Origin of the sequence: Shewanella sp. SP1S2-4 (assembly GCF_031932075.1) — a bacterium.
Lineage (GTDB): Bacteria > Pseudomonadota > Gammaproteobacteria > Enterobacterales > Shewanellaceae > Shewanella > Shewanella baltica.
In genome coordinates, this window is sequence record NZ_JAUOET010000031.1 from 1 (window position 1) to 51,867 (window position 51,867).

Consider the following 51,867-nt stretch of genomic DNA (forward strand, 5'->3'; position numbering starts at 1 on the left):
GCGATCTATTTCAACAACTGCTCGAACCTGAAAATCTACACCGAGCTTGGCGTCAAGTTAAAGCCAATAAAGGTGCGGCGGGCATCGATGGCATGACCATCGAAGCCTTCCCGCTCTGGATGCAACAAGGCGGCTGGCAACAGTGTAAATCTCAATTGGAACGAGGTGAATACCAACCCTCAGCGGTCAGGCGCGTGGAGATCGACAAACCCGATGGCGGTAAACGCAAATTGGGGATCCCGAACGTTATTGACCGTGTGATACAGCAAGCCATTGCTCAAATACTCACGCCACTGTTTGACCCATTCTTCTCGACTAACAGCTTTGGCTTTAGGCCGAACAGAAATGCCAAGCAAGCGGTACTGCAAGTACGGGATATCATTAAACAGAAACGCAAATTTGCCGTCGATGTTGATCTGTCTAAGTTCTTTGACCGAGTTAATCATGATCTCTTGATGACTCTACTTAGAAGCAAGGTGCAGGATAAGCGGCTGTTGGCGCTTATTGGTAAGTACCTTCGAGCAGGTGTGATGGTCAATGGCCAATTTGAAGCAAGCTTTGAAGGTGTGCCTCAAGGTGGTCCACTCTCGCCATTACTCTCTAACATTATGTTGGATAGTCTGGATAAAGAGCTGGAAAGCCGAGGGCATAAATTCGCCCGCTACGCGGACGACTTTATCATTTTGGTAAAGTCTATTCGAGCGGGAGAACGAGTACTCAAGAGCATCACTCAATACCTTGCCACTAAGCTAAAACTGGTTGTTAATGAACAGAAAAGCCAAGTGGTTAAGGTAAGTCAAAGCAAGTTCCTAGGCTTCACATTTAATCGCGGGAAAATCCAGTGGCATGCTAAAACATTGCACATTTTCAAACAAAAGATGAGACGACTAACGAACCGAAATTGGGGCGTTAGTATGGAGTATCAGCTGTTTAAAGTGCGTCAATACATGCAAGGCTGGATCAACTACTTTGGTATCGCTAACGCTTATCAAGGATGTGTCGATTTAGATCACTGGATCCGACGTCGTGTACGTATGTGCTACTGGCGTCAGTGGCGAAAACCACGGACCAAGGTACAAAACTTACTAAAACGTGGCGTCAGGATCCAAGCTGCTGTTGCTTGTGGTATCACAAGTAAAGGCCCTTGGCGTAGCTCGAAGACACCAGGAATACAGCAAGCGTTAAGTAATGAGTATCTGAAGAAAGCAGGATTATATTCACTAAGAGATGGATGGATCGCAGTTCATTATCCTAACCAGAAAGTTTAGTTAGGGGTTCTAAATGAACCGCCCTGTGCGGAGCCGCATGCAGGGTGGTGTGGGGGCTGGAGGCTAGATACCTCCAGCTACCCGATTATAAACCACTTTACCCACTTACTGTCTCCGATGTAGAACCTACATCTTTTTTAAGCACGAGCACCACCAGATAAACCAAGCCAAACGGTGGAATGATTGAAAGCACTAAACCGAGCAAACCAGCCAAAATCGGCGTTTGTGTTTTACGACGACCGAGGTAGTAACTTAATACACCTACAACTAATATGAATACAATCATGATCTCGCCGAGCAGCGTAGCATTAATATTCAACTGAACTCTCCTTGTGGTTTATAACGCCCGCATAAATTGCGGATAACAGTTGGCTAAAATAAGCGAAGAATGAGCGCCAGCCAACTGTTAGACGTCAATTTTAATGCATTTGTTAGGTGTGCTAGTTCAATTCACCGAAGCCGAAGTCACTCAATTCAAATCCATTTTCATTTTGCGTAAAATATAGCGCTAGATAAGCATGATCATGAGCTCTAACCCAAACCTTATAAACAGTTCTACTTTCTAGACTTATATACCCAATTTTCGAATAACCTTTCAACCACTGAGGCACAGATTCTTTCCTGTTACCCAGACAACTAAGATCAGAGCACATCATTGACAAAGTGATTAAATCGCGAGCAGTAGCCTCCGAGATAAGGCCGATAATTTTAACGCCATCAACTTCTTGAGATGATGAGTTATTTGACTCACATCCAATAAATGTTAATGAGCATATTAAAATTAAACTCTTAAGTTTCATGTTTACCCAGACACCTAACGCTCAAAGCAAGCGCGCGGTATGCGTCGCCTTGCCTTTGTTTGTTATGTGTTTTCTCAAATTACGCAATGTAAAAGTACTCCTATAGTAAATGCGATTAGTAGCAGCCCAAAGAGCGAAACCAAAGAATTTCCCCATAGATAGTTTTCAACTTCTTCATGCAATTCAAGCTCATACTTGGGGTGCTTTCCCGCCGAGATAAGGCGTAAAGAGTAGTAACCCACAACGTAACATAATTTATAAAAAAACATTTCAACGAAAAGCCAAAAAACACCTCTGGCTATTAAAGAAATAAAGTCTTCCATGGCTCACCAAAACACATAACGCTTTGCTAATTGGCTGCCGCAGCGAAGCAAAGGCAGTCCAGTGGAGGCCACGCTGTTTGTGGCCGGAACGAAATTAAGTAACTTGTTAAATGTTATTTTACTCATGCTCTGATTGTTGTTTGATTTTTCGCATTTGGATTTGCAGCAGCACAAATGCAGGCAGTAAAGGCACAAACGCAAGCCAAGATTGCATCTGGAAGGCCCAAAAGTAAATAAACCAACTTTGAGCAACAATCAGGCCCGTTATCTTTAGCCAGCGCGAAAAAAGCATTAAGTCACCCATAGCCGCTAAGGGTAACCCAAAGCAAAGCGCACCAAAGCCGAAAAGCCACAAATTAAAGCTCGCAGAAGAATTAATTACTCCGACATCTATGGCAATCCCAAAGAAACATGGAATTAAAACCAGCACCACAACAGTAGTCAGAAAGCGCTCTTTACTTCTGTGCTTCTCTTGGGCTTTATTTTTATCTGCAAGTTTCGCTAATGTATCCATGGCATTTAACGCCTAAAGCATGGGCGCGGCTTTATCGCGTCCAATGCCTTTACTTGTTAACTGCTGATTACGAGAACTGCTTTTCATAAGCTTCTCGATGGTGTTTAAAATACTTATCATATTCTTCATAAGAATCTATAAGAGCTGTGACTTCAATGCACATTTCTCCCATTTCCTTTGTAAGGTCTTCAAAAGAAATAGACTCACATTTGATTTCGGTATCTCGGCCCTGCTCATATAGCTCAGCTTTGACCACACCAGATAAAAACTCATAGTTTTCAGTTGGAGTGACAGTGCCAAATACGAACCCCATCGGCGGATCACCACCCTCTAAGTTGGTAGTACCAATTACTACATCATTAATTCGAATTTCGTAGATCACTCAAACCTCTAAGAGCAGTTAACGCCCCAAGAAGGGGCAATTACATGTGGGCTAAAATACGGAGCGAAGCGAAGGGAGCCCACATGTAATTGTCCCACTTGCTTGGCTTGTTAGGGCACATTACCACGAAATATTGCTGTCTAGCTTGCTTTTAGCTCTTTGCAGTGTCTCCAGTACAGAGTCAATAGAATGAATTAAATCAAACGCTCTAGCTTTTAACTCTGTATTTGAATCCCAAAACTGCTTGCTGACACCCGACAAAGAACATAGTAAATCACCTTCATACATATCACCTGATACCAACAAATGATTTTCAAGGATATCTAAAGCCAAAGGTATTAAGTAGATCAGTCCAATTTCTTGGCCGATGAGCATTCTAAGGTTTTCAGCCGTTAAATTCTTTAAAGGGGTTTTACGTAGTTTGTGGCAAGCTGTAACTAAATGAGAATTGAATTCTGGCTCTTCCCAGATATCATTTTCTAATACTTCCAATGTTTTCGAATAATCCATATCACCTACCTGACGGGCCCTAACGCCCGGCTCACCGAGCAAAATTTTGATGGCGGCTTTTGTGCGTGTTTTTGCACAAAAGGTGACAGCGGAAATTTGTCCGGTGCAGCCGCTTGTTAGGTGCCCATTACGCTTGAATAACATACTGACCATATAGGTTTTAAGTGTATCAGAGCTCAATAAAACCACCTGCTAAGGGGTTTCAATTAACTACCCAGCTGATGTCGTAGCGTGGCAGCTCAGGAGCTGCTGTAATAGGTGGCAGAACTTTAAAATGACCGCGCATATTCAAAGCCTCACAACCTGTTTCCCAGTTTGCAAGCCAGATACCAAGTGCAACAGCGGCATAATACCGCGAGCTGATGGAGGTGAAGAAATCAAAACGAATGATGTTTTCTTCACCTTTTTCCTGCTCTGTTATTGCGACACAGCGAGTAGTTTGCCCATTGTATGACGACGGTGACCACTGGCAAACCTCATAACAACGTCCATAAAGACTATATGGATTGGCTTGAGTATCCAATGGTGTACTAAGTGACGGGTCGGAAAAAAACAGTTCCGATAATGGTAAACGTTTATGCATTAAGCGATTAAAGAAGCGAATGAATAATGGCTTATACATCGAATCATAGCCGATTGCACAAACACAAATGACATGATCGTTTTCTGGGTCGATCTTGTCATCTAGATGTTGCAGAATGCTTTTATTATCGGCGCCTGGCCCTATCCAACAAGTCGCAATACCCATGCGAGTTGCTTGAATCACAATTTTTTGCAAACTCCGACCAACATCAATGATTGATAAGCGGTCATATTCCTTTGGGGCAATGGCTACCAAAAATTCGTGCGCACCAACAACGGGCCAAACGATTAATGGTGGCTTGATATATTCAAATCGAATAGGTTTTTGCCCAAGTAGTTGGTTTTCTTGAGTATGAAACTGAACCGCCTTGAGTAATTCAGCATGATGATCGGCTGTTAAATTACGAAATTGAAATGAACGGCATGATTGACGTGATCGCATCAAATCAAATGCATCGAGATGATTTTTATTGGGAGGTATTTTTTCGGTGGGGTGTAATCCATATTTAACCATGATTATCGTGCCAACCAGCGCGATACTCAACAATGTAGCTAAACCAAGTGGTAACCAAAACAACAAAACTTGCCAATGCCCAATTAACCAACCGACTCCAGTAATCAGCAGTAGTATCGATATCCATGCTGCATGAATAATATATTGTAACCAACCACTAAATTGAAGCCTCAGTTTAAGCTTCCATAGCGCACTATCTTCAAAGGACCATTGTTTTTCTAATGGCATATAAATCCCCTATTAAAATAATTTTTGCTAAAATCAACTTTTGATAAAGTATGAACGATCTCTGACTAAGTGGCACCTAACGCCGCCATAAACGGCGCGAGTTTGCGAGCGTCCGGCGACCGTAGGGAGCGAATTTAATGGCCTTGTTATGCATTACTCGCTGGGCCTCATGTAAGACTCGAAGTTTTCGATGTAATCATCTAGGTTTTCTTCGAGCATTTTTCGGTATTCAGTGACGAAGTAGTCTAGTGTCTCTTGCTTGGAAGCAGCCATTTCTTGGCCATTATTCCAGCTGCACGCGCTAACCCATGCATTGAAACGAGCCGTAGCGTACATATTTGAAGCACTTACTTTGCCTAGGGTGGCCTTTTCATTTATCTGATCGTTGGACAAATGAATGTGCGCATCAGCACGCTCATAAAATTCGTCATCTACTTCTTGCACGGATTCTCCTTCGGTGCATAACGCCCGGTTAAGGGGCAGCCAACGCCATTACCAAGCTTCCGCATAACACCGTAACCACAAAAACTAACGCATGGTAAAAATGCCGCGCGTTGGCTGTCCCTCTTGAACCGTTTGTTATGCTTAAGCTTCAATGACTTACGTTTTACCAAAACCAAGATTAACTCAGCTTTGATTCACAAAAAAAAACCAAAAACCAAAAAACTGAAATGACTCATGATTTTGAAAATCAGACTTTGAACTTTGACCGCTAATTCTAAACAAACCTAAGATCAGATTGCTTATTGAGCCAACCGCCTCAACCTCGCGCTTGCCCGAAAATTGATTGAGGCAATTCGCTGAATTTCCAGCGCCAAAGAATAATTGTCCGGAAAACAGCGCCCACTGAAGCCAACTTGCCGAGAAACACCAAACTAAAAAGCCAAGGGAACAAAGAACAATCATAAACCACTGACTTTTGGTGATTAAGCATAACGCCCGGCTCACCGAGCAAATTTTGTTGGCGGCTTTTTTGGTACAAAAAAGGTGACAATAAAATTTGTCCGGTGGAGCCGCTTGTTAAATGCTGAATTCAATTATGCCACCATGCTCAGCATATATTTTGTTTAGACCCGCCCGTAATTCTTTGAATTTATCGAATTTAGGTGGGAAGTAAAAATGCTCTAATTTGCCGTTAGAAAGTAATACATGAATACCGTCATTGGTTACCGTGCACTCGGACACTTGGTCGTGGCTACCATTAATTTGGTCATCGAATTCGAAGTAAATACCATCTTCCGAACCGACTTCTTCGGTTAGACCTTTTTGCCACATAAAATAATTGCCGTCTGAGTCTACAACCGAGACAACAAGAACATCATTTTCGATTACTTCGATTGGATGATCGTAGCTCATATTTCCCTTTTGGCATTTAACGCCTCAAACATCGGCATGGTGAAGTTGGCGGCTTTTTTGGAACAAAAAAGGTGACAGCTTTACCATGTCCGAGTGCTTTGACTTGTTAAGTGCTGACCTAATCGAACTCTGTTTCAATACTTTCATTTGACCACGACTTCTTTGTTTTATGTTCGGTAACAGTCCAAGAGCTAAAAATACAGCCATAAGAAAGGGCGACATCGTGCATGAACTCTACCCAACCTAAATGTTGCTCAGTGGATAAATTCACAGCATACGGTCTAGAGGTGCCTGAAATTTTCCAGTATTCGCCATCCTGATACATCGACATTTCATAGTTTTCACTAAGCTGCTCTTTTATACCTTTGGCACCGTCTTCATCTTGAGTGAAGAAATTAAAGTCTAGTATTAGGTCGGTTTCTGTAGTGATGCCATTACTGACCAGTTCGGTATTTATAATTTTCGCTTCTGCAAGGCGGCGCATTTTTATTCTTTCATGGTACTCGTCCCAAGTTTTTTGGGCTTCTTCTTGATCCATTGATTTGTCCTCTGCATATAGGTTGCAGCAAATTATTAGCGATAGAGCAATGATGCTGACGATCTTCATAGGCACTTAACGTTTGGTTAAGGGGCGGGCTTTAGCCCGTCCCAGTGAGCGAAGCGAACGATTTGAACCAATTGTTATACGGTGATTTTCGGGAGGCCATACTTCGTTGATACTAAATTTAGTACATGAACTGAAACTTCTTTAATCTCGGCCTCTAGGCTTGACGAATTTTGGAGTTGTTCTAATGGGATCTGAATAGAGGCTTCCAGTTCTTTATGTTTGTTGATGCGCCCTATTTCTACTTTTTGTGAAGGGTCTGCTCCATATTTGACAATGAGGCTGACCTTATCAAATGGGGCACTTGTGGACCAGCCGGATAACCTCATGCACTCAGAAAGGTCCTTAGAGGCCTGCAACAAGGCAGGTCCAAAGCCTTTTACTTTGCCTTTGACTAAACCTACGCCGCCTAGAAGGAGAAGGTAATCGTTCATGAGAAGTCCGTATAACGCCCCATTAAGAGGCAAAAAACAGCTTGCTATAATGCCTGAGGAACGAAGGACAGCAAGCTGTTTTTTGTCCTTTTGAATGGCTTGTTATATGTACTATTGCATAAGAATGTCAGATAAAAACTTAACACTATTTATTTCTACTTTCTCTTCAGATGATTGCAAAGCCAGTTGGACATGAGCAAGACCTGTAGAAAATGTGACTGGTACTTGATAAACAGCATATGTAACGCTTGGGCTACCGATTGGTGAAAGTGTTTTCCAATTTTGAAGTTCTGCTTTACCAATTGATTGAAACTCACCTAGTTTTGAAAATTTATTAAGGTACAAAGTCCACTGCTCTGGTGTTGCACCGTTAAAGCCCTCTTCTGACATCAACTCTTGATAAGAAGTTTGATCCCATGAAGCTAACTTCGGAATCGCTTCAGCAATATAAGGTTCGAATACAGCCTCTTTATCTACGGTATTGATTGATGTTACAACTCCAATGCCAATAAAAAATATAATAACGCTTAAAAAACCAAAACCTAGATATTTGAAGAACTTTTTCACCACAACTCCTTGTACATATAACATTTTATTAGTGCGCATGCGCGTTTACCTCATTAGACCAGTAAAAACGCGCACTGTTAATTACTTGTAACAAAAGGAACTTATCAGCTTTTTTTCAAATACACCATCTGGAAAAACGCGCATGCGCGTTTCCCAAACCTATTATCTCAAACCATCAAAAACTAACTTATTGATAATTAATACAATATATAATTTAACATAAGTGTAAACGCGCAAAAAAATTTACACTCTTCCTTGATTTAAGCGATTTCTAAATAATACTGTATATATAAAAGGGCTATCCACTTAGCACGACCAACCACTATATATTGTGGTTATCGATTTTTAATTGATTGGTACGTTATCGGCTTAGAACGCGCTGCTTGCTCAAGCAATCTGTAGAATAATAATCCCCGTGAATCTGACTTTCTTCTGTTGAAGCGAAATGTAAACTCATCTAAATAATAATCAAGTTGCTTAGCCTTTACCGCACCTTGATACGTACCTAAAAGCCATCTTTTACATAATGATGAGACTCGATGTACCCCAGCCATTGTTTCATGTGCAGGTACAGATGAACCTAAATGTACTATCCGATTATGCTTATATCCTTTTTTGTCTATTTGTTTGTATGCTTGAGAACCATCACTACAAATTGTGCTACCAGGTTCTATTACATCTTGAATGAATTGATGGATATGTTCTTTAGTTGCACTTTCTACTTGCCTTAAACGTATCCGCCCAAATCCAGAGGGTGATAGCAGCTCAACAGCCACCAAAACTACAGCTTTACGCTTACCCTGTTGATTTTTAATAGATGATTTTGGAATGACCCCACCTATTAATGTTTCGTCAACCTCTACGATGCCGGACAGTTTATCTCTTTCAGGATCAACCATGGCATATCTTAACTTGTGCATTAAAGACCAAGCAGTTTGATAACTCCCAAGACCTAATAGCCTTTGGACTCCAAGAGCGCTGACCCCATTCTTTTGATTTGTAATAAACCATACAGCTGCAAACCAACTTTTCATGGGGGTTCTTGTTTTGTCAAAAAGTGTACTTGATGTTACTGAACACTGAGAACGGCAAGCATGACATTTTAACTTGCCATTACTTAACTGATAAGGTGATTGATAGCTCGAACAGCTTGGGCAAATGAATCCGTTTGGCCAACGAAGTGCGTAAAGGTAGCTGGTGCAAGATTGTTCATCATGAAACCAATCAACAAATTCGTCCCAATTTGTAGGGTAATCGACGCCAGCTTTTAATAAATACGATGAAGTTTTCATTACTACATATTGACACTGGTGGCGCTAAATGGATAGCCCTTATATATAAACAGTAAAAGCAAGGATTGCTATCATGAGTATAAAAAGCCCTTTTTTAAGCGGTGTTCAAGAAGAAATGCGCATGCGTGGTTACAGTATTAGAACAGAAAAATCCTACCTGTATTGGATAAAGGCGTTCATTAACTTTCACCACAAGCGTCATCCTGAAACGATGGGAACAGAGGAGGTCGCACAATTCTTAACCTTCCTTGCCAATCAACGGAATGTGGCTATCAACACTCAAAAAATTGCACTGAACGCGTTAGCCTATTTGTACCAGAAACATTTGCATCATGAGCTTGGAAATTTAGGTTTTTGCTATGCCACAAAACAGCGTTATTTACCTACTGTGTTATCCCCTTCAGAAATCTCACTAATACTAAATGAGCTTGATGGCCGCGATAGGCTAATAATAGAACTACTCTATGGTAGTGGACTTAGAGTTTCAGAATGCCTCAGGTTACGTATCCAAGATATTGATATTGAACAAGCTTCGTTGACTGTGAGGGATGGTAAAGGTCATAAAGATAGACAAACAATCCTCAGCCATAAATGTGCCATTAAACTCGCAGCATATATTAATAAGGCAATGGAGATTCAACACCGTGACAACCAACAAGGGATCGGCCCTTCCCTACCCAATGCGTTAGAGCGTAAGTATCCTAATGCCTTTAAGCAACACGGATGGATGTTCATTTTCCCTTCAACCACAACCTGTATTAATCCTTATACAGGAACGCTTTGCAGGCATCATCTTCATCAGAGTGTTATTCGTAAAGCGCTCGGCAATGCGGTGCATAACATCAAAATAACTAAGCGTGTTACCTGCCATACATTTAGACATAGCTTTGCAACCCATCTACTTCAATCGGGCAGTGATATCAGAAGTGTTCAGGAGCTACTTGGTCATAATGACGTTAGTACTACACAAATCTACACCCATGTGCTTGGCCAACATTACGCAGGGACAACGAGTCCATTAGATAAGTTATAAATTCTAAGTAATAAAGCACTTGGGGGTAACTGGTGCTTGCCCAATAAAATGCATAAAGGCGTATTGCGGCAAGAGCACCAAAACGATAAATCCACAAAACAATCATTTGTAAAAGCCTAGTTTCATTGTGATCAATATAGAGATCACACCTAAGCTCAACGCATCATTTAATCGCGAATTATTTTGCATAGGTATCTGTCCGAACCTTTGATAAAATCCTGTCAACGGGTTAGCAGTCTTGGTGGACAACCGGCTAACCCGCCAGCCCTCGTAAGAGGGCGTTCCTTCTAATTCATCCTATCTAGCAATGCCATTTCGGCTTTTCTTAGCCAGAAGATGTAAGATTTTTTGCTGTCAAATCCCATTAAGGCCCACTGCTCTTTGCACAGGTAATGGGCACGAATGGCGCGTTTGCAGTTTATGGATAGCTGCTCAACGAGGTGGTCATAATGGGCGACGTGGGCAGGCACGTTGAGTTCGTGCTTTAAGTTGCCGCCGCCCAGTGCTTCACCTAAACGGTCGCAGGCGCTGCGGTTCGAAAACCCCTTGCCCAACTCTTGGTACACCCAATAACGGCCCCAGCGATACAGCCCTAACCGCAACGCCTTTATGTTCATCCTCTGCTCGGGTTCATCGCTAAAGCCCATTGGCCACCTCATTTATCTTCTCGATGGAAAGCTTAAACACATCAAGGCATATCGATGTCACATCGTCATAGGGCGCAGTAGTACGGCCATTTTCCCAACGTTGGTAAGTGTTGCGGCTAATGCCGTAAATCTCAGCCACTTCGTCTTGGGTCATGCCCCGTAAACGGCGCCCTACTTTCAATACATCCGCGGCGCGATTAGCCATAAATCCTCCTGCGTGAAGTCCATAACCCACTCGTTTTATTTGTGATTGTTTTTGTGATTGTCATTGTTAGCGTCATAACCACCCCACTAACATTGGCTCGTCCGGCTCACTCGTCTCAGTGGTCGATTGGCGCATAATCTCGGGCGCCACATCATCAAACCCCAGCGTGATTAAGTGCGCATGGTAGGCATCCAACGCCATCAACATGCCCTTATCTAAGGTGCTGTTAACGTAAGTGCGCAGTAATAATGGCAAGGTGTGATTCAATATCCGCTCACCCACCATGGTATCTACCCCCATGTCGGCAATAATGGTGCGGCACAATTTTCTTAGTGCATGGGAGGTAAACGCCTTAAACCGAATCGTTTCACTCCAATACTGCGCAGTGCGTATGCTCACCGGCCCTACTTCGCCTGGGAACAAAAACGCCCGCTTGCCCACATGGGTGTATTGCCACTGGGCATAATGGGTTATCAGCTTCTTGGCTGTGGGCGTCATGGGTAAGCGATGCTCTTGGCGGTTCTTGGCATTCTCGGCGGGAATAAACCAGTAATCGCCGGCAAAGTGGTCCCATCTGGCTAAACGGGTTTCACCTATGCGGGTACCGAACATCAGCATCAGCACAAACAGCATCGCCACCGGTCTGACTGCATTTCGCAATGCGCTGAATAACGGGCCCACGTCCGACTCGCTTAACTGCGTGCCCACCAAAGGCGGCATCTTCAAACTCATTTGCACCCGATACCCCGCCAAGCTATTGCTGTCTAACACCCGTAAATCGGCCGCAACCGATAGCGCCCGTTTCAACACCTTCACCGCAGCTTTGATGTAATTGGCCGAGTAGCCCTGCGCCAACATGGGTTTGATTAAATAACTGTCTACTGCAATAAAGTTCAGCTCATTGAGTGGTAACTCACCAAAGCAGCCACTGAGATGTTTACTCACTAACGATTTACAGTTACTGCGCCAGCTGTTGCTTAAAGTGCGATTGCACTCCACATGGGTGACAAACCACGCCAGCAATTGCGAAACAGTGGCAAACTCGTTGCTGATTACCGTTTGGCCCATGCTGCGTTTGGCTAACAGACTGGGTAACTCGGTTAAAAAGGTCTTCAAGCACATCACTGGCCACACGCCCTGCTTTTGCCACACGGTTTTGCCCGCTTCGTTCATCACTAAATACACTGAGGCTTGGCGTCTATCGGTCGAGGCCCGTAACCGCACCGCCGGAAACTGCGTGTCCCGAAAGTCCCGCGTTATCCCTGCCCGCAACCAACGGCGCAATACCGCATCGTTTAGCTTGCCTTGCTCCACGCCTGTTGCTGTCACAATCTGCGCCATCTAGCCCTCCAACCGATATTCAAAGGTGTGATGGGTACCCGAGCGTATGCGTTTTACCCGCTGGTTCATCGGCATATCCCGAAACCGCGCACTTAAGGCTGTCTCGCTGTCGTGAACCCCAAAGCGGTTAAAGCTTTCTTGCTGGATTTCAAACAGGGTCCAAAACCGTTTACCTGTGATGATGCGCATCAAGCGTTCGCGCTGGGTCAGTGGTTTAGTTGCCATCGTTTGCCCCCTTAAGCCCAAAGTTTGCACGTAATTTGGCAATAATTGATTTCGCCTTGGCTGCCTCAGTGGGCCGCGTCACCGTTTCGGGTAATGCCTTTGGCAATTCAACATCGGTCAACTCGCCACGGCTAAAGCGGCGGCACAACACTGTGTAATTGCGCTCAAAGGTCATCAACACGTCCTTTTCAAGCCCCGTCGCAAACATCCAACTGCCTGTTTCGCGCACCGCTAAGCGCACCACATCATGGCTCCACGTATGCTTATCAGGGTGATGGTAATGGCGCGTTGCTTCCTTGAACGCCGCCTCTAACTTGGGCAGCCCTAAATCACAGGCCGTAGGTTGGCACCAAAGCGCAAACTGGCGTGGTGTCGGCCAAAACTGCCTATCGCCCTGCTCGCGTCTCGCGCGATTCAGCCCCGCTTGCACTTGCTCGCGGCTGGCAATGCCCTGCGCCGCCAAGGTTTTAAGCCACTCGGCTTTGTGGGTCGCTTCGTCCTCAGGCCGTGGTGCACTCACCGGAAACAACACCCGCAACTTGCTAAACACGCTGTCCACTATCGCCATGTCCATCGCCGTGGGCTCAGGTTGTGTCACCCGAGCGCCCTGCCCAACCAGCGGCTGGCGCATCAAGGTCTGCAGTGATTTCATGCTCGTATTTTGGTTGGCAGTCATATCAAGGGGTCCTCAGGGTCATACACCGCATAACTCCAATCCACTTGCCCAACGGCGGTTGCCATCGGTCTTGGCAACGGCGTCAGCCAGTGGCGTTCGCGGATAAACTTGGTAATACCGAGCACAAACTGGCCGTTAGCACTAAAGCCCCAACTCGTATCCAGCGCCGCAGCTTCCTTCAACCAGGTCACCGCCAGCACACAATCGGCATCGGTTAGCTTTTCGGCCTTCCACGCTTTCCACGCAGCCGAATCCGAGCCGCCTTTGCGATGGGCGGGATAGGCTTTGAAAAATGCATTGAAAACCGACTTAGCACTCGTTGCTGGACAAGAGTCTTTTAAAGATTCATTGATAGGTTCAAAAGAGTGACAGATTCTGGGTGCAGCTCCTGCACCCTCAGAGGGTGAATCTCCTGCACCCATGGGTGCATTTGCTGCACCCTCAAAATTGGCTAAGGGTGAATCTGCTGCACCCCCAATATTTTCTAGGGGTGAATATGCTGCACCCTCAGTATTTTCTAAGGGTGAATTTGCTGCACCCTCAGTAAAAGGTAGGGTTTGAGCAGGTTTATCACTCAGAACACACGATGAAAAGTCCAAAATATACAGGTTGGATGTATTGCGTTTATGCTCACTCTTGCGGGTAATTTTGCGCACCAGTCCGACGTCAACCAGCGCATTAATGTGATTAATCGCCGACCGCTCGCTTATCTCACAAGCCTGCGAAATATACTCGTAACTCGGCCAACACTCACCATTGTCGTTCGCGTTATCAGCCAGCTTGATCAACACCAGCTTGCGCAGTGGATTACCCACCTTGGCCTTCATCGCTTTTACCATCAATTCCATACTCATAAGCCACCCCCAAACAGAGCAACCCACAAACTCGAATTGACGCAACCCCCATGCTTCAGTAACATGATATTGCCTCACTTTAGGTATAGGTATTAAGCCCGCATCGGTCGCCAAAACTTCAGCGGGCTTTCTTATGTCTACAGCAACGGGTCAACTGCAATGCGTCCCGTTGTCCTCCGCTCGCTCGCCTTCACTGCCAAGCAAGTAAACCTTGTGCGCCAAGTTACTGCGCAACTGGCTAAAAAAATCACGCCGTTTAATGTGCACGTTGCGGCTTTTCGCGATTGCACTCATATCAACCGCACTCGCATCAGCCGCGCCTACATCCACCGCCAATAGCGCAATAGAACGCTCCGCACGTTGTTCTTCCATCAACAGATAATTCATAATCCAATCGATGCTCACCGTCGGCAGCAACAACTGCTTGCCACTGCCCAGCAATGCCTTATCCACTATGTCGGTCGCGATAACCGCCCAACGCTCGGGGCGACTATGCTGCAATTCATCGCAGCCCCTTAACACCTCAACCATTCGGCCCACCTGCGTTCGCCTAAACAACTCCGCCGTGGTATGCCCATGAAAACAGGCAATGTCTTTGCCCATGTTCACGCCACTTAACGGGGCACGTTCAGAGGCTGCCGCGCTAAGATCTTTGGCGTTAGGCTCAGTGCTATTAGGCATGTTCGACTTAGATTTAAGCGCCATCGCCTTAAGCATTAACTGCTTTGCTTGCATCATGAGTAACGTCACTTGCGCGGTTTCCATTTCGGTAAGCGCAGCCACGGCGGGCCCATCATCACTGCTAACTTGCCCATGTACCGAACACGCGGCGCCGCCCTCCAAACAACAAATTAAACATTCAGGATCAAACATCGTTATGCCCTCACTTCATCTTAGGTATCAAGCCCGCATCGGTCGCCAAACTGTGGCGGGCAATTTGATAACGGCGTTTTTTACGCGCCCAGTTATCACTTAACTGATTTGTGAACATGTCATTCACTCCTTCACTCGTTTCACCAAGTCATTTCAACAACTGCCACTTATGCCCATTGGCACACACGGCGCGTTTTGAGCCCGACTTAGTTTGCTTTAAAGCCAAACCGCACTGGCCACACGGCACATTAGCCACCCGCTTAAGCATCACCGCATTAATCTGTGCGCTGTGATTAGCGCGTTTGGGCCGATAACCTAACGCCCGCGCCACTTTTACATACTCTTTCGCAATCCATTTGCCATCGGGTTCTAAATGCAAACCGTCACCGATCATGTCGCCCAAGCGGATCAACTGTTGGTGCAGCTCAGTCTTAGCGCGGGCGATAACATTGATGTTAAGGTTCGATTGCGGCATCGCGGTCACTTCTCGGCCGCGAATTGCGCCGCCTTACCGCCATGACTCGCTAAATACGGATACGTCAGCTCTAACGCCGCCATGCTCGCTTGCGTAGTCGCCGCCGACTCTTTTAACTCGCGGTGCGCCGCCACTAACTGCTCGCGCTTGGGCTCCTCGCCCAAATGGATCACCGCCACTTGCGCCTCGGCGTTCTCTTTGGTGAGTGATGCCGCCATATCGGCCACATGCAACACATGACCATCATTCATACGGTCAGCAATGACCGTCACCCCAGTGCAACCAAACACATCGTTGAGATACTGCACCCGCAAATGCTCAGGCAATGCCGCCACCAATGCTTGCTCAACATGAAACAAGCGATCAACCTGCGGATGCTGGCCCTCGTACTGGCCGAGCCAACGGAACAGCTTTTGGGCATTTATCCGCGCATCGTTGTGCACGTCTTGAGTGCTGGCAAAGCTAATGCCCTCCGCCGCCAACACCTCACTCAGCCCAAGGCGCTCAACTGCCGCAACAAAATCTATCGCCAGCGCAAAGCGCGTCATCTTGGGTAACTCCAACACCCGATGAATCGTTTTCATCAACAAATTCAAACGGCTATCTTTTTTATGTGAACTGGTTTTCATGCTAATAAGCCTCTCTCTGTTAACGTGTTAGAACGGTTCACTCTTAAGCGGCATGCTCAGGGCTCATTAACGGCAACTCTGTCGCCCTGAGTTCACCACCAGTTAACCGTTCGATTTGATAAGCGCGGAGTTCGGGAACGTCATCACCCCACTGGCTAATTGCCGATTTAGTAACATTCAAAGCCTCAGCCAGTTTTAGCTTGTTTCCAAAATGCGAGATCGCATCTTTCGTTTTCATAGACAAACTCCGACAAGTAATTTTAACCGAGGTTAAGAAAACTCAACTCAAATGTCAACAAAAGAAAAGGTAACTTGACTTAAGTTAAGTTAAGATAGCTTTACGATGATGAATGAACGAATTAAACAAAGACGCAAAGAGCTAGGTTTTACACAGCCAGCAATTGCCAAAAAAATAGGCTTAACTAAAGCCACAGTATCGCTTTGGGAATCAGGCTCTACGTCTCCCAAAGGCGAGAACCTGCATGCCTTAGCGAAAGCCTTAAGCTGCTCACCCGAATATCTTCTCTTTGGAAATAAAGAAACTAAACCGGAATCCAACGCTGAATGGGCTGGCGGATTTGAGATATGGGACAGTGATACCCCATTAGGGGAAGATGAAGTTGAAATACCCTTTTACATGGAAGTAGAGCTAGCCGCAGGGGATGGCATTCTCGATTGCCGCGAATTTAAAGGGCCAAAACTGCGCTTCACTAAGAGCACCCTTAAACGTCAAGGTGTGAATAGCGACTATGCAGCCTGTGTCAAAGTGAACGGCAACAGCATGGAGCCCATATTACCCCACGGCTCAACGGTTGGCGTGGATACCTCTGCCACCGATGTAATCGACGGCAAAATGTACGCAGTTAACCACGATGGCATGTTGCGTATTAAAGTGCTGTATAAGTTACCAGGTGGTGGCTTACGCCTGCGCAGCTACAACACGGACGAATATCCAGATGAACGCCTCGATGCCGACCAAGTTAAACAGGTCAAAGTGATCGGCAAAGTGTTTTGGTATTCAGTCCTAATATGAAATTCAATTAAAGATTAAGTAAAGTAATGGGATAGAAACAAATCTCATCTTCGTATACTCAATACTTGTATGAGTTTCTATCTTAGTATGGTAAATGATATATTTAGACTAGAGCATTAATTTTCATGATATTTAATAAGACTAACATTTTAACCTGAAAGATATTCAAAGACGGCAGATGTGGCCTCATTTTTTATATATCTAGACCTTACTTTTCCAACATAATACGCCCGCTGAATCGTGTCTTCGGATGCAGATAATACATCACGTATTGAGTTTAAAGATAGACCAAGCAGTGCTTCTATTAACCATCTTGGCAAATCAAGTAATTCAACTGATTTATCTAACTGCGACTCAAGAGCTTTAGAAATAACCTTATCATCGAAGTCATCAAAGTCACTTACCATACTGGCATATGAAGGATGATTTGCACCATATTCAGTCATACGCTTTATAGTTAAATTTTTAGCAATAATCGCGCCAGTCGCAGATGGTCTATTTTCTAATGCAAATAAACAACCAAGATTGACACTATATCTTGAACCAACTTCACTCCTAGTAGCCTTCATAGCTTCAGAATGCAAAGTAATTATACCGGTATAACAAAGCAAAGCTAATGCTTTTTTAATACTTTCAGGAGAGTTTTTATGAATCCAAAAATAACAACTAGTCTTTTTATCAAGCTTTAAATACTCATCATTCTTCTCTTTAAGATCAGGTAGAACTGTCGATTCAATGAACTCACGCCCCCACTCAATAAATCCTTTGAATCCAGAATATTTTGTAGCTAATAGTGAGTGTTCCTCCCAAATATCATTTTTGTAAAATTCTTTTACAACATTGTCAACTTCCCGTGAGGAAACAGCCGATGCTCTCGTTAAAGTTTTTAATAAAAGCCTTGGATTACCATTTGCTGCATAAGCAAGTACTGAAAAATTTTCACCATTGCGAATCATATTTGCAACCTGGGTACTATCAGACTGTTTTTCTACTATATTTTTCATCAGATCGATATAACCAGAGCCTCTTGGGTCTCGAGCGACATCAATAAAAACCGCATCGTGAATTGGTTGGAAGTAATCACCAAATGAGGTTACGCCAGGGTAAACCGCTGCACTACAATTTATGTATGGGCTATTGATATCTCTGTAGAGCCCAAAAAACTGTCGTTGCTGTGAAGGTCTAAGAATGTGAGCAGCTTCGTCAATGTATACATTTATACTATCTATTTCTGCCTCTTCACAAATATCTTCAATATACTCTTTAAAAATATCAACAGAAGGCAACTTAGATATATCTAAATCATCAGTTAAGGGCGCATTCCAAGTCCCTTCAAACTCGTCTATCAACTTAGATAAATAATTATCATCTTGTAACTCACTAGAACCCAAGGTAACCGTTGGAATAATAACCCCTACCTTTGTTAAACTTCTAATTGTTGCTGAACATATTCTAGCTAACATCCAATAATAAAAATTTTTTTCAGAAGAAAGTTGAAGTATGGCACCTTGAGTAAATGATATGTAAACAGGCAGGACTTTATTAATGCTAAAACTATCTCTTAACTCAGCCTCAGCTACACGCATTAAAAATGACTTACCAACACCTCTACTACCAACCAAAATTATCGGCGAGTCACTTTTCAACCTATCGATAATCACTCGGTCATTACTTGTTTCTACAAAATAGTCTAATATTTTTGTAGGTTTTATATTTTCCGTTCTAATTTTAAAATCAGCCATATTTATTCTCTTTACTGAAAAAGGCACTCAAAACCATCGATACCACACAACTCATCGCTTGCCATTGCTTCAAGTTTTGCCAAATCAGAAGCATCTAAATCTTTTGAAAATCTCATAAAAAGTAGAAACATAGCTATAAGTTTTCCTGTTTCCATATACTCTAACCACCGTTCCAACATATCACCTTGGAATGCTATTTTTTCAGGTAAAATATTGATTTTATCAAAATTCCCATGAACAAACTCTGATGACTCACGGTACATTTTTGAGCTTAAAGATATAAAATTCCCTCCCTCATCTTCAATCCCTTGGAAAAATGCTCTGATAAAGACTTTCGAAAAAACACCATTTTCATTATCGATTAGACTGCCCCATGAAACATCTCTAATCCCAAGCTTCCAATGCCTAAGATGCAGTTCGTTAGTTGACAAATAAATAAATCTAGTTATTTGTTCTATAAAATACCGTTGAGCAATAAAAGCATATCTATATTGACCTGACAGAACAGCTTGAAATCCTAACTCAAACTCTTTGATTGCACTTATAAGCAATGTTGTATCAGTTGTTTTATTTAGTATTGATTCCCATATAGACAACTCGTCAACAAATTGAAACATATCGCTTAAATCATTTCCATTTTTCGATTCAAAAGAAGTTTCTATTATTTCTGCGATATTATTATTTAACCCAACAAAATACTCTTTTACATTCATTGCAACCCCAAAACCTAACAAGATAAAAGCTAATCATCTACTTCTACTAATGTGCGTTGACTAAATTGGTTAGTAAAACGAACTATGTTAACTACCTGTATTTAATACAACTTATCAGTTTTTCATCCACTATCATAGAAAATAATATATCAGACGCTACATTTTTTGTGACCATTTAACAAAATAGTTTACCCCAAGGATAAACCAACCAAGATAAATTACATTAATAATTGATTTATAAGGAAATAAAAATAATCTCATTAAAATTATTGATAACATTAACTCACATCATTCAAAGTTAAAAATGTATCTAATCATAACCACTTACAAGCGAAGAAATACAACAAAGCCTCACGTGTAAAAAATACCTCCGGCTTATTTTCTAGTAATGAAATTCACTTAAAGAACCCCAAAATAGAAACCAAACCGTACAGTCAAGTTTTTTAAACCTCAAGCTTGACCAATCGGTCAAGTTATCTTAACCTTCTTATGCACCCACTACAGAGGACAAGGAAATGATTCTAGCGAAAGTTCACACCACACCTAAGCAACGCGATGAGTTTCGTCTACTGGTTGCGATACGTTTTGCCTGCTTGATGGCGCTGGCCAAGGGCCACACCGACCCGATGGATTGCCCACGGGTGCAAGCCCGCTGCGCCGAGCTGGTCAAGCATTTTGCTTATCACCACCCAAGCCCTGCGTTTTCCCGCCAGTTCATTCGCCACACGGGCGAACTCGGGCTGAACTTCTGCCTGCGCTTTACTGAGCCCCAACAAGGTTTGTACGGCAAGGTGATGGTGTGGCGCAACGAATCGCAAGCCGTCACTAATGTGCATCCGCTGCACACTATGACGACAGCCACGCCCGTCGGCGGCTAAGCAGTAGAGCCGCAGAGCCGCCGCGAACATTCGCGATTTAGGCTATCTAGGCAAAGCAACCAAGGGGTGATGGTCCATATCCCGATAACGATTACGGCGACAGTTTCACCTTGTTGGAGGCAATTATGTTTTTTGTTTACGGCGTGTCCATGACCTTAGCGAAAAATCAAGCGGCCAAAAAGTGCAGCACCTCAGTAGGCGCGCACCCTAACCGCCGTCAACTGAGCCCCGACGAGTACCAAGCTAAGTTGGATGATATGGCGAAGCACTTGTTTGAAACCATGAAGCCACAACGCCTGTCGCATTCGTTATCGACGCCCGCGCTGTGCCAGCAATATATCGTGTTAGCCATGACCCAAGAAGCCCACCGCGATGTGCATATTCGCTATCACAAGCAGTCGGACAAGGTGAACCCCAAAACCAAGAAACCCATCATCAATCTGGTGGTGTTTAACGGCGAAGCCGCAGCTTAGCCCGGCTGATTCAAAAGAAGGAATAGCGCATGAACCACTTACTCCCGGGCTTTGAATCACAAGAGCGCGTTGCGTTATTGCTGTCGCTCACCCGCATTAGTTCGCCCGAGGTGATTGCCGCGTTAACGCTGCATTACACCAGCGCCCTGCCCGCCGAACGCGCGGCGGCTCGCCACGGGATCGAACTGTCGAACTTTATGCGCGGGCAAAAGAAGCTAGAGCAAATAGCCGCCACGGTCGAGGCCATTAAGGCAATCGACTGGGCCAAGCTGCAATTAACTCATTTGCAATCAAGCCCTTTGCAACCGAAGCAGGTGGCCTAAATGACTCAATCAGCGGCATTCCGCCATCTGCTAAATCATTACCGCAGCCATAAGTTAAGCCTGTTACTCAAGGCCACAACGGGCGACAGCATCAAAATCGCACTGGCACTGGGCGCGTTAGATTGCCTGTATTGGCAAGCATTGGGCAACGGTTTAACCAACCTCGCCAAGGGCATTAACCGCACCATAGTGTATTCGTACCGATATCACCCAATGCGCCTGCCCTGCCATTCGCCTGTCAGCCAAGCAAGCGACAACCAAAACAAGGAGGCGGCATGAATACGTTTAGCACCAAAGATGGCGTGGTTACGTTATCTAAGCCCTACTCCACCTTGATGTGCGATCAGCAACAAATCGAAGTGAAGTACACCCCAAACAACTATCAAGGCTGGGGCATTTGTAAGTCTTTTAACGCCATCGAGTGCAGCGACTTCGGCCAAGCCGACGCCGAAGTATTCGCACTCAACGCAGAATCAAAACTCAGGATAAAAGGAGAAGCAGCATGAACCCAATACAAGCAGCAACAGTTGAACGTGAAGAAGGTTATTGGACCCATCCAGATTTGCCCGAGTGGGATGAAGGTGTGACCCGTGTGGAGTGTGAAGCATGGGCGGCACGCCAAGGCGGCGAGTTTGTGGCGATTTGGTTTGAACTCGATGCCCCTGAAAACCTTATCGAGCGCTACTTTGACGAGGGCGATAACGATATCAGCGATTGGAACCCCGTTTGCGACAAGGCCGGCTCATTCCTGCTGAGTATTCACGACACCGAAGATGGCCCCGTCGCGCTGTTCTTCGCCCCGAAAGATAAGGAAGCAGCATGAAGCAATCTGCAGTGATCAAAGACGCTTTGCGCCAGTGGTACACCCTGCCCCGCAAACAAGCCGGCAGCTGCCAACAATTTTTAAAACGACTCGCCGAGGAATTGGCAAAGGAAGGTAAATGATGATTTCGACCCAATCGACCGTGGATCAACAAATGCAAGAGCCGCTCTTTCTTACCACTAAGGAAGTCATGACGCGCTACCGGATTAGCTCATCAGCCACGCTTTGGAAGTGGCGGAGAAACGACGGTTTCCCTGCCCCTATCCATAATGGCCGCCATTACTTAAAAGCGTCGCTCGATAAGTGGGATGAAAAACAGCAAGTCGCGGCTTGAATTGAGTTATTAAGCCTTAAGATAAAGCCCCATTTTTGGGGCTTTATTTTTGGATATTTATTGATGGACTGTTAGGCCATTAACTCATCGCCTTCGACATTACAGCCTTTACTACCGCAGTTAGTGCCTACTGCTACAGCATCAGCGATGATAGCGGCGAGACCTGTGCCGACCAGTACTATTTGAGCAATGAGCAGAACACCATCGGTTGATATCCATGCGACCACTGTCGCGATGAATGATACCGCAGCGACTATGGCTCCAAACCAGCTTAGGCCATTGACGATTGTTTTAATGACGCCTTTAATAAACCCTATATTGAATAGTTGCGAGATAAACTGAAATATCAATGTCGCCTTTTTCAACGTGGTAGAAGCACTGCTTATACCCGTGATCAGTCTCTCCAAGCCAACAGCTTCAGCCCCCAACGCTTGTACTGCCGCTTTTACCATGCTGTCAGTTCGCATAATGCGTATGCTTGCAAGTTGCAGAGCAAGCAATAACACATCAATACAGAATGTTGCGATTGATTTAGTGCAAGGTGAAATTGCCTCTAGATCAATTGCTTCTATTGCTACACTTTCGTTCTCCGTTAACGTTAAAAAACTTTGCATTTCAGTGGTCGCTTGCATTTCGACATTACTGGGCTGTTGGCCTGTGATTATGGCCGCCACAAGCTTTTCTATCTGTGCTGGTGTAGGTTGCGAATTGGGGAACCACTGTTCGAGAGTCTCTACTGACTCTTTAAGAACTGCTCCTAGATGAAATTGCTCATAAGGTCCGACAGAGGCTTGGCAATTTACGGTGCCAAACCCTGCACCATTAAACGAGGGCGATTGCTCTCCGGCCATACGAAGATAGTTACTTGGAAACGCATTTGACTCTATTGAGGTTAAGACCCCACTGACGCTGTCGCTAAGCACTGCGACATTGAATTTTTCCCAAGGACCAATCGATGCTTGGCAGTTTACGGTTCCAAATCCATTGCCATTAAAAACAGGTGAAGCTTCGCCCGCCATCCGTAAATAGTTGCTCGGAAACGCCATAGACTCAAAGGAGACTGTGCCATCGCCGTTACGAATAGCGTTAAAAATTTCCCATGGGTTTTTATCTGGATCATTTTGGTCTGCCTGACAATTAACGGTACCAAAGCCATCACCATTGAACTGTGGTGAATCCTGTCCAGACATTCTCAATAAGCATTGTGGAAATTGATTGGATCTGATCATGACAGGAAATGTTGAGGGGAATATTGGGTCACTATTTGAGGCAGAAGTGTTAAGCGTGCTCATAATAAAAGTCCTTTTTAGTTTACTAACAAAGCTATACATCGTCATTGATGACATAGCGTTTTAATGAGCTGAAAAACTGCTTCTAGCAGCCCGCGAATAGAAGGCTGTAGCGATCAGTTCATCGTTTTTAAGGTTAGTTCAAATGTGACTTTTAACAATGGCTGATTTGGCTGGGCGAGCAAGATCAATCGCGTGAGTGGCAAAGCGAACGGGTTAGATCACTCTGCCGATATTTTGATGTTTTACCGCCCCACTTTATCGGGCGGCAGCCGAGACGTTATGTATTCTAAACCAGCTTGATAGCCTGCGGTTTCTGTTGTGTCACCATTTTTGGCGACTAAATAAGTGGCTTTAAACATCATCAACCTACAGACGGTTAGATAATAAAAATCATCGTCTTGCTTGAATGCACAAACCTTTTTCCACGGTATGGTGATGGATTTACCGCTAGGGAGCGTAAACGTTAGCGTCGAGGTTGTGGCGGTTACTGTGTGGCGCCCTTCTAGGCTCGCAATCTTCTGTAAAGTTGTGTTTTCAATCGTTGGATTCAGAGTGGTTATCTTACCTGCAAACTTGCTAGCTTGATTTTCGGCGATGTTTTTTAATACCAATTTCCACGCAATTAGGTAAGCAATGGCACATATTGCGATTGCGATATATGTCTCTGGGGTGTGACTTTCTACGAAAAAATAAAACAGTATTAACGGCGATAATAACGGGACCCATAGGAATAATGCACGCAAGATAAGGGCATGCATCCGCTTAGCTAATCGCGCATGGTTTGTAATGCGTGCTGAATCTATTCTTTCCGCGATTGTGATTAATTGTTCCCGCGTGATTAAAAATTGTAGTTCCATGACGTCCTTGTTTAACACCAATCTGAGTTCTAATGCACCTCCTTATAAAGGAGCGTTACTGCGGCTTGGCACCACTACTGACTTACTGAATAAGTAAGTCATTTCCAATGGTCAGCGGCAAGCATGCCTATGCCCTTCTTTCTAACACGACTATTTTGCTATCACCCAAAGCGGCCAATTTCAGCTTATTTGTCCATTGTTCATAGGCGGCTGCTTGATCATCTAGCCAATCATGTTTGTTGTACACCGCCATCACCCCGCCGAGTAGATGACCTAGCATCTTCTCTGTGACATGGGGCAACACCCCAGCTTCTGACATTCTGGTCGATAATGTGCGTCTAAAATCGTGAATACGCCAGTCAGGAATTTCGAGTCTTGGTTTGATCTCGCGGACCAGCTTATTTACTGAAGCGATGTTGCCCGGGCGCTTAAGATCATTTGCTGCGGGAAAACTCCATGGCGAGTGATAGAGGTTCCACTGTTCTTGCAATATGTCGAGTAAGGCGGGACTGATTGGCCTTCGGATTGGCAAATTAGTTTTGCTATTGTTTATTGGGACGGTCCAGATCATCGATTCAAGATCAAAATCAGCCCGTTTGGATTTTAATATTTCTGATATCCGCGCCCCCGTTAGTAAACATGCCTTGATGGCATTGGTTACGGCTTTGGTCGCGCGGCATTTATCAAGCTCACGGATGATTTTGCCACACTCTAGAATGGTGAGTACTCGCGAACCGACTTTGGGCGCGGAGCCCACATCACTGACTCGTAGTTGAAGGACATCAACAAGCGATATCATTTGCCGGCGAACGGACCAGCTAAGTACCGTCTTTAATTGTTTGAGTATCGCGCCTGCGGTGACTCGACTCTGAATTGCCTTTTTATCGAAAAAATCTATCCACTCGCCGAGTGTGATACTTTCAACTTTGCGATCAGCAAAGGCATCATAGAGATGTGCTCTAAAACAGGATTGGTACGTAGCAACAGTGCCCGGCTTAAGTGCTGCACTTCGTGCCGATAAAAACTGTTCACAGCAATCCCTCAGGGTTGTCTGGCCCGCAAATGTGTTGCGCTGTTTCCAAAACACACGTGGATCTATATTATTTGCCACTGAGTTACGTAGCTCAGGGATCAGTTTCCGTGCGTCAGCTAGTTTCAAATCAGGATAGCGACCAAGGGTTAGCCGCCCAGGTTGATTATCAATCCTAAATCGATACTGCCATGTTATAGTCCCTGCGGGGGTAATGCGAACGCTTAAGCCGTCGCGGTCTGCAAGCTCTGGTTTCCCTAAATATGGTTTGCCGTTTATTGCACGTAACTGCGTGTCAGATAAAGACATTTTGATTACCCTGTGTACATGTGATTTTGCCATTATGACACAGAAAGAAATATGTACACAGATATGTACTCACATCGAAGAGTAGCAAACTAAATTGATGTGAATGACAACGAATCCAATCAAAGCAGTTTAACTACTAATAACATGAAGTTAGATGCTTTAGAGAAAGAAAGTAAATGAAGATGAAAGACGATAAAGCAGGGTCGATTTTTTGGCACGACTACGAAACCTTTGGGGCTAACCCAGCGAAAGACAGGCCCTCGCAATTTGCGGGTATTCGCACGGATTTAGATCTCAATATCATCGGCGAGCCTGAGACATTTTATTGTAAACAAGCCACTGATTATTTGCCGTCTCCGGAAGCGATATTGATCACAGGGATCACTCCGCAGTTAGCCAATTTAAAAGGCATCCCTGAAACTGAGTTTATGGGGCGTATTCAAGCGCTGTTTAGCCAGCCAAATACTTGTGTTGCGGGCTATAACTCATTGCGTTTTGACGATGAAGTAACCCGTTATGGCTTTTATCGGAACTTTATCGATCCCTATGCCCGTGAATGGCAAAATGGTAACTCTCGTTGGGATATCATTGATTTAGTACGCGCTTGTTACGCATTTAGACCCGAAGGCATTAACTGGCCAACCAAGGAAGATGGCTCTCCTAGTTTTAAGCTAGAACATTTGACCCAAGCCAATGGTTTAAGCCATGAGAAAGCCCATGATGCCATGTCTGATGTGTATGCAACCATTGCGATGGCAAAACTCATTCGCGAGAAACAGCCTAAGTTATATCAGTACTATTTTGACCTGCGCCGTAAGCAAGCGGTGAGCGATCAAATCGATGTGCTCAATATGCAGCCGTTAGTACACGTGAGCTCTAAAATTAGTGCGCGCAATGGTTGTACGACGTTAATTTCCCCCGTGGCGTACCATCCAACCAATAAAAATGCGGTTATTTGCGTTAATTTAGCCATGGATTTAACGCCACTCTTTGAGCTAGATATTGAGCAAATTAAGACGCGTATGTATACGCCAAGAGCCGATCTTGCCGAAGATGAATTGCCGATTGCGGTAAAACAAATTCATTTAAATAAGTGCCCTTTTATCACTTCGGCTAAAATCCTTAGCGACGAACATGCCACTCGTTTAGGCATAGATAAAGAATTTGCCAGAGAGCAATATAAGCGTCTAAAACGTCACCCAGAATTACGCGAAAAACTGGCGCTATTATTTGAGCACGATGATAGCAGAGTAACCACAGATCCTGATTTGGTGCTGTATTCAGGTGGATTCTTTAGCCAAGCAGATAAAGCGAAAATGGAAATCATCCGTCATACTCTACCGCAAAATTTGGCGGCATTAGACTTGCAGTTTGATGATCCACGTATTCCTGAAATGCTGTTTCGTTACCGCGCCCGTAATTACCCTGAACTACTCGATTACGAAGAATCTCAGCGCTGGCGTGAATTCTGTCAAAGTCGCTTAGCCGATCAAGACTACGTACTTAAATTAGAAAACCTGCTGCAAGATACGCAAGCCGATGAGACTAAGCAGAAGTTACTTGCGGCCCTTTGTCATTATTTACGTAAACTTTAAGTTGGGTAAATTCAAGCTTAAGTCTTTTATTTAATAGTCTTAAGCTTGTATATATTCGTGAATAGACTCACTCTATTAGGTACATAACTTAAATTATTTACTATCGTTCACCCAAACATTTACAGCGTATAAACGCGAGCTAACTCGCATTTATGTTGTAACAAAATTACTAGAATGTTCTTCCATGAACTTAACAAATAAGGAATCGGGAAATGCAAGATAGATTCATTCGTAGCATAACCCAACTGCCAACGCCGTTAGCCGATGCTCTCATTCCGATGTTGCACCAAAATTTTGCGGGTCACATTGATGCGCAGCAACTTGCCACACTCACAAGTACCAGCAAGATGACCGAAGCAGAAGTGTTACTTGCATTGCTGCCGATAGCCGCTGCACTGGCCAAACCGCCTATCAGTGAGTTTTATGTCGGTGCGATTGCCAAAGGCAAAAGTGGCGATATCTACATGGGTGCCAACTTAGAATTACCCGGTGAAGCGTTGTTTCATTCTGTCCATGCAGAGCAAAGCGCTATCAGCCATGCATGGCTCAGCGGTGAAAGCCAAATTGTTGATATCATAGTCAATGCCAGCCCTTGCGGCCATTGCCGTCAATTTATGAATGAACTGGTTGAAGGAAGTAAGATCAGCATTCATCTCCCTGCACAGGAAAGCCATCCACTGGCCTATTATTTACCCTATGCCTTTGGTCCAAAAGACTTAAATGTCACTTCGCCTTTAATGGCTAAGCAACAAACTGAATTTGCACTGGATAGTGCCGACCCTATGATCATCGAAGGTTTAGATCATGCTGGTTTAAGTTACGCGCCTTACACTCAGAGTTTTGCTGCCGTGGTTTTAGAAACACGCGATGGCGCAACCTATTGTGGTCGCTATGCAGAGAACGCGGCATTCAATCCTTCTATGTTGCCGATGCAGATGGCCTTGTCGAATCTCGTTCGCCATAATCGCGAGTTTAGCGATATCAGCCGCGCGGTGTTGATTGAATCATCTCAAGGAAAAATCAGTTTAGTTGGCGCGACTATGGATGCACTCCACACAGTTGCCGCCGTCGAACTTGAGCACATAGTTATCGATCCCGTCTAACTTCTGTTTCGAGATGCCAAGGTGCTTCAAAATGCCAACGGCGAAATACGTTAAGGCGTATTTCGCCGTTGGAACACTCGATTAATGCGTCAAATTTAAGTTATCTATTTTAGGCCATTTCTTCTGGCCTGAGACTCAGCTTTGCGCTGTGCCATTCTGACAAAACAAGCTTGCCGCTCCATATCTGACATAGCGCGCCAGGCTAAAATCTCATCGAGATGCCTAAAACAACCTAAGCAAATATCTTGCTGATCTAAACAACAATTGCGGATACAAGGATTGGCATTAGGATCATTCAGACCAGACGGCATATTCATTGCCACAGGGTTCAGTGAAGTGGAATCGGCGACCACCGGGAAAACTAAAGATGTCTGCCGTAATTGCGCCGCCAGCGGCCACAACAGCAGCAAGAGTCAATTCTAAGTTCTGGCTGTAGATCACAATCAGCGGGCAACCTTTTGCGAGGGTAAAATCCACCTCAGCTTGATAGAAGCCACCTGTGATCCCGACATCCATAAAACAACTGTATTCTGGGCCATAATCGACATAAGTCCAGCCAAACACCTTGCTAAAAAAGGCCTTAGAACTGGCAATATCGCGGCTCGGGATTTCCAAATAATTGATGCTGTGTTGAAGGTTCATAGACTTCCTTGCTATTTAATGAGGGACAAAATGATGGGCACAAAATGCATGAATAAAAAATGGGAGCCAAAGCTCCCATTACATCCGCGGCTTCAACTCAGGTTAACCTTGGATTAAGGCTGCGACAAGTCCAATCAGACCGCCAAACACGCCGCCCCAAATCACTAACCAACCTAAATGCGTTTGGATCATGTCTTGAACGATTTGTTTCACCATTTGCGGTGTGAGCTCGTTTAACCTTTGTTCTACTATGTTGGCAATTTTGGTTTGCAGATCCGCCATCACATTTGGCTGTTCGATTTCTTGTTTCAGCAACTCGTGGAATGCATCGCTTTGCGCCATTTCGACTAGAGAAGTTTTCATCTTCACAATAAACGGTTCTTTTAGCGGTAATAACGCATCTGTGCCGCCGAACATAGATAACATACCACCAAAGGAAGATTGCGCGACTGTGCTAATTAATGCATCAAAAGAAGGCGCTAAATCAATCTTTTCAATCACAGGCGCCAAGTCTATTTTGCTCAGCCCTTCTTTTTCAGACAGGAATCGGTCGATATTTTCTGTGGTAAAAAACTGCTTCATCATCAAATGAGCAATGCCCGCCTTAAACTCTTCGAAACGAGAAGGCACGACTCCCGAGCCATAGAGTCCGGGGACTTTCTCAAACAACATATAAACTGCAACCCAGTTGGTAATCGCACCCGATAAGGCAAACAATCCGACATTCAAGATAATTGCCGACTGCATCACGTAGCCCGCAACCACCAAAGCAGCCGCCAATAAATTTGTTACTAAACTCTTATTCAATCTCGTATCCCCTAAGGTGGCATCGATAAGATGCAAAACTGGCCTATATTAACAAGTTAACGGGAGTCAGGTCTAACACTCAAACCACAGTAAACGAACTCGTTTTCAAATCTGTTTTCTGTGCTAAGTCTTGGCGCGACAAGCTGCATCCAGCACATCACCAAAGCCACAATGTTATTGAACACTAACAGCCGACTGGCCTATCCAAAATAAGTGAATCCCCTTGTAGAACATTAAGTTAATTTAATGTTCTACAAGCTCAAAAAACAGAAATTTTAATTTACCGCCTGTGAATTATCAACCGGCCTCAACTACACTCAATTTGGGTCAGAAACCCGAAATAGGCTTCCCAAGTACAAACTCAGAATTCAGGGCTTAAATATAGCGTTTGGGTACAAGGCTTAAACACTGGCTTTAAACACAAGCCTTAAACTCAAGCCTTAAACACAGTCACTGAACAACGACTCAAATAAAAAGTTAACCACAATAAATTAAGGATGCGCTTATGGAATCGGCTTTTAATACTGCAGGTGCGTTAAGTTGGCATGAACTCACAACCAATAACACCGAAGAGGCCATGTGCTTCTATGCTGAGATTTTTGGCTGGCACTTTAAAACCGTCAAAATGCCCCACGGCCATTATCATATTATTGAAAATCAGGGCGTCAGCATTGGCGGAATTACCGACAGTTTAATCCCCACTCTTCCCTCACATTGGACTGGCTATATTACCGTTAGCGATGTGGATCAAGTAGCTATCAGTGCCAAAAAACTCGGCGGTGACATTCTGTTTGGCCCTGAAGATATTCCTGAGGTTGGGCGTTTTTGTTGGATAAAAGACCCACAGGGCGCCATTATTGCAGCCATTAGTTATTTAAAACGCTGATGTAAAATCTGACTTGAATATAATGAGTGACAACTCAAGGGATGCGCCACAAACTGATACAGTTGTTGTTATCAATGTAGAGATAGGTTGTCAGTCAGAAACGACTGAGTTCAAAATAGGTTGTTGTCGGGTAATGCTAAGATTTCATTGATAAAATATAAATAATATCTGGAAACATTAGCGTTAATCGCTAGAATGTTCGCACTTATGGCAGTTTTCCCCTGTCTTATGCATTGGAGCCTTGATATTAATGCTGACCCAGCTATCGCAATTCAAACACACTTTTTTTGCTCTCCCAAGGTACCTGCGTGTGCTTGTTTACCTCACCGCCGTCTACCTTAGCTATGTCTGCACATTAGGCTTAATCCTGCCCTATGCGATAACCACGCTGGCCCCAGAAAAACTCTCTGCTTTACTTGGCCGTCCCGTTACCTTAGGGGATATCCGCATCAATCCCTTTAATTTCAAAGTCGAAATTGACCAACTGGCCATTAAAGAAAAAGACGAAAAACCGTTTGCAGGCTTAGCGCAAGTCCAATTCGAAGTGAACTTTTGGCAATCTGTTTTTAATCGCGCCGCCGTGATCGAAAACATACACATACAAGCGCCCTACGCACATATCATCCGCGTGGAGAAAAAAGGCAAAGCTGGATTCAACTTCGACGATATTCTGCAGACCTTGAACAAGCATTCATCCGCGAGCACAGAAACAACACCCACTGAAGCCAGCGCCCCCGTTCGTGTCCTGCTCAGCCAATTTGTATTGAATGCAGGGCAATTTAACTTCGATGACCAAATTACCCACGCTCAAGTTAATTATCCCAATATCAATTTAAAACTCAGTCAGCTCGATACTGAGTATTTGATGTCGGCATCGTTGGCCTCAGTAGCACCAGCCATAACCGCGAAAAAGACTGAAGCAAACCCAACACCAAACGCTCAATCGGCCTCTGACACTGGCTCAGGCTCCCAAGTTATGCCAATTCAGCACAATCACTATGCGATACAACTCAGTGATGATCATGCCGGTGAAATCAATTTGCAGGGGCAATTTCAACTGTTCCCATTAAAAATCGCAGGTGACGTCCACATCGCCAAACTGAAACTGACACCCCTGTGGAAATTTATCGACGATCAATTTAAGCCAGCACTTACCGATGGCGAGATCAGTGCCAAGACTCAGTATCAAGTGGATCTTGCCGAGAATGGCGAGCTACAAATCACCAGTAACAATGGCCAGTTTATTGTTGAAAAACTGAATTTTAACGACCAAGAACGCTCAGTGGTTAAGCTGCCAATCTTTGCCCTCGACGGTATTTCGATGGATCTAAAGCAGCTGCAAGTGCATATCAATAAGCTTCACAGTGATGGTCTCACTGTAAACGCCGTTTTGAATCAAGACGGGCTCGATCTCGCCAGCTTGTTCATGCCTAAATCCGCCAGTGCGTCTACAAGTGCAACGCCGTCAGTTGCTAATTCCATAGTTGCTAATTCCATAGATGCTGAGCCGATAGATGCTAAGTCGATAGAAACTAAACCGGCAGACGCTAAGCCACTAGAGGCCAAAAATGTTGAGCGCGTACAAGTCACGCAAGTGGAGGAAAAGCCTCTACAGCCAATCAAGCAAGCGCCAGTAACGAAGTCAACTGACACTTGGTTCGTGCTACTCGATGCGCTCAATATTGAAAACTACGATCTTAATCTGTCGGAGCAAAAGTTAACTGAGACACCGCAGCAATGGCGTGTGTATCCGCTTAACTTTTCAACAAAAACTATCACCAGCACCTTGACCGAGCCGATTGATTATGCACTGCAACTCAGCATTAATGACAAAGGTACTTTAAGCTCCCAAGGCCAGGTCGATGTGCCAAGCGAAGCCATAGATGCCGATATTCAACTCGATAAGCTCGCGTTAATCCAATTCCAACCGTATCTCGCGCCCTACGTGAATATCCAGCTCAAGAGTGGTTTATTAAGCTCTGCAGGCAAGCTCACGGCTGATGCTAAGGGCAATGCCATTTACGGCGGCAGTGTTGAGCTCGATGATTTAGCCATTCATGACAAATTGCGTAATGCCCCGCTGGTCAAATGGCAAAAGATGAATATCAATCAGCTGGATTTTGACCAACAAAAAAATCAAATCAAAATCGATCACTTAGCCTTTAGCCAACCCTACGCCAAAGTGGTGATTGCAAAAGATAGAAGCACCAATATCAGCGACCTTATCGTCGAAGCGCCTATTGCAGCAACTGCGACAAATAGTACGACAACGAACAGCACACCCCCTGCTAAGGGGGCCGCAACCGAGCCGCAAACGGCGAGCAAGTCAGCAACGCCAGAGCTTAGCCTAGATATTCAAAAAATTAGCTTTAGCCAAGGCTCGGCTTACTTTGCCGATAACTCACTTACTCCGAATTTTGCTTCGGGAATTGAGCTGCTTGAAGGCAATATCACTCACCTGTCGTCAACGCCAGGCACTAAAGCCTCGGTCGATATCAAAGGTAAGATAGACAAGTATGCGCCTGTAACTCTAAAAGGCGATATTAACCCTTTGCTAGATATGCCATATTTAGATCTCGACTTAGTCTTTAAGAGCGTTGAGTTAACCTCAGTCAATCCTTACTCAGGCACCTATGCGGGTTACTACATAGATAAAGGGCAGCTATCACTATCGCTGAACTATCAACTCGATAAGAACAAGCTCAAGGGCAGTAACCATCTGGTCATAGACCAACTGAAACTTGGTAAACCCAGTGACAGTGACCTTGCCACTAGCTTACCCATCACGCTCGCGATTGCCCTGCTGCAGGACCGTAACGGCGTGATTGATTTAGGTATGGAAGTCTCTGGCGATTTAGACTCACCTAGCTTTAGTGTCGGCAGCATCATAATGACGGCGATTACCAATGTGATCACTAAAGCCGTCACAGCGCCCTTCACTTTCTTAGCTGGACTCATAGGTTCTGACGAAACCTTAGATAAGATCAGCTTTACCGCAGGCAAATTCAGCCTAAGTGAAGATGAGCAAAAAAGTTTAGACAAACTCGCTAGCGCCTTACTCGACAGGCCTATGCTCAAGCTTAGCGTTGAAGGGGAAGTCGATGCCATCAATGACAGCCAAGCCATTGCTGAGCGCATCATGAAGCGTAAATTGGCTAAATTAGCCAATATCGAATTCAGTGCGTTACCTGATGATTTAAGTCCGAGTCAATTCCCGACCCAAGGGCCGCTTGCCGATGCGCTAGTAAAGCTTTATGAACAAGAAGTTAAAGCCGATCCTGCCCAAATAAAAGATACTGTTATCGCAGAGGCCAAAGACGCGCCGCTTTCCGATGACGAAATCACCACCCGCTGGCATATCGCTTTATATAATCTGTCGGTAAAAGCGCAGAATGTTAACGATGGCATGTTGGGTAATTTGGCCCAAGAAAGGGCCAAAGCCGTTAAAGCTTACCTTGTGGACGTGAAAGAGATTGCACCAGAGCGGATCTTCTTGCTCGAAAGCCGAGTGAGTTTAACCCAGAATGTGGCCCAAGTGAGCCTTACCATAGATGCGCAATAGAGGCGAAATAGCCCCGCAATAACGCAAGCAGTTGCTATGTTTGCGCTAAAAGAAGCCCGCTAAAGTTCAGCTTTAGCGGGCTTCTTTCCTATGCTAAAGAGCATGCCTAAATATATCGCTAAACCTATATCAAATTGTTGCCGCTAAGCGAAAACGCTGTCCTTGTAACCAAAGAATCTTCTACCTGTTAATCCACACTAAAATGTTGGCCGCGCTTTGCGCCATAGGTTACACTCTGCGGCCTTTATGCTACTGGGATCGCACGCTCAAATCGCTAAATCTCAGTTTCGTCGCCCCCTTGCGGCGACACACGAATCACTTTTCAACACACATTATCATTGAGGTCACTGACATGTTTATCATTCGCTGGATTTTAGGCAGGATCATTCTGTTTTTAAACTTCGTATTTAGCCCTAAAAAGCGCCAACGTCCACTGGCAGAGCAACAACAGATTGATACTCAAACTCAAGCATTAGCCTTGTATCAATATCCAGCTTGCCCATTTTGCGTAAAAGTCCGCCGTGCAATGCGCCGTCAGGGACTCAATATAGTGACCCACGACGCTAAAAAAGCGCCGCATAAAGATGAACTCATCGCTCAAGGCGGCAAACAACAAGTACCTTGTCTACGGATAGAAGAAAACGGCCAAGTACAGTGGTTATATGAATCAAAAGAAATCATTAACTACTTAGATCAACGCTTCGCCTAAATCGCGGCGTGGCGGTCGGTGTAAATATCCAAATAAGTGCGCCCAGTACCTTTTTCATGAACTGTTTAATCGACTTTTCAATGGACTTCCCAATGAACTTTACAATGGGTTTTCCGTTGAAATATCGAGGTTTCGGGCGCAGTTCTTTTATTGCGTTGTTTAATCACATCTACTTACGCCACAAATATTCACGGTCAGAATAATCAAATAACCACTGGGGTTGATACACCACCAATAACGTTACCGCCATACCATTAAGCAATGCCTCGGGGAACGCCAGCAAAGGGATTAGCATCAAGTAGTCATCCACTAACACATTCCAATCGTAATCCGCTGCAGACCATAACCACATCGCCCAACTCATTTGATGAAACACAGTTGAAAGGCCCGCATTGATAAAACCACCGACGAAGATAAACACGAAAATGTGTTTAGGAAATAAATGGTAACTACGACTGTATAAAACAAAACACAGGAACAGCGGCACAGCCATAGCGAACAGACTAAAAGTCCCAAAATCAGCGGGCTGTTTTAGTACAAAAAGACTAAAAAAAGCGCTCGGCAACAGTAATGCCGCGGTCGCTAGACGCCAACCGAACATCAGCATACAGGTCACTATCCCCAGAAAGTGCAGATGTAACCCAGTTTGAATACTGGCATTTAACGACCACAGCGCATTGACGCCCACCAGCGTCAGTAACAAGCGTAACTGCAGATTTTTATCCCGCCGGATTTGCGCTAACTCGTCTTTAGGCCATATTGCATAAAGCCATAACGCCAAGAGCATAAGGCATATGCCTTGAGTCAGGCTCATATCCCACTCGATTTGCGCCCATTTATTCGACCAAAACGCCAACATTAATCGCCCATCCCTCATCCATTGTGCCAAAACAGTCACTCAGCCCATGAAGATGCCATAAATCCATGAACTTTAGGGTCATATTAAGGTATTCTGCTGTCAGTTAATAACCTAAGAGTTAAATTTGATTATGCCGCTTCGATACCTCAGCCTTGCCATCTTAAGTTGTTTCTCGCTCATCGCCTGTAGCAGTGCCCCCATAGATCCTAGTGAACTTGCCGGAAAATTACGGGATAAGTTAACCACAGACATTAAAGCCGATGGCCTTAAACTCTTCAGCTACACAGCGCGGCTGGTCGATGATAAATCTAACATGGGTGATGCAGACCGCCCTTTCCCGCACGATGCCCGCGTACGTAGCATGCAAGATCCCCGTGAACAACGTCGCGCGATGCAAGATCTACAGGACTCATTAGAAGTTTGGGGACGACAAGTCGAATTAGGTTTAACGAAAACCCTTGAAATGACAGGTTATTGCCGCGAAGGTTATATCGAATTGAGTCGGATTATCGAACCCGGGCGAGGCGAAATTCGTGGTGAATGCCAAGAAGGCGCGACCAATGCCGATAAACAGAAATTTGTGAACTATTAGCGAAGGTTTGAATCACTCAAATTTGCGTGGCTAAGGTCTGAGCATAGAAAAAACGCAAGATTGGATAAGCACTGTTAATCGGCTAAAAATAGCGAAAACAATAATAAGAGAAGCTCAAAAAGGTAAGTATGCGCGTATTAGGCAATACGCGCATTCACATCATACTAGACTGATTCAGTCAGTGGTACGGCACGATTTTCCAATAACACTGGGATACCTTCAGTGATCGGATAGGCCAGCTTATCCGCCTTACAAATCAACTGCTGCGTCGTTTTATCGTACTCAAGTTTTCCCTTACACACAGGGCAAGCCACTATATCTAACAATTTTTTATCGAATGCCATGGAAGTTTCCTTGTTTAGCTGCAGCCACCTCGCGAAGACGTGCGAGCAGCTGCTCATCAAATTGTGGGGATAGCTTGGCATTGACCGCCAAATACCACCAGTTCTCTTGTGCAAAATCGCGACATTTAACCGCATCTTTTTCTGTCATCAACAGCGGCAAGTCTTGGGCTAAATCACGTAATTGGGTTTTATCGTAGGGCTGATGGTCATCAAAACCCTGGCATAGCGCCAGTTGATAACCTTGGGCGCGCAGCGATTCAAAGAAACGCGCAGGGTTACCAATACCCGCCATCGCAACCAGCGGCTGAGATTTATCGAAACTGTAATTACTGCAGTTTACATCGCATTTAACGGGCTTCACTTCAGTTGGGGCCAGTTGCATTTCGAACTGACCTTTTGCTGCAGGTCCGCCATTACAGACGATAAAATCCACGGCATTGAGACGCCACGCACCTTCACGCAATGGACCTGCTGGCAACAGCAGGCCATTGCCTAAACCGCGCTGACCATCAATTACCACCAGCTCAATATCGCGTGCCAGAGCATAATGCTGTAGGCCATCGTCACAGATGATGACATCAACACCAAACTCGGCAATAAGCGCATTAGCCGCATCGACGCGTTTGGCGCCAACGACCATGGGCACTTGAGTGCGCGCCACTATCATGGCAGGTTCATCACCGACCTCTACCGCGCTCGCGCCTAAGTTAACCGTTTTAATGCCTTGAATCTCAACGCCATAACCACGACTGATCACACCGGGGTGAAACCCATGCTGGCGCAGTAGCTCAATCAGATAAATCACGGTTGGCGTCTTACCGCTGCCGCCGACGGTAATATTACCAACAACGATGACAGGCACAGGCATTGCAGTTTGTGGTTTGAATCCGAGGCGAAACAAGGCGCGGCGCACATAAGTGATCACCGCGAATACGCCCGATAAAGGCAACAAGAGCCATCGCAGTGGATGGCCCTGATACCAGATTTTATTCACTAAGGCCTGCATCTAACTACCAAATTGCATTTGGTACAATTTGGCGTACATGCCATCTAATTCCAATAGCGACTGGTGCGTCCCACGCTCGACGATACGTCCCTGATCCACCACTAGAATTTGATCGGCACTCTCGATAGTCGACAACCTGTGGGCGATCACTACTGAGGTGCGGTTTTGTCTGAGGTTATCTAAGCCTTTTTGAATCGCTTTTTCCGACTCAGTATCTAATGCCGAGGTCGCTTCATCGAGGATCAACACAGGCGCATCACGCAACATAGCGCGCGCAATCGCAATCCGCTGTCTTTGGCCGCCGGACAATAACACGCCATTTTCACCCACTTGGGTATCAAGGCCTTGTGGCAACTGGTCAATAAACTCCATCGCATAGGCCAAGGTCGCCGCTTCGATAATCTGCTCACGCGTCGCTTCACCGGGATAGGCGTAGGCGATGTTGTTAGCAATCGTATCGTTGAATAAGGTCACCTGCTGCGATACCAAAGCCACTTGATTACGCAGCGATTTTAGCGAGTAATCGTAGATGCTGACATCATCGAGCAAAATGTCGCCGGATTCGAGCCCCGTATAAAAACGGGTTACTAGACTGGCAATAGTCGACTTACCAGAGCCAGAACGACCGACTAGCGCTAAGGTTTGACCCGGTTTAACTTCAAAATCGACACCTTCCAGCGCTCGACGATCTTGGCTGTCATAGCTAAAACAGACCTTATCGAAACGTAGATGACCCTTAGCGCGCTCGACGGTATAAGTGCCTGTGTCGGACTCAGGCAGCGTATCCAATAATTCAAACACTGTGGTACAAGCTGCAATACCGCGTTGGAATTCGGCGTTCACTCGGGTTAAGTTTTTGATGGGTTGCAACATGGCCATCATAGCGCCAAGAATTGTCGCGAAGGTGCCGGCGGTAAGATCGGCTTTCATGCTGTCTAAGCTTGCCGCATAAAGTACAAACGCTAAGGCGAATGAGCCGATAATCATGATCAACGGCTGACTAATGGCCTGCGCCACAGCTAACTTCATATTTTGATGGCGGTTTTGATCGTTCACTTTAGCAAAACGGGTAGCTTCGGTTTCTTGTCCACCAAAAGCCAATACGTTTTTATGGCCCTTAATCATTTGCTCAGTCGTAGCACTTACACCACCCATAGCGGTTTGAATTTGCTTAGAAACCTTACGGAAACGACGACTGACCACAGTAATGACCATGCCCATAATCGGCCCGATCACTAAGATACACAGGGATAACTTCCAAGAGTTATAGAACATCAGTGCCAGCATACCCAATACAGTTACACTGTCGCGGACGATAGAAATCAAAGCGCTACCCGATGCTCTAGCGATTTGCTCAGTATCGAAGGTGACTTTTGAAATCAAGTTACCGGTATTTTCCTTGTCCATGTAACTGACTGGCAGGCTCAGATAATGCTCAAACACTTGCTGACGCATGTCCATGATCAAACGTGCACTCATATATGAAATGCCGTAGGTCGAAACAAAGTTGGCAAAACCGCGCAGTGTAAACATGACGATAACCACAAGCGGCGCCATCATTAGCACATCGTTGTTCGCGTGGAAACCTTCACTGGTTGGCAAGGCTATGCCATTGGTGACCGCAGCAGGTGCGCCGCCGGAAAAACCCTTATCAATAAAGGGACCGATGAAAGCGATAAAGGCGGCATCGACGAGACCATAAATAATTAATCCCGCAACTGAAAGCATAAACATGCCTTTCATCTGTTTTATATAGCCCAGTAATCGTTTGAAAACTGTCCACATTTCGTCTTTAGGAGATGTTGTCATTGATAACACTAAATTATGGCAAAGTAGCCATTCTACTCTGGATTAATCAAGTCACCAAATCTAAACAGAGAGTTGTACCAAAATGGCGCTAAATCACCACGATAGGTCTTTACCTCTAACTCAGGCTGCTGAAAAATCACACTAATCTGCCCTTCTGTCCCTGTGGTCAGACTCCTTATCTCTCGTCGCTGATACCGTTCAACCACAGTGGATTTAGGAAAACCATAACGATTAGCAAAACCCGCCGGAAACAGCACTAACTTAGGGGCTACGGCATCAATAAAGGCCTCTGTCGACGAGGTTTTGCTGCCATGGTGCGGCGCTACCAGCACGTCGCTTTGTAACTCGTTTAGGTCACTTAGATCACCGTTCACGCTTAGATCACCGCTCACACTCAGCTCACGGCTTACACTTAATTCACGACTTAATAATGCCGCTTCGGTTTGTTTTTCAATGTCCCCGGTGAGCAGCAGACTTTGCAAGCCATCATCGATGCGCACCACACAGGAGCCATTATTTCCCGCCAGCACTTGAGGCGGTGAGAGTAAGTTAAAGCTCAACCCTTGCCATTGAATTTGCCTTGGGCGGCAATCTTGGCCGCTAAAGCCTGCCACATCTGTGATCACCCAAGCCTTAGGATAAGCCTCAATCAAGACAGGCGCGCCGCCTGCATGATCGTTATCGCTATGGCTGATAACAATATAGTCAATCTCTTGAATACCTTTGGCTTTTAGGAAAGGTAATATCACTCGCTCCGCATAACTGAAATCATCACCAAAGGCGGCGCCCGTGTCATAGATGACTCCCCTGCCATTTTTTTCAATCACCACGGCTAAACCTTGGCCCACATCGAGTAAATGCATGGCCCATCGATGGGTTTGCACGGGAGACCACAGCGTCATACAAAAAAGTAATACGGGCATAAACAACAAACTCAATAGGCTTAGCCAAGCAATATTGTTTTTATGCTTAGGCACATAGCGCCATAACACACCACCAACGAACGTGCAGACTCCTAAGGCTAATAGGCTGTCAGAGAGTGCTAACCAATGGGCGGGTAATTGCTGGCTGATGTCGAGCAACTGCGCATAGGGCGATAAACTCCAATCACTGAGGCGCAGTACTCCAAGCAAAGAGAGTCCGAAGTGAGATAATCCTAAAGCCATCCCAAGCCACCAGCAGACAAATCCCGCCATGGCTAAGGGGATCACGACAAAGCTAAACCAAGGCACGGCCAAGATGTTCATCCACAGACTGTGTACGCTCACGCCGCCAAAGAGTGCCGCTTGCAATAATCCAAGCCCGAGACTTAAGCGCCATTGGATAGCCCAAAACTGCATCATCCCTGTGCGTAAACGCGCCCTTCGAGTCGACGCGGAGGTAAATTCCCTTGGTTGGATTTCTAAGGTGTATAAGATGATGCCTAAAGCACAAAACGACAGCCAAAACCCCGCACTTAAACAAGCGAGCGGATCAAGCAGCAATACAATGAACAGGGCGAATAATAAGCGCTCCCACGCCGTAGAAAAGCGCTTTAATAAACTCAACAGCATTAACAGCAGAATCATCACTAATGCACGCTGCGTCGAAATGCCAAAGCCCGCAAGATAAGCATAAAATGCGGCGCCTATGCCAGCGGCGACTAAGGCAATGGTGATATTACGCCGACTCTGATGTGGCACTAAGCGACTTAAGCCAAACAAAAGGCATGTGTAAATCCATGCTGCTATGACCGAAAGATGCAAGCCGGATATCGCCACTAAATGACCCGTACCTGTCTGTCGTAATGCTTGCCAACGCACTTTTGAGATCAACTGCTTATCACCCAAAAGTAAGGCGAGTAGAATATCACCTTGCGGCAAAGAGGCTAATTCAGGCGTCAATGCGCTTATCAGCTCGTTACGCAGTGAAGGTGAGATTTCAAGTAAATGTGCCTCTATCACTCGCCCTTTACCGACAACATGTTGGCTGATTAATTGTTTCTGCTCGTTGTAGCCACCTTGATTTAACACGCTAGCAATACTCTTAGGCATCAAGGTAAACTGCCAAACCTGACCGACATCGACTTCTGGCGGATCTTTCCACGTGAGTCGCAATTTTACATTTGGCCCTAAGATTAAATTTGGTTTAATGACCGATATATCCAAACTTAGCCAGTCGCTGTTTCGACTAACTAGTGATATGATTTCGCCCCTAACCTGTATAGGTTGTTGTAACACTGGAAGATCCTGCCTAGATAATCCTAAGCAAAAACCAGTTAGCCATGCCATTGCAAAGAGTCCACCTGCGCAGACAGGGATTTTTCGGTATAAAATTAACGCCCCAACAGCAAGGTAGGGTATATAACTGACTGGCGGCAGCGAAGGCCACAACATCGCTGATAACAAGATGGCACTAAAGCCAAACATGAATCGATTCATAGTGAATTAAGTTAAGACAGCAATTTCAGCCTATGCCAAAAAAATTAATCAAAAGATTTATGCCTAAGCCTGAAACCTTGCGTGAGCATAAACACTTACGCATGTTTGGACGCTTATTACATAATCCCAATTTGTGGGCGCTAAATCGCAAATCCGCTCCTGGCGCATTCGCAGTGGGATTATTTGTCGCCTGGATCCCTATGCCATTTCAGATGGTAGTGGCTGCGGCTTTTGCCATTCTATTTAACGTTAATATTCCCGTTTCTGTCGCATTAGTCTGGATAACCAATCCCTTAACTATGCCAGTGATGTTTTATGGCGCGTATTTACTCGGCGCTAAGATACTCGGCCATGCGCCGCAAGATTTTGCCTTCGAAGCCAGTTGGCAATGGATTGAAGCCTCCCTTGCCACCATAGGTCCGGCGTTTTTACTGGGATGCCTTGTGCTCGGGGTAATTTTTTCCGCAGTGGGTTATTTATTGATTAATAATCTGTGGAAATATTCGATTATGTTTAAGTGGCAAAAACGTAAGAATAAATAACCTCGCCTTTCCCACCGCTTATGCTGATGCAGTTTTAGCCAAAAGCTAATTAACCTTAGTAACAGTATAAGCGGTTCAATATCTTAGCTTATTCTTCATGACCTAATGTGCCCCCAAATCGCTCTTCTTCCACTCGCTTTACATCCTGTCGTTTTAACGTCTGTCGCGCGCTCACTCCTTTCACGCTAGAGATTGTCGTTTCTCATGTTGAGCGCCATCTGTGCAGACTAGATTGCGTCTTAAACAGACGCCGCACCAGGAATACTCATATTGGGATATATACATTCATTTTAATTGCAGCTTAAAATATCCGACAGATTTAGTCAGATACTCAAGAGCCAATTATGTTGAATATTGATGAGCCCGCACATTTACAACCACAAATCGCCTTATTTAGATTAGGCTTTCGGCCTTTTTTCCTGTTTGCGAGTTTATTCAGCGTATTGGCATTAGGGATCTGGGGAGGTTTTCTTTCAGGGATCAATCTGTTGCCGCAATCCGTTAATCCACTTTGGTGGCACGGTCACGAAATGATTTTTGGATTTGTCTGCGCCGTGGTCGCGGGCTTTTTACTAACGGCAGTGCAAAACTGGACAGGCCAAGCTGGAATTAAAGGAACTTGGTTGTTAGGGTTGTTCAGTGTGTGGTTATTGCCACGGCTATTATTACTCATGCCGCTAGCGATTCCCTTTACGCTCATCATGTTTATCGACTTACTATTTTTGCCGCTAACGGCGTTAATACTCGCCCAAGCAGTGATCCGCGTTCGTCAATGGCGAAACTTTGTGTTTATCCCCATTCTCACCTTGCTCACCCTAATGAATGCACTGAGTTACTACGGCGTTTTAACAAATCAATTTGAATGGATAAACATAGGCTTATATAGTGCGGTTGCGTTAATCAGCATCATAGTCGCACTCTTAGGTGGCCGAGTGATCCCTTTTTTCACCGAGCGCGCCACCCAATGGCAGCGTCAAACTGCGATTCCAGTGCTCGAATGGCTGAGCTTTATCAGTCTCTTTGGATTAGTCATTAGCTTGATCCTACAAGAGCAAATATTGCTCCGTAGTATGGCAGGGATTGCGAGTATCGTTTTACTGCTGCGCTGGCATCGCTGGGGTTGGCATGCCTGCTGGCGCGTACCTTTGCTCTGGTCGCTGCATCTTAGCTATGTGTGTATCCCAATTGGTTTAGCACTGATTAGCTTAGGTTTCCCCATATCCGTTGGTATGCACGCGATAACGGTTGGTGGGTTAGCTGGGATGATTTTAGCTATGATGGCGCGGGTTTCGTTAGGCCATACGGGCCGAACACTGCAACCGCCAAGCATAATGAAGTATGCCTTTGGGTTAATCCTGCTTGCGGCAGTGTTTCGAGTATTAGCAGGGATAATCCCGCTATGGTCGGCATCATTACTGCTGGCCGCCATAACATCTTGGGTCATCGCCTTCGGCTGTTTCTGTATCTGCTATGGGCCTATGTTGTGCCAAGCCAGAATTGATGGTCGACCTGGTTAGGACATGTTAATACTGAATTTGGCACTTAAATGTAGATTGAACATATCTGTGAATTAAGTCACACAGCATAACTGCGCTTTTCCCTACAAGCTGATTTTTACTGTTACTATTTAAAAAAAACATCAAGTAGGGAATGCCCATGCCATTTTATCACCAATATGGTTCTAAGAGCCTCAAAGCTGTAGAACACTTAGTTCTGTTTATTATTGCCATTGCCACTATCGTCGCGATAGGCCAAGAAATTGTGCATATTGTCTCTGTCCGTATGGTTGCACTAGCGGATTTACTCCTGTTATTTATTTTCCTAGAAGTCTTAGCCATGGTGGCGAACTACTATGAATCAGGTAAGTTACCCGTGCGTATGCCACTGTATATCGCAATTGTGGCCTTAGCTCGTTACCTCATTTTAGATATGAAGAGTATGGAAGATTGGCGTATTGCTGCGATATCACTGTCGACGTTAATTTTAGCGGCAACTGTGATCGTCATTCGTTGGGGTCAATTAAAAATGCCCTATCCGAAAAACCAAGAATACGACAATTAATCAAGCACCTGAGTTGGTGCTATTGAAGACGAATTCAATAGCACCTGCTGTCCTCCTTTTAAAACTATTATCAAAGACCTAGCTTTCACATTGGTATTCTGCCAAAAAGCAATTATGCTAGTTTTACTGAGATCAATAATTTACGGGGCAATTGAGTTATGGGTGACCATACTACTGGTTTTGAAGAAAAACGCACATCACTGCGAGTGGACATGGAAGCGGAGCGTGTCGTCTTACATTGGATTGATGCACAAGGCACAAAGCAAACCGATGAAGGCGTGTGTATCGACTTAGCCAGACGCGGTATTTTATTCGATTATAAACGTCCCTTTGCACTGGGCGAACTCATCGAAGTGACCTTTAATCCCGATGCTACCCAGCAAAATACCGTCAAAGGACAAGTCTGCCGCTGCGCGAAATGCCACGACCAAAGTTACCACATTGCCATGCAACTGCTTTAATTTAACTTAATTTTCGCAGGTTTAATGGGTCTGTTCTACACTCAATGGATTGAACAAGTCATTAAGGGGCGTCACTATGATCTTGCTGGTGGGTGGTGAAAAAGGTGGTAGCGGAAAAAGTTGCCTCGCTCAAAATCTAGCCGTTTATATCAAGCAAAAATTTCAAGCAAACGTCCTTATGGTCGATTGTGATCCCCAGCGCACAACTTCAGATTGGATCCAAGCGAGAAATAATGATCCCAGTCTGCCCAGCATTAATTGCATTCAGCTTTATGGCAAAATTCGCAATGATTTACTCAGCCTCAATGAGCGTTTTGATTACGTGATTGTTGACTGTGGTGGTCAGGATAACTTGGCCATGCGCGCAGCCATGTCGGTAGCCACTTATGTTGTGATCCCGCTCAGACCCAAAAGACGCGATCTTAAAACTTTACCCCACATGGAAGACATGCTCAGCACTTGTAAGATGGTGAATCCTAAAATGATCGCCACTATAGTACTCACCCAATGCCCTGCGCTTCCTACACAATTTAAGCGTATTTTAGAAGCCAAAGATGTAGTGCAGTCCTTTGGTTTAAGGGTGTTGAATTCTGTCACCTTTTGTCGAAACATTTATGATGACAGTGAAGAAAAAGGTTCCTCTGTGGTCGAAATCGAACCCGATGGAAAAGCTGCCGATGAGATCCGCGCCATAACGGATGAGTTATTCGCCATGCCACCAGAAAATAGCTATGAGCTTAACTGATCTTAAACGTAAGAAACCTAAGCAAATCATCAAGCCGGTTTCTGTCGATGATTTCATTGAAGATGCCAATAACTACGCCTTAGGTAAGGCGAGTTTATTAGCCGCGGCTCAGACTCAAGCGATAGTTAAGGGCTTAGATAAAAAGTCGACTAAGATTTATCGCCACGCGACCTTTACCCTGACAGAGAAGAGTATTGCTCAGCTCGATTCCCTATCGAAATCCACCAGCATTGCAAAATCTCGCTTACTGCGTATTTTAATCCATGAGTTTAGCCAACTCACACCCGCGCAGCAGAACCAAATTGCCAATAAACGCCACGACGAAACCTAAACTTCTAAGCCGATAAAGCCAAACGGTAATATTCGGGCACGCTCAATGTCTTTCTATGAGCAAACGTCTCCACACTCTAATGATTTTGTATTACGCATCTGCTCTCTTATAACAGTTACGCGATTGCCAAAATATGTATAGCCACAATCTATTAATGCTCACACTTTCTCCCCGCGGCCAGTTCAATGCCTTGGGGCGTTTCATGGAATTTACCTTTCGCTACGAGTAACTGAATTAATGCTTCAGCGCTAAGATCGGCGGCACTACAGGTGTGGTATCGAGCCGCAAAGCCAAACTTTTGTCCCATTAGGGATAATAATTCAGGCTTTATAATGGCGGTACCTTGCGCTACCATCATCGCCATAACATCATGACCGTGAACAAAATTGGACATATGTCCTCCTAAAGATGCAATATTATTGTTCTTTATATCCTAACGGTTAAATTTGAACCCTGATCTCGCGCACAGACTTTATAATTGATACCACGGCGCTGATATCTGTGACGATAATGTGAGCCATTATGTCCTTGATCCTATTATTGACCCAACAGATGTCGCTGTACTTAGTGATCGTTTACTTAGTCAGTAAAACGCCGCTGTTTAAACTGTTTGCTGAAACCTCCCCTCGTCTGCCACATAAAATTTTTATGTATCTGATTTTTTCGAGTTTCTGCATCATGGCCACCTATTTTGGTGAGCAAACATCAGGCGCTATTGCCAACACCCGTGCTATGGGCGCTGTATTAGGTGGATTATTAGGCGGCCCAGTTACTGGTTTTCTGGTAGGACTAACCGGTGGCCTTCACCGCTACAGTATGGGCGGCTTTACTGAAATAGCCTGCGCTATTTCCACCACCTTAGAAGGCTTATCCGCAGGGATGATAAGCTTCTACTTAAGACGTGCGGGTAAAAGTGAGCTTATCTACAATCCATTACTCGTTTGCCTAGTGACTTTTTATGCCGAAATGATGCAAATGAGCATCATCTTACTGGTCGCCCGCCCCTTCGATGATGCATGGGAGTTAGTGCGTCAAATCGCGCCGCCCATGTTGTTAGTCAATTCCGTAGGAGCGGCACTCTTTATGAGCATGATCCGCGACCAAAAAACCATGTTCGATAAACTCTCCTCCAGTTTTTCAACTAAAGCGTTAAAGATAGCCGAACGCAGTGTCGGACTGCTATCCAAAGGATTTAACGAAGAAAGCAGCAGCCGTGTCGCCAAAATCGTCATAGAAGAAACCAATGTGGGCGCAGTAGCTATCACTGACAGGGAAAAACTGTTGGCTTTTATTGGCATAGGTGCCGATCATCATCTGCCTGGTACGCCGATTTCTTCCAAGATCACCTTAGAGGCGATCAATCAAAATAAAGTTATGTTCGCCGATGGCGTTGAAATGCCCTATTCATGTTCTATTTCAAGCAACTGCCGCTTAGGGTCGAGTCTGGTGATCCCACTGCGCAGTGATACCGAAGTCATTGGCACCATCAAACTCTATGAGCCAAAGAATAAGCTTTTTTTGAATATTAACCGCACCTTAGGTGAAGGTATTGCCCGTCTGTTATCAAACCAAATTCTTTATGGCCGATTTGAGCAACAACAAAATCTGCTGACTCAAGCCGAATTGAAATTACTGCAAGCGCAGGTCAATCCGCACTTTCTGTTCAATGCTCTCAATACCATTAGCGCGATTATCAAGCGCGATCCCGATATGTCTAAGCAGTTGCTGCAGCAGTTATCACAATTTTTACGGATCAATTTAAAGCGAACGACAGGCTTAGTGACGCTTGGGGATGAGCTAGATCACATCGCATCCTATCTCACCATTGAAAAAGCGCGTTTTATTGATAAATTACAAGTCAGTATCGCGATACCTGAATCACTCTACCATTGTAAAGTACCGGCCTTTACCCTGCAGCCGATTATTGAGAATGCCGTAAAGCACGGCACTTCGCACATGATAGAGCAAGGGCAGATCAAAGTGACGGGCAAGCTCGAAAATGATGTGCTGGAATTAGAAGTCACAGACAATGCCGGATTATATCAGCCCGTTGAGGGCTCTGAAGGCCTAGGGATGAACTTAGTGCATAAACGCATTCAAAATATTTTTGGTGAGCAATATGGCGTCACAGTAGAATGCGAAGCGGATGAATTGACTCGCGTTACTATAAGATTGCCCATAGAAAACCCTGAGATATCCAATATGGACACCCGTACGTGATCACTTGTTTAATTGTTGATGATGAACTGTTTGCTCGTGAAGAATTAGCCGATCTTTTGGGGCAAGAACACGACATTGAAATTGTTGGTCAATGCGCTAATGCCATCGAGGCGTTGCAAAGCATAGCCAAAGAAAAACCTCAGTTAATTTTTCTCGATATCCAAATGCCGCGCATTTCGGGCATGGAACTTATCGCTATGCTCGACCCTGATAACATGCCGAAAATTGTGTTTGTTACCGCTTACGACGAGTTTGCCGTCAAGGCCTTCGATAACCATGCCTTCGATTATTTGCTTAAACCGATAGATGCCGAGAGACTTAGTAAAACCCTCACTCGGGTGCGTAAAAATCTGACGCCTCAAATTATGGATCCCATTACCCCAAAACGTCTGGAACATATTCCCTGTTACAGCGGCAATAAACTCAAGGTGATTGCCATCCAAGATGTGGAATATGTGTTCAGTGATTTGAGCGGCATCCATGTGGCCAGTACGAAAGGCAAAGTCCATACCCAATTGACCTTAAAAGTGTTTGAAGAAAAAACCCCACTGGTGCGCTGCCATCGGCAGTATTTGATTTCACCTAAGGCGATTGCCGAAATTGAGCTGTTAGACACGGGCGCCGAAGTCACCACCCACTCAGGGGATAAAGTGCCCGTCTCACGGCGTTATCTTAAGAGCCTTAAACAGTTGTTCGGCTTCCAATAACTCAAGCAAAAAGCCATCTTAGCGGGTATTTTTAGTCACAAGATGGCCAACAACACCCGCCGTTAACATACGATTGCAACCACTCAAGCCCACCTATTACCGCTCACCCTGCATTTTCGACCACTCATTGAGATTGCGAAGTTTTATATCAACAACTTGTTTACACTCGCCAGAACTCAAATGGGGAGATAACAAAAATGATGTGGTTCCTACTCTGTGTCGGTCTGCTGATCGGCGGCTACTTTATCTATGGCGCCTTTGTCGAGAAAGTCTTCGGCATTAACGCTAATCGTCAAACACCTGCTTTCGCTCAAACTGATGGCGTCGACTTTGTGCCTATGTCTAAGGGTAAAGTCTATTTAATTCAATTATTAAACATCGCAGGCGTAGGCCCAATCTTTGGTCCTATCTTAGGTGCCCTCTATGGTCCTGCGGCCATGTTGTGGATTGTGGTTGGCTGTATCTTTGCGGGTGCCGTGCATGACTACTTCTCTGGCATGTTGTCAGTACGCAACGGCGGCCAATCTGTGCCAAACCTTGCGGGTAAATATTTAGGAAAGAGTGCCAAACACTTCATGAACGTGTTTGCTATCGTGCTGTTATTGCTGGTTGGTGTGGTCTTTATCTCTGCGCCTGCAGGTTTACTGGGCAAGCTTACCGGTTGGGACGTCAGTATCTTTGTGGGCATTATCTTCGTCTACTACCTGATTGCAACTGTGGTGCCAGTCGATAAAATTATCGGTCGTCTGTACCCCTTCTTTGGCGCTTTACTGTTCTTCATGTCGTTCGGTCTGGCTTTCGCGATTATCCTATCAAGCGAGCACACCTTACTGCCTAACGTACAAGCGGGCGATTTCTTCCAAAACTTAAATCCAAATGACATGCCACTTTGGCCTGCGCTATTCATCACCATCGCCTGTGGCGCGGTATCAGGTTTCCATGCAACGCAATCACCATTAATGGCACGCTGCGTTGAAAACGAAACCAATGGTCGCTTCGTCTTCTTTGGCGCCATGATTGGCGAAGGCATTATTGCACTGCTTTGGTGTGCGATTGCATTATCATACTTCGGCGGTGTTGAAGGCTTAAGTGCGGGCATGTCAGGCAACCCTGCCAACGTGGTCTATGAGGCTTCGACTGGTCTGTTAGGCGCTGTCGGTGGCTTTATGGCTATCCTAGGTGTAATTATTCTGCCGATTACTTCAGGTGATACGGCTTTCCGATCTGCGCGTTTGATTCTGGCTGAATTTTTCAACATGCCACAAATCTCACTGCCAAAACGCTTAGTGTTAGCTCTCCCACTGTTTGTTATCGGCGGTATGTTGACTCAAGTGGATTTTGGTGTCATTTGGCGCTACTTCGGTGTGGCAAACCAAACCACCGCGGTATTAATGCTGTGGACGGCTTCGGCTTACCTGTTACGCCATAACAAACTGCATTGGATTGCGACTATTCCAGCGATGTTTATGACCACAGTGGTCATCACCTTCCTGCTGAACTCGTCAACCTTAGGTGCAGGCTTACCTATGACGGTATCAACCATAGCGGGCGTGGTCACCACCTTAGTGATTACAGCGCTGTTGATTGTTAAAACCAAAGGTAAAGGTGAGATTGATTTACAGGTAGAAACTGAGCTTAAAGAAACAGTCAAAGACTCATAAAACAGTCCGAATGACCAAGGTAAAACAGGCGCTTTATTGCGCCTGTTTTGATCATACTGCTCCATCGATAATAGCTATCGCAGGTTTACGCTAGCAAGGTATTCAGGCTTGACTCGATACCATTGCACACTGTATCAGGCATACAAAACTGCTATACTCCCGCCATAGCACACTGCAACATGCATAATATGAATCAATCTAATAACCCGCTCCACGGCATTAAACTGGAAATGATCATCACTTACTTAGTAGAGAAATACGGCTGGGAAGAATTAGGTGAGAGAATTAATATCCGCTGTTTTACCCACGATCCCAGCATCAAATCCAGTTTACGTTTTTTAAGAAAAACAGAGTGGGCACGGGATAAAGTCGAATATCTTTATTTAAAAGCCAACAAATTACCCTTACCGCTACCTAAAGCCGAAGCGAGTCAAACCGCTAAGAAGCCTGCGGCAAAAATCACAACTAAAAAAGCGACTCAAACCACGACAGACAAGCCAGCTAAAAGCGAGAAATCCAGCTCAGATGGCAAAGTAAACAGCCATATTTGGGGTAACAATTAATCCTAGACCGCTGCTACCATAATGCGTAAACAGCCCTAGAATCAGGGCTATATTGTTATAATAAATCAATAACTCATCGTTTTTACTAACCTATTTGCACTGA

The 51,867-nt window shown here is 45.0% G+C and carries 63 protein-coding genes; 27 read left to right on the plus strand and 36 right to left on the minus strand.

The window, feature by feature from the left end; all coding sequences use genetic code 11:
• A partial coding sequence (ltrA, locus tag Q4Q52_RS19435) for a group II intron reverse transcriptase/maturase (protein ID WP_311991391.1) occupies positions 1–1,268 on the plus strand: 1,268 nt, incomplete at its 5' end.
• A 97-nt stretch (positions 1,269–1,365) separates the two neighbouring features.
• On the opposite strand, the gene Q4Q52_RS19440 is transcribed toward ltrA, so the two are convergent.
• The 12 genes from Q4Q52_RS19440 to Q4Q52_RS19495 form a co-directional block, all read right to left on the minus strand.
• Complete coding sequence (locus Q4Q52_RS19440; protein WP_311991392.1) at positions 1,366–1,587, minus strand: hypothetical protein; 222 nt, start codon at positions 1,585–1,587, stop codon at positions 1,366–1,368.
• Positions 1,588–1,708: 121 nt separating this feature from the next.
• Positions 1,709–2,068 (minus strand): hypothetical protein, encoded by a 360-nt coding sequence (locus Q4Q52_RS19445; RefSeq protein WP_311991393.1) that lies wholly within the window; start codon positions 2,066–2,068, stop codon positions 1,709–1,711.
• Between the two features lie 441 nt (positions 2,069–2,509).
• On the minus strand, positions 2,510–2,905 hold the full coding sequence (locus tag Q4Q52_RS19450; protein ID WP_287480408.1) for a hypothetical protein: 396 nt from the start codon (positions 2,903–2,905) through the stop codon (positions 2,510–2,512).
• A gap of 67 nt (positions 2,906–2,972) precedes the next feature.
• Positions 2,973–3,287: a hypothetical protein gene (locus Q4Q52_RS19455; RefSeq protein ID WP_311987058.1), complete on the minus strand. Its 315-nt coding sequence runs from the start codon at positions 3,285–3,287 to the stop codon at positions 2,973–2,975.
• Positions 3,288–3,407: 120 nt separating this feature from the next.
• Positions 3,408–3,977 carry a contact-dependent growth inhibition system immunity protein gene (locus Q4Q52_RS19460; protein ID WP_311991394.1) on the minus strand — a complete coding sequence of 190 codons (570 nt, stop codon included), beginning with the start codon at positions 3,975–3,977 and terminating at the stop codon, positions 3,408–3,410.
• Between the two features lie 22 nt (positions 3,978–3,999).
• Positions 4,000–5,121: a nitroreductase family protein gene (locus Q4Q52_RS19465; RefSeq protein ID WP_311991395.1), complete on the minus strand. Its 1,122-nt coding sequence runs from the start codon at positions 5,119–5,121 to the stop codon at positions 4,000–4,002.
• Positions 5,122–5,274: 153 nt separating this feature from the next.
• Positions 5,275–5,565, minus strand: a complete 291-nt coding sequence (locus tag Q4Q52_RS19470; RefSeq protein WP_311991396.1) for a DUF3144 domain-containing protein — start codon at positions 5,563–5,565, stop codon at positions 5,275–5,277.
• A gap of 576 nt (positions 5,566–6,141) precedes the next feature.
• Entirely contained in the window at positions 6,142–6,477 is a 336-nt protein-coding gene (locus Q4Q52_RS19475; protein ID WP_311991397.1) for a hypothetical protein, read from the minus strand.
• Between the two features lie 118 nt (positions 6,478–6,595).
• Positions 6,596–7,015: a hypothetical protein gene (locus tag Q4Q52_RS19480; RefSeq protein ID WP_311991398.1), complete on the minus strand. Its 420-nt coding sequence runs from the start codon at positions 7,013–7,015 to the stop codon at positions 6,596–6,598.
• Positions 7,016–7,158: 143 nt separating this feature from the next.
• Positions 7,159–7,515: an Imm39 family immunity protein gene (locus Q4Q52_RS19485; RefSeq protein ID WP_311991399.1), complete on the minus strand. Its 357-nt coding sequence runs from the start codon at positions 7,513–7,515 to the stop codon at positions 7,159–7,161.
• Between the two features lie 111 nt (positions 7,516–7,626).
• A complete protein-coding gene (locus Q4Q52_RS19490) occupies positions 7,627–8,121 on the minus strand; it encodes a hypothetical protein (RefSeq protein ID WP_311991400.1) in 495 nt (164 codons plus the stop codon).
• Between the two features lie 296 nt (positions 8,122–8,417).
• Complete coding sequence (locus Q4Q52_RS19495; RefSeq protein WP_198573657.1) at positions 8,418–9,374, minus strand: IS1595-like element ISSod11 family transposase; 957 nt, start codon at positions 9,372–9,374, stop codon at positions 8,418–8,420.
• Positions 9,375–9,447: 73 nt separating this feature from the next.
• Between Q4Q52_RS19495 and Q4Q52_RS19500 the strand changes: the two genes are divergently transcribed.
• Entirely contained in the window at positions 9,448–10,407 is a 960-nt protein-coding gene (locus tag Q4Q52_RS19500; protein WP_311900289.1) for an integron integrase, read from the plus strand.
• Between the two features lie 287 nt (positions 10,408–10,694).
• Here Q4Q52_RS19500 and Q4Q52_RS19505 read toward each other — a convergent pair whose 3' ends face one another.
• From Q4Q52_RS19505 to Q4Q52_RS19550, 10 genes are all read right to left on the minus strand, one after another.
• A complete protein-coding gene (locus Q4Q52_RS19505; protein WP_259576230.1) occupies positions 10,695–11,054 on the minus strand; it encodes a hypothetical protein in 360 nt (119 codons plus the stop codon).
• Positions 11,044–11,259 (minus strand): helix-turn-helix transcriptional regulator, encoded by a 216-nt coding sequence (locus Q4Q52_RS19510; RefSeq protein ID WP_006082023.1) that lies wholly within the window; start codon positions 11,257–11,259, stop codon positions 11,044–11,046. The genes Q4Q52_RS19505 and Q4Q52_RS19510 overlap by 11 nt, the downstream gene beginning before the upstream one ends.
• A gap of 72 nt (positions 11,260–11,331) precedes the next feature.
• Positions 11,332–12,600: a tyrosine-type recombinase/integrase gene (locus Q4Q52_RS19515; protein ID WP_311991401.1), complete on the minus strand. Its 1,269-nt coding sequence runs from the start codon at positions 12,598–12,600 to the stop codon at positions 11,332–11,334.
• Complete coding sequence (locus Q4Q52_RS19520) at positions 12,601–12,825, minus strand: hypothetical protein (RefSeq protein WP_006082025.1); 225 nt, start codon at positions 12,823–12,825, stop codon at positions 12,601–12,603.
• Positions 12,815–13,501 carry a replication protein P gene (locus Q4Q52_RS19525; protein WP_311991402.1) on the minus strand — a complete coding sequence of 229 codons (687 nt, stop codon included), beginning with the start codon at positions 13,499–13,501 and terminating at the stop codon, positions 12,815–12,817. The genes Q4Q52_RS19520 and Q4Q52_RS19525 overlap by 11 nt, the downstream gene beginning before the upstream one ends.
• Positions 13,498–14,355 (minus strand): helix-turn-helix domain-containing protein, encoded by an 858-nt coding sequence (locus Q4Q52_RS19530; RefSeq protein WP_311991403.1) that lies wholly within the window; start codon positions 14,353–14,355, stop codon positions 13,498–13,500. Before Q4Q52_RS19530 ends, Q4Q52_RS19525 begins: the two co-directional genes overlap by 4 nt.
• Before the next feature lie 150 nt (positions 14,356–14,505).
• A complete protein-coding gene (locus Q4Q52_RS19535; protein WP_311991404.1) occupies positions 14,506–15,228 on the minus strand; it encodes a hypothetical protein in 723 nt (240 codons plus the stop codon).
• A 148-nt stretch (positions 15,229–15,376) separates the two neighbouring features.
• Positions 15,377–15,703 (minus strand): hypothetical protein, encoded by a 327-nt coding sequence (locus Q4Q52_RS19540; RefSeq protein WP_311991405.1) that lies wholly within the window; start codon positions 15,701–15,703, stop codon positions 15,377–15,379.
• 5 nt (positions 15,704–15,708) lie between these two features.
• A complete protein-coding gene (locus tag Q4Q52_RS19545) occupies positions 15,709–16,332 on the minus strand; it encodes a hypothetical protein (protein WP_311991406.1) in 624 nt (207 codons plus the stop codon).
• Positions 16,333–16,375: 43 nt separating this feature from the next.
• Entirely contained in the window at positions 16,376–16,570 is a 195-nt protein-coding gene (locus Q4Q52_RS19550) for a Cro/CI family transcriptional regulator (RefSeq protein WP_311991407.1), read from the minus strand.
• A 105-nt stretch (positions 16,571–16,675) separates the two neighbouring features.
• Between Q4Q52_RS19550 and Q4Q52_RS19555 the strand changes: the two genes are divergently transcribed.
• On the plus strand, positions 16,676–17,365 hold the full coding sequence (locus Q4Q52_RS19555) for a helix-turn-helix transcriptional regulator (RefSeq protein WP_311991408.1): 690 nt from the start codon (positions 16,676–16,678) through the stop codon (positions 17,363–17,365).
• 149 nt (positions 17,366–17,514) lie between these two features.
• On the opposite strand, the gene Q4Q52_RS19560 is transcribed toward Q4Q52_RS19555, so the two are convergent.
• Positions 17,515–19,107: a hypothetical protein gene (locus Q4Q52_RS19560; protein WP_311991409.1), complete on the minus strand. Its 1,593-nt coding sequence runs from the start codon at positions 19,105–19,107 to the stop codon at positions 17,515–17,517.
• A gap of 11 nt (positions 19,108–19,118) precedes the next feature.
• On the minus strand, positions 19,119–19,820 hold the full coding sequence (locus Q4Q52_RS19565) for a hypothetical protein (protein ID WP_311991410.1): 702 nt from the start codon (positions 19,818–19,820) through the stop codon (positions 19,119–19,121).
• Positions 19,821–20,335: 515 nt separating this feature from the next.
• On the opposite strand from Q4Q52_RS19565, the gene Q4Q52_RS19570 reads away from it, so the two are divergent.
• The 8 genes from Q4Q52_RS19570 (at position 20,336) to Q4Q52_RS19605 (ending at position 22,651) form a co-directional block, all read left to right on the plus strand.
• Complete coding sequence (locus Q4Q52_RS19570; RefSeq protein WP_311991411.1) at positions 20,336–20,698, plus strand: hypothetical protein; 363 nt, start codon at positions 20,336–20,338, stop codon at positions 20,696–20,698.
• Positions 20,699–20,823: 125 nt separating this feature from the next.
• Entirely contained in the window at positions 20,824–21,171 is a 348-nt protein-coding gene (locus tag Q4Q52_RS19575) for a hypothetical protein (RefSeq protein WP_311991412.1), read from the plus strand.
• Between the two features lie 29 nt (positions 21,172–21,200).
• Positions 21,201–21,494: a hypothetical protein gene (locus Q4Q52_RS19580; RefSeq protein ID WP_012089044.1), complete on the plus strand. Its 294-nt coding sequence runs from the start codon at positions 21,201–21,203 to the stop codon at positions 21,492–21,494.
• The gene (locus Q4Q52_RS19585; RefSeq protein WP_311991413.1) at positions 21,495–21,773 is read left to right on the plus strand and encodes a hypothetical protein; all 279 of its coding nucleotides are present in this window, start codon (positions 21,495–21,497) and stop codon (positions 21,771–21,773) included.
• On the plus strand, positions 21,770–22,000 hold the full coding sequence (locus Q4Q52_RS19590) for a hypothetical protein (RefSeq protein WP_259528264.1): 231 nt from the start codon (positions 21,770–21,772) through the stop codon (positions 21,998–22,000). The genes Q4Q52_RS19585 and Q4Q52_RS19590 overlap by 4 nt, the downstream gene beginning before the upstream one ends.
• Positions 21,997–22,317: a hypothetical protein gene (locus Q4Q52_RS19595; protein WP_311991414.1), complete on the plus strand. Its 321-nt coding sequence runs from the start codon at positions 21,997–21,999 to the stop codon at positions 22,315–22,317. Before Q4Q52_RS19590 ends, Q4Q52_RS19595 begins: the two co-directional genes overlap by 4 nt.
• Entirely contained in the window at positions 22,314–22,439 is a 126-nt protein-coding gene (locus Q4Q52_RS19600) for a hypothetical protein (protein WP_012089916.1), read from the plus strand. Before Q4Q52_RS19595 ends, Q4Q52_RS19600 begins: the two co-directional genes overlap by 4 nt.
• Positions 22,436–22,651 (plus strand): AlpA family transcriptional regulator, encoded by a 216-nt coding sequence (locus tag Q4Q52_RS19605; protein ID WP_220592634.1) that lies wholly within the window; start codon positions 22,436–22,438, stop codon positions 22,649–22,651. The genes Q4Q52_RS19600 and Q4Q52_RS19605 overlap by 4 nt, the downstream gene beginning before the upstream one ends.
• Positions 22,652–22,722: 71 nt before the next feature.
• Here Q4Q52_RS19605 and Q4Q52_RS19610 read toward each other — a convergent pair whose 3' ends face one another.
• The 3 genes from Q4Q52_RS19610 to Q4Q52_RS19620 all read right to left on the minus strand — a co-directional run bounded on the left by Q4Q52_RS19610 (position 22,723) and on the right by Q4Q52_RS19620 (position 26,139).
• Positions 22,723–23,943 (minus strand): hypothetical protein, encoded by a 1,221-nt coding sequence (locus Q4Q52_RS19610; protein WP_311991415.1) that lies wholly within the window; start codon positions 23,941–23,943, stop codon positions 22,723–22,725.
• Positions 23,944–24,185: 242 nt separating this feature from the next.
• Positions 24,186–24,800, minus strand: a complete 615-nt coding sequence (locus Q4Q52_RS19615) for a hypothetical protein (RefSeq protein WP_311991416.1) — start codon at positions 24,798–24,800, stop codon at positions 24,186–24,188.
• Positions 24,801–24,927: 127 nt separating this feature from the next.
• Entirely contained in the window at positions 24,928–26,139 is a 1,212-nt protein-coding gene (locus Q4Q52_RS19620) for a site-specific integrase (protein ID WP_311900245.1), read from the minus strand.
• 176 nt (positions 26,140–26,315) lie between these two features.
• On the opposite strand from Q4Q52_RS19620, the gene sbcB reads away from it, so the two are divergent.
• Together sbcB and cdd are read left to right on the plus strand one after the other, a co-directional pair.
• Positions 26,316–27,734 carry an exodeoxyribonuclease I gene (gene sbcB, locus Q4Q52_RS19625; protein ID WP_311991417.1) on the plus strand — a complete coding sequence of 473 codons (1,419 nt, stop codon included), beginning with the start codon at positions 26,316–26,318 and terminating at the stop codon, positions 27,732–27,734.
• Between the two features lie 212 nt (positions 27,735–27,946).
• Positions 27,947–28,837 carry a cytidine deaminase gene (gene cdd, locus Q4Q52_RS19630; RefSeq protein WP_220592629.1) on the plus strand — a complete coding sequence of 297 codons (891 nt, stop codon included), beginning with the start codon at positions 27,947–27,949 and terminating at the stop codon, positions 28,835–28,837.
• A gap of 104 nt (positions 28,838–28,941) precedes the next feature.
• Here cdd and Q4Q52_RS19635 read toward each other — a convergent pair whose 3' ends face one another.
• From Q4Q52_RS19635 to Q4Q52_RS19645, 3 genes are all read right to left on the minus strand, one after another.
• Positions 28,942–29,154: a DUF1289 domain-containing protein gene (locus tag Q4Q52_RS19635; RefSeq protein ID WP_220776140.1), complete on the minus strand. Its 213-nt coding sequence runs from the start codon at positions 29,152–29,154 to the stop codon at positions 28,942–28,944.
• Positions 29,129–29,479 (minus strand): VOC family protein, encoded by a 351-nt coding sequence (locus tag Q4Q52_RS19640; RefSeq protein ID WP_311991418.1) that lies wholly within the window; start codon positions 29,477–29,479, stop codon positions 29,129–29,131. Before Q4Q52_RS19640 ends, Q4Q52_RS19635 begins: the two co-directional genes overlap by 26 nt.
• Before the next feature lie 102 nt (positions 29,480–29,581).
• Entirely contained in the window at positions 29,582–30,286 is a 705-nt protein-coding gene (locus Q4Q52_RS19645; protein WP_311891454.1) for a DUF445 domain-containing protein, read from the minus strand.
• A 505-nt stretch (positions 30,287–30,791) separates the two neighbouring features.
• On the opposite strand from Q4Q52_RS19645, the gene Q4Q52_RS19650 reads away from it, so the two are divergent.
• The 3 genes from Q4Q52_RS19650 (at position 30,792) to Q4Q52_RS19660 (ending at position 35,443) form a co-directional block, all read left to right on the plus strand.
• Positions 30,792–31,172 (plus strand): VOC family protein, encoded by a 381-nt coding sequence (locus tag Q4Q52_RS19650; protein WP_106650202.1) that lies wholly within the window; start codon positions 30,792–30,794, stop codon positions 31,170–31,172.
• Between the two features lie 250 nt (positions 31,173–31,422).
• Entirely contained in the window at positions 31,423–34,734 is a 3,312-nt protein-coding gene (locus Q4Q52_RS19655; protein ID WP_311991419.1) for a DUF748 domain-containing protein, read from the plus strand.
• Between the two features lie 352 nt (positions 34,735–35,086).
• Positions 35,087–35,443, plus strand: coding sequence for a glutathione S-transferase N-terminal domain-containing protein (locus Q4Q52_RS19660; RefSeq protein ID WP_012196875.1), 357 nt, complete (start codon positions 35,087–35,089; stop codon positions 35,441–35,443).
• A gap of 169 nt (positions 35,444–35,612) precedes the next feature.
• On the opposite strand, the gene Q4Q52_RS19665 is transcribed toward Q4Q52_RS19660, so the two are convergent.
• Positions 35,613–36,302: an energy-coupling factor ABC transporter permease gene (locus tag Q4Q52_RS19665; protein ID WP_311991420.1), complete on the minus strand. Its 690-nt coding sequence runs from the start codon at positions 36,300–36,302 to the stop codon at positions 35,613–35,615.
• Positions 36,303–36,432: 130 nt separating this feature from the next.
• On the opposite strand from Q4Q52_RS19665, the gene Q4Q52_RS19670 reads away from it, so the two are divergent.
• Positions 36,433–36,894 (plus strand): hypothetical protein, encoded by a 462-nt coding sequence (locus Q4Q52_RS19670; protein WP_011846514.1) that lies wholly within the window; start codon positions 36,433–36,435, stop codon positions 36,892–36,894.
• A gap of 164 nt (positions 36,895–37,058) precedes the next feature.
• Here Q4Q52_RS19670 and Q4Q52_RS19675 read toward each other — a convergent pair whose 3' ends face one another.
• Genes Q4Q52_RS19675 through Q4Q52_RS19690 form a run of 4 tightly spaced genes read right to left on the minus strand, consistent with a single transcriptional unit; the run spans position 37,059 to position 42,473 of the window.
• Entirely contained in the window at positions 37,059–37,238 is a 180-nt protein-coding gene (locus Q4Q52_RS19675) for a Trm112 family protein (RefSeq protein WP_006081200.1), read from the minus strand.
• On the minus strand, positions 37,225–38,244 hold the full coding sequence (gene lpxK, locus Q4Q52_RS19680; RefSeq protein ID WP_311991421.1) for a tetraacyldisaccharide 4'-kinase: 1,020 nt from the start codon (positions 38,242–38,244) through the stop codon (positions 37,225–37,227). The genes Q4Q52_RS19675 and lpxK overlap by 14 nt, the downstream gene beginning before the upstream one ends.
• The gene (msbA, locus tag Q4Q52_RS19685; RefSeq protein WP_311991422.1) at positions 38,245–40,053 is read right to left on the minus strand and encodes a lipid A export permease/ATP-binding protein MsbA; all 1,809 of its coding nucleotides are present in this window, start codon (positions 40,051–40,053) and stop codon (positions 38,245–38,247) included. It abuts the gene before it with no gap.
• Between the two features lie 32 nt (positions 40,054–40,085).
• Complete coding sequence (locus Q4Q52_RS19690) at positions 40,086–42,473, minus strand: DNA internalization-related competence protein ComEC/Rec2 (RefSeq protein WP_311991423.1); 2,388 nt, start codon at positions 42,471–42,473, stop codon at positions 40,086–40,088.
• Positions 42,474–42,505: 32 nt separating this feature from the next.
• Between Q4Q52_RS19690 and Q4Q52_RS19695 the strand changes: the two genes are divergently transcribed.
• From Q4Q52_RS19695 to Q4Q52_RS19720, 6 genes are all read left to right on the plus strand, one after another.
• Positions 42,506–43,015: a DUF2062 domain-containing protein gene (locus Q4Q52_RS19695; protein ID WP_006087434.1), complete on the plus strand. Its 510-nt coding sequence runs from the start codon at positions 42,506–42,508 to the stop codon at positions 43,013–43,015.
• 344 nt (positions 43,016–43,359) lie between these two features.
• Positions 43,360–44,532 (plus strand): NnrS family protein, encoded by a 1,173-nt coding sequence (locus tag Q4Q52_RS19700; RefSeq protein ID WP_311891461.1) that lies wholly within the window; start codon positions 43,360–43,362, stop codon positions 44,530–44,532.
• A 139-nt stretch (positions 44,533–44,671) separates the two neighbouring features.
• A complete protein-coding gene (locus Q4Q52_RS19705; RefSeq protein ID WP_106650194.1) occupies positions 44,672–45,076 on the plus strand; it encodes a phosphate-starvation-inducible protein PsiE in 405 nt (134 codons plus the stop codon).
• 158 nt (positions 45,077–45,234) lie between these two features.
• Entirely contained in the window at positions 45,235–45,537 is a 303-nt protein-coding gene (locus tag Q4Q52_RS19710) for a PilZ domain-containing protein (protein WP_311991424.1), read from the plus strand.
• A 76-nt stretch (positions 45,538–45,613) separates the two neighbouring features.
• Positions 45,614–46,282: an AAA family ATPase gene (locus tag Q4Q52_RS19715; protein WP_006087431.1), complete on the plus strand. Its 669-nt coding sequence runs from the start codon at positions 45,614–45,616 to the stop codon at positions 46,280–46,282.
• Complete coding sequence (locus Q4Q52_RS19720) at positions 46,269–46,613, plus strand: replication protein RepA (RefSeq protein ID WP_259543129.1); 345 nt, start codon at positions 46,269–46,271, stop codon at positions 46,611–46,613. Before Q4Q52_RS19715 ends, Q4Q52_RS19720 begins: the two co-directional genes overlap by 14 nt.
• Before the next feature lie 151 nt (positions 46,614–46,764).
• Here Q4Q52_RS19720 and Q4Q52_RS19725 read toward each other — a convergent pair whose 3' ends face one another.
• Positions 46,765–47,007, minus strand: coding sequence for a YecH family metal-binding protein (locus Q4Q52_RS19725; RefSeq protein WP_311991425.1), 243 nt, complete (start codon positions 47,005–47,007; stop codon positions 46,765–46,767).
• A 128-nt stretch (positions 47,008–47,135) separates the two neighbouring features.
• Here Q4Q52_RS19725 and Q4Q52_RS19730 point away from each other — a divergent pair, with 128 nt between their 5' ends.
• From Q4Q52_RS19730 to Q4Q52_RS19745, 4 genes are all read left to right on the plus strand, one after another.
• Entirely contained in the window at positions 47,136–48,833 is a 1,698-nt protein-coding gene (locus Q4Q52_RS19730) for a sensor histidine kinase (protein WP_006087428.1), read from the plus strand.
• Positions 48,830–49,540, plus strand: a complete 711-nt coding sequence (gene btsR, locus Q4Q52_RS19735) for a two-component system response regulator BtsR (protein WP_006081188.1) — start codon at positions 48,830–48,832, stop codon at positions 49,538–49,540. The genes Q4Q52_RS19730 and btsR overlap by 4 nt, the downstream gene beginning before the upstream one ends.
• A gap of 197 nt (positions 49,541–49,737) precedes the next feature.
• Positions 49,738–51,201: a carbon starvation protein A gene (locus tag Q4Q52_RS19740; RefSeq protein ID WP_311891463.1), complete on the plus strand. Its 1,464-nt coding sequence runs from the start codon at positions 49,738–49,740 to the stop codon at positions 51,199–51,201.
• Positions 51,202–51,380: 179 nt separating this feature from the next.
• Positions 51,381–51,764, plus strand: a complete 384-nt coding sequence (locus Q4Q52_RS19745) for a VF530 family protein (RefSeq protein ID WP_311891464.1) — start codon at positions 51,381–51,383, stop codon at positions 51,762–51,764.
• Positions 51,765–51,867: the final 103 nt, after the last annotated feature.

What these genes read in the sequence shown, in the direction of transcription:
- Q4Q52_RS19705 (WP_106650194.1), top strand. Translation starts at nt 44,672, where the DNA reads ATGCCATTTTATCACCAATATGGTTCTAAGAGCCTCAAAGCTGTAGAA.
- Q4Q52_RS19505 (WP_259576230.1), bottom strand. Translation starts at nt 11,054, where the DNA reads ATGGGCTTTAGCGATGAACCCGAGCAGAGGATGAACATAAAGGCGTTG.
- Q4Q52_RS19720 (WP_259543129.1), top strand. Translation starts at nt 46,269, where the DNA reads ATGAGCTTAACTGATCTTAAACGTAAGAAACCTAAGCAAATCATCAAG.
- Q4Q52_RS19605 (WP_220592634.1), top strand. Translation starts at nt 22,436, where the DNA reads ATGATGATTTCGACCCAATCGACCGTGGATCAACAAATGCAAGAGCCG.
- Q4Q52_RS19540 (WP_311991405.1), bottom strand. Translation starts at nt 15,703, where the DNA reads ATGCCGCAATCGAACCTTAACATCAATGTTATCGCCCGCGCTAAGACT.
- lpxK (WP_311991421.1), bottom strand. Translation starts at nt 38,244, where the DNA reads ATGCAGGCCTTAGTGAATAAAATCTGGTATCAGGGCCATCCACTGCGA.
- Q4Q52_RS19640 (WP_311991418.1), bottom strand. Translation starts at nt 29,479, where the DNA reads ATGAACCTTCAACACAGCATCAATTATTTGGAAATCCCGAGCCGCGAT.
- Q4Q52_RS19580 (WP_012089044.1), top strand. Translation starts at nt 21,201, where the DNA reads ATGAACCACTTACTCCCGGGCTTTGAATCACAAGAGCGCGTTGCGTTA.
- Q4Q52_RS19670 (WP_011846514.1), top strand. Translation starts at nt 36,433, where the DNA reads ATGCCGCTTCGATACCTCAGCCTTGCCATCTTAAGTTGTTTCTCGCTC.
- Q4Q52_RS19490 (WP_311991400.1), bottom strand. Translation starts at nt 8,121, where the DNA reads ATGCGCACTAATAAAATGTTATATGTACAAGGAGTTGTGGTGAAAAAG.
- Q4Q52_RS19650 (WP_106650202.1), top strand. Translation starts at nt 30,792, where the DNA reads ATGGAATCGGCTTTTAATACTGCAGGTGCGTTAAGTTGGCATGAACTC.
- Q4Q52_RS19530 (WP_311991403.1), bottom strand. Translation starts at nt 14,355, where the DNA reads ATGAGTATGGAATTGATGGTAAAAGCGATGAAGGCCAAGGTGGGTAAT.
- Q4Q52_RS19480 (WP_311991398.1), bottom strand. Translation starts at nt 7,015, where the DNA reads ATGGATCAAGAAGAAGCCCAAAAAACTTGGGACGAGTACCATGAAAGA.
- Q4Q52_RS19615 (WP_311991416.1), bottom strand. Translation starts at nt 24,800, where the DNA reads ATGGAACTACAATTTTTAATCACGCGGGAACAATTAATCACAATCGCG.
- Q4Q52_RS19485 (WP_311991399.1), bottom strand. Translation starts at nt 7,515, where the DNA reads ATGAACGATTACCTTCTCCTTCTAGGCGGCGTAGGTTTAGTCAAAGGC.
- Q4Q52_RS19560 (WP_311991409.1), bottom strand. Translation starts at nt 19,107, where the DNA reads ATGGCTGATTTTAAAATTAGAACGGAAAATATAAAACCTACAAAAATA.
- Q4Q52_RS19465 (WP_311991395.1), bottom strand. Translation starts at nt 5,121, where the DNA reads ATGCCATTAGAAAAACAATGGTCCTTTGAAGATAGTGCGCTATGGAAG.
- Q4Q52_RS19510 (WP_006082023.1), bottom strand. Translation starts at nt 11,259, where the DNA reads ATGGCTAATCGCGCCGCGGATGTATTGAAAGTAGGGCGCCGTTTACGG.
- Q4Q52_RS19700 (WP_311891461.1), top strand. Translation starts at nt 43,360, where the DNA reads ATGTTGAATATTGATGAGCCCGCACATTTACAACCACAAATCGCCTTA.
- Q4Q52_RS19655 (WP_311991419.1), top strand. Translation starts at nt 31,423, where the DNA reads ATGCTGACCCAGCTATCGCAATTCAAACACACTTTTTTTGCTCTCCCA.
- Q4Q52_RS19610 (WP_311991415.1), bottom strand. Translation starts at nt 23,943, where the DNA reads ATGAGCACGCTTAACACTTCTGCCTCAAATAGTGACCCAATATTCCCC.
- Q4Q52_RS19585 (WP_311991413.1), top strand. Translation starts at nt 21,495, where the DNA reads ATGACTCAATCAGCGGCATTCCGCCATCTGCTAAATCATTACCGCAGC.
- Q4Q52_RS19690 (WP_311991423.1), bottom strand. Translation starts at nt 42,473, where the DNA reads ATGAATCGATTCATGTTTGGCTTTAGTGCCATCTTGTTATCAGCGATG.
- Q4Q52_RS19550 (WP_311991407.1), bottom strand. Translation starts at nt 16,570, where the DNA reads ATGAAAACGAAAGATGCGATCTCGCATTTTGGAAACAAGCTAAAACTG.
- Q4Q52_RS19495 (WP_198573657.1), bottom strand. Translation starts at nt 9,374, where the DNA reads ATGAAAACTTCATCGTATTTATTAAAAGCTGGCGTCGATTACCCTACA.
- Q4Q52_RS19575 (WP_311991412.1), top strand. Translation starts at nt 20,824, where the DNA reads ATGTTTTTTGTTTACGGCGTGTCCATGACCTTAGCGAAAAATCAAGCG.
- Q4Q52_RS19600 (WP_012089916.1), top strand. Translation starts at nt 22,314, where the DNA reads ATGAAGCAATCTGCAGTGATCAAAGACGCTTTGCGCCAGTGGTACACC.
- Q4Q52_RS19515 (WP_311991401.1), bottom strand. Translation starts at nt 12,600, where the DNA reads ATGGCGCAGATTGTGACAGCAACAGGCGTGGAGCAAGGCAAGCTAAAC.
- Q4Q52_RS19725 (WP_311991425.1), bottom strand. Translation starts at nt 47,007, where the DNA reads ATGTCCAATTTTGTTCACGGTCATGATGTTATGGCGATGATGGTAGCG.
- Q4Q52_RS19710 (WP_311991424.1), top strand. Translation starts at nt 45,235, where the DNA reads ATGGGTGACCATACTACTGGTTTTGAAGAAAAACGCACATCACTGCGA.
- Q4Q52_RS19570 (WP_311991411.1), top strand. Translation starts at nt 20,336, where the DNA reads ATGATTCTAGCGAAAGTTCACACCACACCTAAGCAACGCGATGAGTTT.
- Q4Q52_RS19555 (WP_311991408.1), top strand. Translation starts at nt 16,676, where the DNA reads ATGATGAATGAACGAATTAAACAAAGACGCAAAGAGCTAGGTTTTACA.
- msbA (WP_311991422.1), bottom strand. Translation starts at nt 40,053, where the DNA reads ATGACAACATCTCCTAAAGACGAAATGTGGACAGTTTTCAAACGATTA.
- Q4Q52_RS19740 (WP_311891463.1), top strand. Translation starts at nt 49,738, where the DNA reads ATGATGTGGTTCCTACTCTGTGTCGGTCTGCTGATCGGCGGCTACTTT.
- Q4Q52_RS19695 (WP_006087434.1), top strand. Translation starts at nt 42,506, where the DNA reads ATGCCAAAAAAATTAATCAAAAGATTTATGCCTAAGCCTGAAACCTTG.
- Q4Q52_RS19545 (WP_311991406.1), bottom strand. Translation starts at nt 16,332, where the DNA reads ATGAAAACCAGTTCACATAAAAAAGATAGCCGTTTGAATTTGTTGATG.
- Q4Q52_RS19675 (WP_006081200.1), bottom strand. Translation starts at nt 37,238, where the DNA reads ATGGCATTCGATAAAAAATTGTTAGATATAGTGGCTTGCCCTGTGTGT.
- Q4Q52_RS19450 (WP_287480408.1), bottom strand. Translation starts at nt 2,905, where the DNA reads ATGGATACATTAGCGAAACTTGCAGATAAAAATAAAGCCCAAGAGAAG.
- Q4Q52_RS19665 (WP_311991420.1), bottom strand. Translation starts at nt 36,302, where the DNA reads ATGTTGGCGTTTTGGTCGAATAAATGGGCGCAAATCGAGTGGGATATG.
- Q4Q52_RS19520 (WP_006082025.1), bottom strand. Translation starts at nt 12,825, where the DNA reads ATGGCAACTAAACCACTGACCCAGCGCGAACGCTTGATGCGCATCATC.
- Q4Q52_RS19445 (WP_311991393.1), bottom strand. Translation starts at nt 2,068, where the DNA reads ATGAAACTTAAGAGTTTAATTTTAATATGCTCATTAACATTTATTGGA.
- Q4Q52_RS19565 (WP_311991410.1), bottom strand. Translation starts at nt 19,820, where the DNA reads ATGAATGTAAAAGAGTATTTTGTTGGGTTAAATAATAATATCGCAGAA.
- Q4Q52_RS19745 (WP_311891464.1), top strand. Translation starts at nt 51,381, where the DNA reads ATGCATAATATGAATCAATCTAATAACCCGCTCCACGGCATTAAACTG.
- Q4Q52_RS19525 (WP_311991402.1), bottom strand. Translation starts at nt 13,501, where the DNA reads ATGACTGCCAACCAAAATACGAGCATGAAATCACTGCAGACCTTGATG.
- Q4Q52_RS19715 (WP_006087431.1), top strand. Translation starts at nt 45,614, where the DNA reads ATGATCTTGCTGGTGGGTGGTGAAAAAGGTGGTAGCGGAAAAAGTTGC.
- Q4Q52_RS19475 (WP_311991397.1), bottom strand. Translation starts at nt 6,477, where the DNA reads ATGAGCTACGATCATCCAATCGAAGTAATCGAAAATGATGTTCTTGTT.
- cdd (WP_220592629.1), top strand. Translation starts at nt 27,947, where the DNA reads ATGCAAGATAGATTCATTCGTAGCATAACCCAACTGCCAACGCCGTTA.
- Q4Q52_RS19590 (WP_259528264.1), top strand. Translation starts at nt 21,770, where the DNA reads ATGAATACGTTTAGCACCAAAGATGGCGTGGTTACGTTATCTAAGCCC.
- sbcB (WP_311991417.1), top strand. Translation starts at nt 26,316, where the DNA reads ATGAAGATGAAAGACGATAAAGCAGGGTCGATTTTTTGGCACGACTAC.
- Q4Q52_RS19595 (WP_311991414.1), top strand. Translation starts at nt 21,997, where the DNA reads ATGAACCCAATACAAGCAGCAACAGTTGAACGTGAAGAAGGTTATTGG.
- Q4Q52_RS19660 (WP_012196875.1), top strand. Translation starts at nt 35,087, where the DNA reads ATGTTTATCATTCGCTGGATTTTAGGCAGGATCATTCTGTTTTTAAAC.
- Q4Q52_RS19500 (WP_311900289.1), top strand. Translation starts at nt 9,448, where the DNA reads ATGAGTATAAAAAGCCCTTTTTTAAGCGGTGTTCAAGAAGAAATGCGC.
- Q4Q52_RS19635 (WP_220776140.1), bottom strand. Translation starts at nt 29,154, where the DNA reads ATGAATATGCCGTCTGGTCTGAATGATCCTAATGCCAATCCTTGTATC.
- Q4Q52_RS19730 (WP_006087428.1), top strand. Translation starts at nt 47,136, where the DNA reads ATGTCCTTGATCCTATTATTGACCCAACAGATGTCGCTGTACTTAGTG.
- Q4Q52_RS19535 (WP_311991404.1), bottom strand. Translation starts at nt 15,228, where the DNA reads ATGTTTGATCCTGAATGTTTAATTTGTTGTTTGGAGGGCGGCGCCGCG.
- Q4Q52_RS19620 (WP_311900245.1), bottom strand. Translation starts at nt 26,139, where the DNA reads ATGTCTTTATCTGACACGCAGTTACGTGCAATAAACGGCAAACCATAT.